Origin of the sequence: Brevundimonas abyssalis TAR-001 (genome assembly GCF_000466985.1) — a bacterium.
Classification (GTDB): domain Bacteria; phylum Pseudomonadota; class Alphaproteobacteria; order Caulobacterales; family Caulobacteraceae; genus Brevundimonas; species Brevundimonas abyssalis.
Map to the genome: position 1 here is coordinate 56,093 of NZ_BATC01000003.1, position 50,178 is coordinate 106,270.

General features: G+C 68.7%; 55 protein-coding genes, 1 tRNA gene and 6 pseudogenes (1 of these 62 running past the window's edge). 38 read left to right on the forward strand and 24 right to left on the reverse strand.

Going from position 1 to position 50,178, the window contains the following annotated elements; all coding sequences use genetic code 11:
* The 10 genes from MBEBAB_RS14880 to MBEBAB_RS17035 form a co-directional block, all read left to right on the forward strand.
* Window positions 1-75, forward strand: the 3' end of a protein-coding gene (locus tag MBEBAB_RS14880) for an acyltransferase family protein (RefSeq protein WP_021696138.1). It extends 1,191 nt beyond the left edge of the window; the window shows 75 of its 1,266 coding nt (coding positions 1,192-1,266); the start codon falls outside the window, past its left edge; its stop codon occupies window positions 73-75.
* A gap of 144 nt (window positions 76-219) precedes the next feature.
* Window positions 220-1,341: an alpha-ketoacid dehydrogenase subunit beta gene (locus MBEBAB_RS01440; protein WP_021696139.1), complete on the forward strand. Its 1,122-nt coding sequence runs from the start codon at window positions 220-222 to the stop codon at window positions 1,339-1,341.
* Between the two features lies 1 nt (window position 1,342).
* Window positions 1,343-2,986 carry a dihydrolipoyl dehydrogenase family protein gene (locus MBEBAB_RS01445; protein WP_021696140.1) on the forward strand — a complete coding sequence of 548 codons (1,644 nt, stop codon included), beginning with the start codon at window positions 1,343-1,345 and terminating at the stop codon, window positions 2,984-2,986.
* 148 nt (window positions 2,987-3,134) lie between these two features.
* Window positions 3,135-3,470, forward strand: coding sequence for a GIY-YIG nuclease family protein (locus MBEBAB_RS01450; protein ID WP_021696141.1), 336 nt, complete (start codon window positions 3,135-3,137; stop codon window positions 3,468-3,470).
* Window positions 3,471-3,534: 64 nt separating this feature from the next.
* On the forward strand, window positions 3,535-4,062 hold the full coding sequence (locus tag MBEBAB_RS01455) for a hypothetical protein (RefSeq protein WP_045318643.1): 528 nt from the start codon (window positions 3,535-3,537) through the stop codon (window positions 4,060-4,062).
* Window position 4,063: 1 nt separating this feature from the next.
* A complete protein-coding gene (gene lpdA, locus MBEBAB_RS01460) occupies window positions 4,064-5,461 on the forward strand; it encodes a dihydrolipoyl dehydrogenase (protein ID WP_021696142.1) in 1,398 nt (465 codons plus the stop codon).
* Between the two features lie 267 nt (window positions 5,462-5,728).
* Window positions 5,729-6,598, forward strand: coding sequence for a flagellar motor stator protein MotA (gene motA, locus MBEBAB_RS01465; protein WP_021696143.1), 870 nt, complete (start codon window positions 5,729-5,731; stop codon window positions 6,596-6,598).
* 124 nt (window positions 6,599-6,722) lie between these two features.
* Complete coding sequence (locus MBEBAB_RS01470; protein ID WP_021696144.1) at window positions 6,723-6,980, forward strand: hypothetical protein; 258 nt, start codon at window positions 6,723-6,725, stop codon at window positions 6,978-6,980.
* Between the two features lie 469 nt (window positions 6,981-7,449).
* Window positions 7,450-8,595, forward strand: a complete 1,146-nt coding sequence (locus MBEBAB_RS17030) for an FAD-dependent oxidoreductase (RefSeq protein ID WP_242397020.1) — start codon at window positions 7,450-7,452, stop codon at window positions 8,593-8,595.
* Window positions 8,511-8,786: a hypothetical protein gene (locus MBEBAB_RS17035; RefSeq protein WP_242397018.1), complete on the forward strand. Its 276-nt coding sequence runs from the start codon at window positions 8,511-8,513 to the stop codon at window positions 8,784-8,786. Before MBEBAB_RS17030 ends, MBEBAB_RS17035 begins: the two co-directional genes overlap by 85 nt.
* A gap of 86 nt (window positions 8,787-8,872) precedes the next feature.
* Here MBEBAB_RS17035 and MBEBAB_RS01480 read toward each other — a convergent pair whose 3' ends face one another.
* On the reverse strand, window positions 8,873-10,240 hold the full coding sequence (locus tag MBEBAB_RS01480; protein WP_021696146.1) for a M23 family metallopeptidase: 1,368 nt from the start codon (window positions 10,238-10,240) through the stop codon (window positions 8,873-8,875).
* 329 nt (window positions 10,241-10,569) lie between these two features.
* On the opposite strand from MBEBAB_RS01480, the gene MBEBAB_RS17040 reads away from it, so the two are divergent.
* The 5 genes from MBEBAB_RS17040 to MBEBAB_RS01500 all read left to right on the forward strand — a co-directional run bounded on the left by MBEBAB_RS17040 (window position 10,570) and on the right by MBEBAB_RS01500 (window position 14,765).
* The gene (locus tag MBEBAB_RS17040) at window positions 10,570-11,856 is read left to right on the forward strand and encodes an intermembrane phospholipid transport protein YdbH family protein (RefSeq protein WP_021696148.1); all 1,287 of its coding nucleotides are present in this window, start codon (window positions 10,570-10,572) and stop codon (window positions 11,854-11,856) included.
* The gene (locus MBEBAB_RS17045) at window positions 11,853-13,778 is read left to right on the forward strand and encodes an intermembrane phospholipid transport protein YdbH family protein (protein ID WP_021696149.1); all 1,926 of its coding nucleotides are present in this window, start codon (window positions 11,853-11,855) and stop codon (window positions 13,776-13,778) included. Before MBEBAB_RS17040 ends, MBEBAB_RS17045 begins: the two co-directional genes overlap by 4 nt.
* A gap of 78 nt (window positions 13,779-13,856) precedes the next feature.
* Window positions 13,857-14,042 carry a YnbE family lipoprotein gene (locus tag MBEBAB_RS01490; RefSeq protein ID WP_021696150.1) on the forward strand — a complete coding sequence of 62 codons (186 nt, stop codon included), beginning with the start codon at window positions 13,857-13,859 and terminating at the stop codon, window positions 14,040-14,042.
* A gap of 12 nt (window positions 14,043-14,054) precedes the next feature.
* Complete coding sequence (locus tag MBEBAB_RS01495) at window positions 14,055-14,417, forward strand: DUF1318 domain-containing protein (RefSeq protein WP_021696151.1); 363 nt, start codon at window positions 14,055-14,057, stop codon at window positions 14,415-14,417.
* 102 nt (window positions 14,418-14,519) lie between these two features.
* Window positions 14,520-14,765 carry a hypothetical protein gene (locus tag MBEBAB_RS01500; RefSeq protein ID WP_021696152.1) on the forward strand — a complete coding sequence of 82 codons (246 nt, stop codon included), beginning with the start codon at window positions 14,520-14,522 and terminating at the stop codon, window positions 14,763-14,765.
* On the opposite strand, the gene MBEBAB_RS18215 is transcribed toward MBEBAB_RS01500, so the two are convergent.
* Both MBEBAB_RS18215 and MBEBAB_RS01505 read right to left on the reverse strand, forming a co-directional pair.
* Window positions 14,749-14,898: a DNA cytosine methyltransferase gene (locus tag MBEBAB_RS18215; protein WP_306301971.1), complete on the reverse strand. Its 150-nt coding sequence runs from the start codon at window positions 14,896-14,898 to the stop codon at window positions 14,749-14,751. The two genes, MBEBAB_RS01500 and MBEBAB_RS18215, sit on opposite strands and share 17 nt — an antisense overlap.
* Window positions 14,898-15,878, reverse strand: coding sequence for a DNA cytosine methyltransferase (locus MBEBAB_RS01505; RefSeq protein WP_306301972.1), 981 nt, complete (start codon window positions 15,876-15,878; stop codon window positions 14,898-14,900). The genes MBEBAB_RS18215 and MBEBAB_RS01505 overlap by 1 nt, the downstream gene beginning before the upstream one ends.
* A gap of 83 nt (window positions 15,879-15,961) precedes the next feature.
* Here MBEBAB_RS01505 and MBEBAB_RS01510 point away from each other — a divergent pair, with 83 nt between their 5' ends.
* Both MBEBAB_RS01510 and MBEBAB_RS01515 read left to right on the forward strand, forming a co-directional pair.
* Window positions 15,962-16,423: a COG3650 family protein gene (locus MBEBAB_RS01510; RefSeq protein ID WP_021696154.1), complete on the forward strand. Its 462-nt coding sequence runs from the start codon at window positions 15,962-15,964 to the stop codon at window positions 16,421-16,423.
* Between the two features lie 122 nt (window positions 16,424-16,545).
* Window positions 16,546-17,073, forward strand: a complete 528-nt coding sequence (locus MBEBAB_RS01515; protein ID WP_021696155.1) for a CHAP domain-containing protein — start codon at window positions 16,546-16,548, stop codon at window positions 17,071-17,073.
* Here MBEBAB_RS01515 and MBEBAB_RS01520 read toward each other — a convergent pair.
* The gene (locus MBEBAB_RS01520) at window positions 17,064-17,939 is read right to left on the reverse strand and encodes an alpha/beta fold hydrolase (protein ID WP_045318644.1); all 876 of its coding nucleotides are present in this window, start codon (window positions 17,937-17,939) and stop codon (window positions 17,064-17,066) included. The two genes, MBEBAB_RS01515 and MBEBAB_RS01520, sit on opposite strands and share 10 nt — an antisense overlap.
* Before the next feature lie 13 nt (window positions 17,940-17,952).
* Window positions 17,953-18,435, reverse strand: coding sequence for a Fur family transcriptional regulator (locus tag MBEBAB_RS01525; RefSeq protein WP_045318645.1), 483 nt, complete (start codon window positions 18,433-18,435; stop codon window positions 17,953-17,955).
* 111 nt (window positions 18,436-18,546) lie between these two features.
* Here MBEBAB_RS01525 and MBEBAB_RS01530 point away from each other — a divergent pair, with 111 nt between their 5' ends.
* Window positions 18,547-19,338, forward strand: a complete 792-nt coding sequence (locus MBEBAB_RS01530) for a SapC family protein (protein ID WP_021696158.1) — start codon at window positions 18,547-18,549, stop codon at window positions 19,336-19,338.
* 152 nt (window positions 19,339-19,490) lie between these two features.
* Here the strand turns inward: MBEBAB_RS01530 and MBEBAB_RS01535 are convergent, their stop codons facing one another.
* Together MBEBAB_RS01535 and MBEBAB_RS01540 are read right to left on the reverse strand one after the other, a co-directional pair.
* Window positions 19,491-19,901, reverse strand: coding sequence for a hotdog family protein (locus MBEBAB_RS01535; RefSeq protein ID WP_021696159.1), 411 nt, complete (start codon window positions 19,899-19,901; stop codon window positions 19,491-19,493).
* Window positions 19,902-19,903: 2 nt separating this feature from the next.
* A complete protein-coding gene (locus tag MBEBAB_RS01540) occupies window positions 19,904-20,923 on the reverse strand; it encodes an NADP-dependent oxidoreductase (protein WP_021696160.1) in 1,020 nt (339 codons plus the stop codon).
* A gap of 333 nt (window positions 20,924-21,256) precedes the next feature.
* Between MBEBAB_RS01540 and MBEBAB_RS01545 the strand changes: the two genes are divergently transcribed.
* Window positions 21,257-21,547 (forward strand): hypothetical protein, encoded by a 291-nt coding sequence (locus MBEBAB_RS01545; RefSeq protein ID WP_021696161.1) that lies wholly within the window; start codon window positions 21,257-21,259, stop codon window positions 21,545-21,547.
* A gap of 61 nt (window positions 21,548-21,608) precedes the next feature.
* Here MBEBAB_RS01545 and phyR read toward each other — a convergent pair.
* A pseudogene (phyR, locus tag MBEBAB_RS01550) lies at window positions 21,609-22,402 on the reverse strand (anti-anti sigma factor/receiver protein PhyR).
* Window positions 22,403-22,620: 218 nt separating this feature from the next.
* Between phyR and nepR the strand changes: the two are divergent.
* The 7 genes and pseudogenes from nepR to MBEBAB_RS01580 all read left to right on the forward strand — a co-directional run bounded on the left by nepR (window position 22,621) and on the right by MBEBAB_RS01580 (window position 28,697).
* Window positions 22,621-22,824, forward strand: a complete 204-nt coding sequence (gene nepR, locus MBEBAB_RS01555; protein ID WP_021696163.1) for an anti-sigma T factor NepR — start codon at window positions 22,621-22,623, stop codon at window positions 22,822-22,824.
* A pseudogene (locus MBEBAB_RS01560) lies at window positions 22,821-23,431 on the forward strand (sigma-70 family RNA polymerase sigma factor). The gene nepR and the pseudogene MBEBAB_RS01560 overlap by 4 nt, the downstream one beginning before the upstream one ends.
* 4 nt (window positions 23,432-23,435) lie before the next feature.
* On the forward strand, window positions 23,436-25,163 hold the full coding sequence (gene phyK, locus MBEBAB_RS01565; RefSeq protein ID WP_021696165.1) for a sensor histidine kinase PhyK: 1,728 nt from the start codon (window positions 23,436-23,438) through the stop codon (window positions 25,161-25,163).
* Between the two features lie 84 nt (window positions 25,164-25,247).
* Window positions 25,248-25,385 (forward strand): entericidin A/B family lipoprotein, encoded by a 138-nt coding sequence (locus MBEBAB_RS01570; protein WP_021696166.1) that lies wholly within the window; start codon window positions 25,248-25,250, stop codon window positions 25,383-25,385.
* 130 nt (window positions 25,386-25,515) lie between these two features.
* Window positions 25,516-26,388: an MFS transporter gene (locus MBEBAB_RS18220; protein WP_306301973.1), complete on the forward strand. Its 873-nt coding sequence runs from the start codon at window positions 25,516-25,518 to the stop codon at window positions 26,386-26,388.
* Window positions 26,376-27,182: an MFS transporter gene (locus tag MBEBAB_RS18225; RefSeq protein ID WP_306301974.1), complete on the forward strand. Its 807-nt coding sequence runs from the start codon at window positions 26,376-26,378 to the stop codon at window positions 27,180-27,182. Before MBEBAB_RS18220 ends, MBEBAB_RS18225 begins: the two co-directional genes overlap by 13 nt.
* Window positions 27,183-27,245: 63 nt before the next feature.
* A complete protein-coding gene (locus MBEBAB_RS01580) occupies window positions 27,246-28,697 on the forward strand; it encodes an NAD-dependent succinate-semialdehyde dehydrogenase (protein WP_021696168.1) in 1,452 nt (483 codons plus the stop codon).
* Between the two features lies 1 nt (window position 28,698).
* Here MBEBAB_RS01580 and MBEBAB_RS01585 read toward each other — a convergent pair whose 3' ends face one another.
* Both MBEBAB_RS01585 and MBEBAB_RS01590 read right to left on the reverse strand, forming a co-directional pair.
* The gene (locus MBEBAB_RS01585; protein WP_021696169.1) at window positions 28,699-29,106 is read right to left on the reverse strand and encodes a hypothetical protein; all 408 of its coding nucleotides are present in this window, start codon (window positions 29,104-29,106) and stop codon (window positions 28,699-28,701) included.
* A gap of 32 nt (window positions 29,107-29,138) precedes the next feature.
* Entirely contained in the window at window positions 29,139-29,615 is a 477-nt protein-coding gene (locus MBEBAB_RS01590; protein WP_021696170.1) for an Lrp/AsnC family transcriptional regulator, read from the reverse strand.
* Between the two features lie 131 nt (window positions 29,616-29,746).
* On the opposite strand from MBEBAB_RS01590, the pseudogene ald reads away from it, so the two are divergent.
* Window positions 29,747-30,861: pseudogene (gene ald, locus MBEBAB_RS01595) on the forward strand (alanine dehydrogenase).
* Between the two features lie 42 nt (window positions 30,862-30,903).
* Here the strand turns inward: ald and MBEBAB_RS01600 are convergent.
* The 4 genes from MBEBAB_RS01600 to MBEBAB_RS01615 all read right to left on the reverse strand — a co-directional run bounded on the left by MBEBAB_RS01600 (window position 30,904) and on the right by MBEBAB_RS01615 (window position 35,136).
* Window positions 30,904-31,920 (reverse strand): threonine aldolase family protein, encoded by a 1,017-nt coding sequence (locus tag MBEBAB_RS01600; protein WP_021696172.1) that lies wholly within the window; start codon window positions 31,918-31,920, stop codon window positions 30,904-30,906.
* Window positions 31,921-31,923: 3 nt separating this feature from the next.
* Window positions 31,924-32,865: a mechanosensitive ion channel family protein gene (locus MBEBAB_RS01605; protein ID WP_021696173.1), complete on the reverse strand. Its 942-nt coding sequence runs from the start codon at window positions 32,863-32,865 to the stop codon at window positions 31,924-31,926.
* A gap of 58 nt (window positions 32,866-32,923) precedes the next feature.
* On the reverse strand, window positions 32,924-34,759 hold the full coding sequence (locus MBEBAB_RS01610) for an ATP-binding protein (RefSeq protein ID WP_021696174.1): 1,836 nt from the start codon (window positions 34,757-34,759) through the stop codon (window positions 32,924-32,926).
* 74 nt (window positions 34,760-34,833) lie between these two features.
* Entirely contained in the window at window positions 34,834-35,136 is a 303-nt protein-coding gene (locus MBEBAB_RS01615; RefSeq protein WP_021696175.1) for a BolA family protein, read from the reverse strand.
* Between the two features lie 55 nt (window positions 35,137-35,191).
* Between MBEBAB_RS01615 and MBEBAB_RS01620 the strand changes: the two are divergent.
* Window positions 35,192-35,859, forward strand: a pseudogene (locus MBEBAB_RS01620) (J domain-containing protein).
* A 3-nt stretch (window positions 35,860-35,862) separates the two neighbouring features.
* Here the strand turns inward: MBEBAB_RS01620 and MBEBAB_RS01625 are convergent.
* Together MBEBAB_RS01625 and MBEBAB_RS01630 are read right to left on the reverse strand one after the other, a co-directional pair.
* A complete protein-coding gene (locus MBEBAB_RS01625; RefSeq protein WP_021696177.1) occupies window positions 35,863-36,750 on the reverse strand; it encodes a M28 family metallopeptidase in 888 nt (295 codons plus the stop codon).
* A 34-nt stretch (window positions 36,751-36,784) separates the two neighbouring features.
* Window positions 36,785-37,603, reverse strand: a complete 819-nt coding sequence (locus tag MBEBAB_RS01630; protein ID WP_045318666.1) for an ABC transporter permease — start codon at window positions 37,601-37,603, stop codon at window positions 36,785-36,787.
* Between the two features lie 213 nt (window positions 37,604-37,816).
* Here MBEBAB_RS01630 and MBEBAB_RS01635 point away from each other — a divergent pair.
* Window positions 37,817-38,331 (forward strand): annotated as a pseudogene (locus MBEBAB_RS01635) (GcrA family cell cycle regulator).
* Window positions 38,332-38,458: 127 nt separating this feature from the next.
* On the opposite strand, the gene apaG reads toward MBEBAB_RS01635, so the two are convergent.
* Window positions 38,459-38,866 carry a Co2+/Mg2+ efflux facilitator ApaG/CorD gene (apaG, locus tag MBEBAB_RS01640; RefSeq protein WP_021696180.1) on the reverse strand — a complete coding sequence of 136 codons (408 nt, stop codon included), beginning with the start codon at window positions 38,864-38,866 and terminating at the stop codon, window positions 38,459-38,461.
* Between the two features lie 90 nt (window positions 38,867-38,956).
* Between apaG and MBEBAB_RS01645 the strand changes: the two genes are divergently transcribed.
* From MBEBAB_RS01645 to MBEBAB_RS16400, 8 genes and pseudogenes are all read left to right on the forward strand, one after another.
* Complete coding sequence (locus tag MBEBAB_RS01645; protein WP_021696181.1) at window positions 38,957-39,997, forward strand: 2'-deoxycytidine 5'-triphosphate deaminase; 1,041 nt, start codon at window positions 38,957-38,959, stop codon at window positions 39,995-39,997.
* Between the two features lie 102 nt (window positions 39,998-40,099).
* Window positions 40,100-40,549, forward strand: coding sequence for a hypothetical protein (locus MBEBAB_RS16395; protein ID WP_021696182.1), 450 nt, complete (start codon window positions 40,100-40,102; stop codon window positions 40,547-40,549).
* Window positions 40,550-40,551: 2 nt separating this feature from the next.
* The gene (locus MBEBAB_RS01655) at window positions 40,552-40,740 is read left to right on the forward strand and encodes a helix-turn-helix transcriptional regulator (protein ID WP_045318646.1); all 189 of its coding nucleotides are present in this window, start codon (window positions 40,552-40,554) and stop codon (window positions 40,738-40,740) included.
* Between the two features lie 11 nt (window positions 40,741-40,751).
* The gene (locus MBEBAB_RS01660) at window positions 40,752-41,129 is read left to right on the forward strand and encodes a hypothetical protein (RefSeq protein WP_148291396.1); all 378 of its coding nucleotides are present in this window, start codon (window positions 40,752-40,754) and stop codon (window positions 41,127-41,129) included.
* Between the two features lie 55 nt (window positions 41,130-41,184).
* The gene (locus tag MBEBAB_RS01665; protein WP_021696185.1) at window positions 41,185-41,394 is read left to right on the forward strand and encodes a hypothetical protein; all 210 of its coding nucleotides are present in this window, start codon (window positions 41,185-41,187) and stop codon (window positions 41,392-41,394) included.
* Between the two features lie 202 nt (window positions 41,395-41,596).
* A pseudogene (locus MBEBAB_RS01670) lies at window positions 41,597-42,386 on the forward strand (TraB/GumN family protein).
* Between the two features lie 85 nt (window positions 42,387-42,471).
* Window positions 42,472-42,546 (forward strand) — tRNA-Gly (locus tag MBEBAB_RS01675).
* Window positions 42,547-42,824: 278 nt separating this feature from the next.
* A complete protein-coding gene (locus MBEBAB_RS16400; RefSeq protein ID WP_158332106.1) occupies window positions 42,825-43,697 on the forward strand; it encodes a BLUF domain-containing protein in 873 nt (290 codons plus the stop codon).
* A 70-nt stretch (window positions 43,698-43,767) separates the two neighbouring features.
* Here MBEBAB_RS16400 and MBEBAB_RS01690 read toward each other — a convergent pair whose 3' ends face one another.
* The 4 genes from MBEBAB_RS01690 to MBEBAB_RS01705 all read right to left on the reverse strand — a co-directional run bounded on the left by MBEBAB_RS01690 (window position 43,768) and on the right by MBEBAB_RS01705 (window position 47,429).
* The gene (locus tag MBEBAB_RS01690; protein WP_021696188.1) at window positions 43,768-45,402 is read right to left on the reverse strand and encodes an ATP-binding protein; all 1,635 of its coding nucleotides are present in this window, start codon (window positions 45,400-45,402) and stop codon (window positions 43,768-43,770) included.
* A 300-nt stretch (window positions 45,403-45,702) separates the two neighbouring features.
* Window positions 45,703-45,918, reverse strand: coding sequence for a hypothetical protein (locus tag MBEBAB_RS01695; protein WP_021696189.1), 216 nt, complete (start codon window positions 45,916-45,918; stop codon window positions 45,703-45,705).
* 68 nt (window positions 45,919-45,986) lie between these two features.
* On the reverse strand, window positions 45,987-46,673 hold the full coding sequence (locus MBEBAB_RS01700; protein WP_021696190.1) for a response regulator transcription factor: 687 nt from the start codon (window positions 46,671-46,673) through the stop codon (window positions 45,987-45,989).
* Between the two features lie 81 nt (window positions 46,674-46,754).
* The gene (locus MBEBAB_RS01705; protein ID WP_021696191.1) at window positions 46,755-47,429 is read right to left on the reverse strand and encodes a YggS family pyridoxal phosphate-dependent enzyme; all 675 of its coding nucleotides are present in this window, start codon (window positions 47,427-47,429) and stop codon (window positions 46,755-46,757) included.
* Between MBEBAB_RS01705 and MBEBAB_RS01710 the strand changes: the two genes are divergently transcribed.
* On the forward strand, window positions 47,428-48,081 hold the full coding sequence (locus MBEBAB_RS01710; RefSeq protein WP_021696192.1) for a thiamine phosphate synthase: 654 nt from the start codon (window positions 47,428-47,430) through the stop codon (window positions 48,079-48,081). The two genes, MBEBAB_RS01705 and MBEBAB_RS01710, sit on opposite strands and share 2 nt — an antisense overlap.
* Here the strand turns inward: MBEBAB_RS01710 and MBEBAB_RS01715 are convergent.
* The 3 genes from MBEBAB_RS01715 to MBEBAB_RS15425 form a co-directional block, all read right to left on the reverse strand.
* Entirely contained in the window at window positions 48,078-49,139 is a 1,062-nt protein-coding gene (locus MBEBAB_RS01715; protein ID WP_021696193.1) for an NAD(P)-dependent alcohol dehydrogenase, read from the reverse strand. The genes MBEBAB_RS01710 and MBEBAB_RS01715 overlap by 4 nt on opposite strands.
* Window positions 49,140-49,195: 56 nt before the next feature.
* The gene (locus tag MBEBAB_RS01720; RefSeq protein WP_021696194.1) at window positions 49,196-49,945 is read right to left on the reverse strand and encodes a DUF72 domain-containing protein; all 750 of its coding nucleotides are present in this window, start codon (window positions 49,943-49,945) and stop codon (window positions 49,196-49,198) included.
* 45 nt (window positions 49,946-49,990) lie between these two features.
* The coding region (locus MBEBAB_RS15425; RefSeq protein ID WP_148291397.1) for a response regulator at window positions 49,991-50,178 on the reverse strand (188 nt) is incomplete at its 5' end.

The window sequence follows — 50,178 nt, forward strand, 5'->3', positions numbered from 1 at the left end:
GCCCGCTCGCTGGCTCCGATGCTGAGGGACGAACTGATGCCCGTGCTGGACCGGATCGCAGGCAGGAATCCCTGACCGCTCATCCCCGCGAAAGCGGGGACCCAGTGCTTTGGGTGTTGCAGCGGGCCAGATCCATCATCTTTCGGCAGTCCTGGAACACCAGCGTCAAGCTGGACAGAACTGGGTCCCGGCTTTCGCCGGGATGAGCGGTGAATTCTAATGAGCAACACCACCTTCACTGACTCCGACCGCACCGACGGCGTGGAGCCGGACATGGTCGATCAGGACGCGGCGCCGAAGTCGGTCGCCCCGAAAGGCGACGTGGTCCCCATGAACATGATCCAGGCGCTGAACTCGGCCCTGGACGTGAAGATGGCCGAGGACGGCAATGTGCTGAGCTTCGGCGAGGACACGGGCTATTTCGGCGGCGTGTTCCGGGTCACCGACAAGCTGCAGGCCAAGCACGGCATGACCCGCAGCTTCGACGCCCCCATCAGCGAATGCGGCATCGTGGCCGCCGCCATCGGCATGGGCGCCTACGGCCTGCGCCCGGTGGTGGAGATCCAGTTCGCCGACTACATCTATCCGGCCTACGACCAGATCGTGTCCGAGGCGGCCAAGCTGCGCTACCGCTCGGCGGGCATGTTCACCGCCCCCATCGTGGTGCGCTCGCCCTATGGCGGCGGCATCTTCGGCGGCCAGACCCATAGCCAGAGTCCGGAAAGCCTGTTCACCCACATCGCCGGGCTGAAGGTGGTGATCCCCTCCAGCCCGTATGACGCCAAGGGCCTGCTGATCGCCGCCATCGAGGACGACGATCCGGTGATCTTCCTGGAGCCCAAGCGGCTGTACAACGGCCCCTTCGACGGCTGGCACGAGAAGCCGGTGTCGCCGTGGAAGGCGCAGGATCTGGCCCAGGTCCCCACCGGCAAATATGTGGAGCCCATCGGCAAGGCGCGGGTGATGCGCGAAGGCGCCGACGTCACCATCCTGGCCTACGGGACCATGGTCTGGGTGGCGCTGGCGGGCGCCGAGCACGCGGGGGTCGACGCCGAGGTGATCGACCTGCGGACGCTGGTGCCGCTGGACATCGCGGCCATCGAGGCGAGCGTGAAGAAGACCGGCCGCTGCGTCATCGTGCACGAGGCGCCGCGTACCAGCGGTTATGGGGGCGAACTGTCGGCGCTGGTGCAGGAGCGGTGCTTCTATCATCTGGAGGCGCCCATCGCGCGGGTGACCGGATGGGACACGCCCTATCCCCACGCCTTCGAGTGGGAATATTTCCCCGGCCCGCAGCGCGTGGCCGACGCCCTGAAAGCCGTCATGAGCGGGGGACGCTGATATGGGACGCTATGTGTTCAAGCTGCCCGACGTGGGCGAAGGCACCGCCGAGGCCGAACTGGTGGCCTGGCATGTGAAGGTGGGCGACGTGGTCGAGGAAGACCAGGTCATCGCCGACGTCATGACCGACAAGGCCACGGTGGAGCTGACCAGCCCGGTGGCGGGCAAGGTCACCGCCGCCCATGGCGAACCGGGCCAGCAGCTGGCCGTGGGATCGCCGCTGGTGGAGTTCGAGGTGGCGGGCGCGGGCAACGCCGAGGCGGCCGCCCCCGCTCCTGTTGCGAAGCCGGCGGACGCTCCGGCCCCGCAACCGACGTCGGAACCCGCCGCTCCGCCCCCTGCGAAGGATGAGGCGCCGGCCGCGCCCACCGCCGGTGTCGGCCGCGTGTTCAAGCTGCCCGACGTGGGCGAAGGCACCGCCGAGGCCGAGCTGGTCAGCTGGCACGTGAAGGTCGGGGACGCGGTCGAGGAAGACCAGATCCTGGCCGAGGTCATGACCGACAAGGCCACCGTCGAGATCACCAGCCCCGTCGCCGGGACCATCGCGGTCCTGCACGGCGAGCCGGGTCAGGCCCTGGCCGTCGGCGGGCCGCTGGTGAGTTTCGCGGGGGAGGCCGGGTCGTCCGAGCCCGCCGCCCCGGTCGCTGCTCCCGCCCCGAGCGCGGCGAAATCGGCGCCTGCGCCGGAGAAAGCCGCCTCAAGGCCGTCTTCGTCACAGCCCGCCAAGGCGCGTGACGCCGTCGCCCGTCAGGCCCAGACCCCCGGCGTGCGCCCGCTGGCCTCGCCGGCGGTGCGTCAGCGGGCCCGCGACATGGGCGTGGAACTCCAGTTCGTGCCCGGCTCCGGCCCCGGCGGCCGCATCGAGCACTCCGATCTGGACGCCTTCCTGTCGGGCGGATCGGCCCCGGCGGCGGCGTCCTCGGGCGGCTCGCTCTATGCGGCGGCGGAGGGGACCACCGAGACCCGCATCATCGGCCTGCGCCGCAAGATCGCGGAGAAGATGGCCGACAGCGTCCGGCGCATTCCGCACATCACCTACGTCGAGGAGATCGACGTCACGGCGCTGGAGGCGCTGCGGGCGCACATGAACGCCACGAAGGCGAAGGACCAGCCCAAGCTGAACGTCCTGCCCTTCATCGCCCGCGCCATCGTGGTGGCCCTGCGCGACCAGCCGACCATCAACAGCCACTATGACGACGAGGGCGGCATCCTGACCACCCACGCCGCCGTGCATCTGGGCATCGCGGCCCAGACGCCCAACGGCCTGATGGTGCCGGTGGTCCGCAACGCCGAGGCGCGCGATCCCTGGGACACGGCCAAGGAGATCGCCCGGGTGGCGAGTGCGGCGAAGGACGGCTCGGCCAAACGGGACGAACTGAGCGGCTCCACCATCACCATCACCTCGCTGGGGACCCTGGGCGGGGTGGTGCACACCCCCATCATCAACCACCCGGAGGTGGCCATCGTCGGCCCCAACAAGATCGCCGATCGCGTGGTGGTGATCGACGGCCAGATGGTGGTGCGCAAGATGATGAACCTGTCGTCCAGCTTCGATCACCGCATCGTCGACGGCCACGACGCGGCCGTGTTCGTCCAGCGCATCAAGGGCCTGCTGGAGCACCCGGCGACGCTGTGGATGGGGTAGCGTTCCTTTTCTTTCCGCTCATCCCCGCGAATGCGGGGACCCAGTGCTTTGGGTGATGAAACCGTGAGAGTTTTGCTGAACCGATCTGCTCCAGCGCCAGGCTGGACAGGACTGGGTCCCCGCGTTCGCGGGGATGAGCGGCGCTAGAATGGCCTTCTTCACCTACATCGTGGCGAGTGGGCGAAACGGGACGATCTATGTCGGCTCGACCGACGACCTGGTCACGCGCGTGAACCAGCACAAGAACAAGACCTTCGGAGGCTTCACCGCGAAATACGGCGTGGATCGGCTGGTCTGGTACGAGGTGTTTGACAGCCGTGAGGCCGCGTTCAAGCGCGAGCGCCGGATCAAGAAATGGAATCGGGTCTGGAAGCTGGACTTGATCGAGAAGGCCAATCCCGCTTGGGACGACCTTCATGATCGGCTGCGCCTGGGCGATCTGGTGGATGCAAAGGACTGGGCTCCGCCCGTCGAGGAAGACTGAAACGCCGGCGTCAAGCTGGACAGAACTGGGTCCCCGCTTTCGCGGGGATGAGCGGAAAAAAAAGATGCAGATCCTCAAAACCAAAAGGCTCATCATTGGCGCCGCGCTGGCGGTCACGCTCACAGCCGGCCCCGCGCTCGCCTGCTTCCCCGCCGATCCGAACCGTCCCGCGCTGTCATCCGCTGAGTCAGCGACCGCCAGGACCGAGCGGCAGGATCATCTGTGGAACTTGTCCGCCTCCGTTTACCTCGGCCGGATCGTTTCCGCAGAATGGGCCAGCGAGACAGGGCCGGCTCCGCGCGACATGGGCGTCGAAGTGGTGTTGGACAGCATCGCCAGCGTGAAGGGACCGGCGCCGACGCGCCAGACGCTGCCGATGATCGCCTGCGACCCACAGGACTATGCGCGCGCCGAATGGCGGCCGGGCACACTCGTTATAGCCTACGCGAACCGTATAGGCTTCTCTCAAGACTGGCGTCGCATCGGCCAGTGGCAGATTCTCGACTTTATCCCGGTGAGCGAAAACGCCGATCCCCGCATCGGCCCGGCCCTGCGAGCAGAAGCTGCGCGCCTGCGATCTAACGGAAGCTGAAATGACCCAATCTCTCAAAACCAAAGTCCTCATCATCGGCGCCGGGACCGGCGGCTATGTGGCCGGCATCCGCTGCGGGCAGCTGGGGCTGGACACCGTGCTGGTGGACGGCGGGGACGGCCTCGGCGGGACCTGCCTGAACGTCGGCTGCATTCCGTCCAAGGCGATCATCCATGCGGCGGGCAAGTTCGAGACGGTTGCCAAGGCGGCCGACGGCGGAACGCTGGGGATCACGGCGGCCAAGCCGGCCATCGACCTGAAGGCCACGGTGGCGTGGAAGGACGGGATCGTCAAAAAGCTGAACGGCGGGGTCGCGGCCCTGCTGAAGAAGGCCAGGGTCAAGGTCATCACCGGCTGGGCCACCTTTACTGACGCCAAGACCTGCACCGTCTCCACCGATGACGGCGACATCCGCATCACCGCCGAACATGTGATCCTGGCCACGGGGTCCGAGCCGGTGGAGCTGCCGTTCCTGCCGTTCGGCGGGGACGTGATCTCGTCCACCGGGGCCCTGTCCCTGTCGGAAGTGCCGAAGAAGCTGGTGGTGGTCGGCGGCGGCTACATCGGGCTGGAGCTGGGCATCGCCTACCGCAAGCTGGGCGCCGAGGTGACGGTGGTGGAGATGGCCGAGCGCATCCTGCCGCTCTACGACAAGGCCCTGACCGATCCCGTGATGAAGTGGATGGAGCGCCACGGCGTGACCCTGCATCTGGGCGCCCGCGCCGGCGGCTTCGAAAAGGGCAAGCTGTCGGTCACCACGAAGGACGGCAAGCCGATCCAGATTCCGGCGGACAAGGTGCTGGTGACCGTGGGCCGCCGCCCGCGCACCCAGGGCTGGGGCCTGGAGACCATGGGCCTGGCCATGGACGGACCGTTCGTGAAGGTGGATCAGCGCTGCGCCACCGCCATGAAGAACGTCTGGGCCGTGGGCGACCTGACCGGCGAACCCATGCTGGCCCACAAGGGCTCGGCCCAGGGCGAGGTGGTCGCCGAGATCATCGCCGGGCACGATCGTGTTTTTGATCCCGTGACCATCGCGGCGGTGTGCTTCACCGAGCCCGAGATCGTCTCGGCGGGGCTGGGTCCTGACGACGTGAAGGGCCGCGATGACGTGATCCAGTCGGTGTTTCCCTTCTCCGCCATCGGCCGGGCCCTGGCGCTTGAGGCCGGCGACGACGGCGGCTTCGTGCGGGTGATCGCCGCGAAAGCCGACCACCGCATCCTCGGCATCCAGGCGGTGGGCCAGCATGTGTCGGAGCTGTCCAACAGCTTCGCCCAGATGATGGAGATGGGGGCGGTGCTGGAGGACGTGGCCGGCGTCATCCACGTGCACCCGACCATGGGCGAGGCCTTGCACGAAGCCAGCCTGCGCGCCCTGGGCCACGCCATACATATTTAGGGGCCCTACCGCTCGCGCCACGGGCGCTCGCTGCTTGAGGGCGATAGGGGCCCTATCGCTCGGCCCGCGGGGCCTCGCTGCTTGAGGGCGGGCGCGAGAGCGCCGTGCGCCATGCTCGTCGTTTCAGGATGGTGCACTCGCGCCCTCAAGCCGCGAGCGTCCGCGACGCGAGCATAGGGCAAGCGTCGTGAAAACCCGGCCTTAAGCATTAACGGGCATGGTGCCGCTGAATCCGCGCCAGAACGGCGTGAAAAGGGCTGGCTTTCCATGTTTCAGATCATCGGCATCATCGTGCTGTTCGCCATGGTGTTCGGCGGATACACCATCGCGGGCGGGAAGATGGGGGTCATCCTGCACTCCCTGCCCTATGAGATGATGATGATCGGCGGCGCGGCCGTCGCGGCGCTGCTGATCTCCAACTCCGTCACCACCCTGAAAGGGGTGCTGGGCGGTCTGGGCAAGGTGTTCGCCGGGCCCAAGTGGAAGAAGGGCGACTACCGCGACCTTCTCAGCCTGCTGTTCCTGCTGACCAAGACCATGAAGTCCAAGGGCGTGATCGCTCTGGAAAGCCACATCGAGAAGCCGGCCGAGTCCACGATCTTCCAGAAATATCCCAAGATCCTGAAGGACCATTTCGCCACCGACTTCATCTGCGACACCCTGCGCATGATGACCATGAACCTCGAGGACCCGCACCAGGTCGAGGACGCCATGGAGAAGCAGCTGGAGAAGCACCACCACGAAGCCCTGGCCCCGGCCCATGCGCTGCAGAACACCGCAGACGCCCTGCCGGCGCTGGGCATCGTCGCGGCGGTGCTGGGCGTCATCAAGACCATGGCCTCCATCACCGAACCGCCCGAGGTTCTGGGCGGCATGATCGGCGGGGCCCTGGTGGGCACCTTCCTGGGCGTGTTCCTGGCCTATGGCCTGGTGGGCCCTCTGGCCACGCGCCTGAAGGAGATCATCGAGGGCGACGCGGCCTACTACAAGATCATCCAGTCGGTGCTGGTGGCGCACCTGCACGGCAACGCCGCCCAGATCTCGGTCGAGATCGGCCGGGGCGACGTCCCGTCCACGGCCCAGCCGTCCTTCACCGAGCTGGAGGAAGCCCTGTCCGAGGCCGGGACGGCCGTCTGATCCGGAAAAGCTTGGCTGTAATCACGAAGCCGTGAGAATTTCCCTTGACGGGCCACCTCACGATCGCGTTATCTGGTGACGCGGGAATCATGACCCCGCACCACCCTTCTGAAGGATATCCCATATGACCATCCGTCAACTGCTCGTCGCCGCCGCCGGCGCCGCCGCCGCCCTGTCCGTCGCCGCTTGCCAGCCGGCCGCCGAAGAAACCACCGCTGACGAAGCCGCTGTGGAAGCCGACGCCGCCGCCGACACGGCCGCCGACGCCGCCGCCACCGCCGACGCCGCTGCTGAAGACGCCGCCATGGCCGCCGGTGAAGCCGCCGACGCCGCTGGTGAAGCGACCGAAGAAGCCGCCGAAGAAGCTCCGGCCGCCGAGTAATCCTTCGCTCGCAAGAGCAAAGCGATTGGAAAGGGGTCGCCCGTCGGGCGGCCCCTTTTTACATGCCCGGTCTTGATCGCGCCGCCCGGCCGGTGCTCTAGCCGGACATGGCCGATGAACCCGACAATTCCCTGAACTGGCCCCTGGACTGGTCTGAGACGGGCGGGCCCAGGTCGCCCCGCTTCGGCGACGTCTACTATTCCCTTGAAGACGGCCTCGCCGAGAGCCGGACGGTGTTCCTGGCGGGCTGCGGCCTGCCGGACGCCTGGTCGGACCGCAAGCGCTTCACCGTGGCCGAGCTGGGGTTCGGCACCGGCCTGAACATCGCCGCCCTGCTGCACCTGTGGCGCCAAAGCCGGGCCGGTGGTCGGCTCCACATCTTCTCCATTGAGGGCTTTCCGGTGTCGCGCCTGGATGCGGCGCGCGCCTGTCCGCATGGCCGGAGATCGCCGAAGCGGCCCAGGCGCTGCTGGACCGCTGGCCGCCCGCGACGCCCGGGTTTCACCGGATCGATCTGCCGGACTGGAACGCCACCCTCGATCTGGCCGTGGGTGACGCGGCCTGGGCGCTGGACCAGTGGAGCGGGGCGGCCGACGCCTGGTTCCTGGACGGATTCTCGCCCGCCCTGAACCCCGGCATGTGGTCGGACGCCGTGCTGGACGGCATGGCCGCGCGATCCGCGCCCGGCGCGCGTGTGGCCACCTTCACCGTGGCCGGGACGGTGCGCCGGGGCCTGGCCGAGCGCGGCTTTCAGGTGGACAAGCGCCCCGGCCATGGCCGCAAGCGCGAGCGGCTGGAGGCGGTCCTGCCCGGCGAGCCGCCTCGTCATGACGGCGGACGGGTGGCGGTCATCGGCGCGGGAATCGCGGGGGCCAGTCTGGCGCGGGCCCTGCGCGCCCAGGGCGCGGACCCCGTGGTGATCGCGGACGACACGGCCATGGCGTCGGGCTTTCCGGCGGCCCTGGCGACGCCCCGGCTGGATGTGGGCGACGAGGATCTGGCCCGTCTGTTCGCCCAGGCGCTGGAGCGGGCCGGACAGCTGTACGGCGAGGCGCCGGATGCGATCGTTGCGCGCGGCGTGCTGAGACTGGAGCACGGCCCACGTGACTCGGGACGGTTCGACAAGGTGGCCGGCCAGGCCGTCTGGGCGCCGGGGGCCATGACGCGGGTCAGCGCCGCCGAGGCGTCCGGGGCGCTGGGCGAAACCGTGACCGGCGGCGGCTTGATGATGCAGGGCGCCCTGACGGTGCGGCCGGCGGCGGTCCTGGACGCTGGCTGGCAGGCGTGCGGCGGGTGGCGGGCCGGGCGGCGCGGCTGGAGCGTCGTGGCGCGGCGTGGCGGGTGCTGGATGACGCGGGCGACGAATTGGCCGAGGCCGAGACGGTGGTGCTGGCCGCCGGATGGGGCGCGGCGGCTCTGGGCATGGCGGGGCTGCAGGCTGTCCGGGGGCAGGCGGGCTGGGCGGATCTGGACGCGGGTCCGGCCGTGGGCGCGGCCTGGGGTGGTTATGCGGCGCCCACCGGCGAGGGCGTGCTGTTCGGCGCCACCCATGACCGCGACGACACGGACGAGGCCCTGCGGGACGCGGACGATCTCCGCAATCTGGAGGCCCTGAAGGCGGTGCTGCCCGACCTGGCGGTGCGCGTTGCGTCCGTCCAGGTGCATCGCCATGCGGCCATCCGGGCGGCCACACGGGACCGGCTGCCGGTCGCGGCCGGCTGGAGGAGGGGCTGTTCATTCTCGGCGGGCTGGGCTCACGCGGATTCACGGCGGCGCCGTTGCTGGCGGACCATGTGGCGAGCCTGATCACGGGCGCGCCCTCGCCCCTTCCGCGCGCAGCGGCGCGGCGGGTGGCTCCGGACAGGGAGAGTCTGGGGAAGCGCTGAGGCCGATCAGCGAAGCGGATCAGCTGGGCGGGGCGGGAGCCTTCGGCGGCGGCCGTGCTGGGTCGGGACGGCGCCGCCGGCGCGGCGGGCGGCGATCAGGGCGTCGATGCGACGGCGTTCGGCCTGGAAGGCGGCCAGTTCGGCGCCGGCCAGTTCGGATCCCGAAGGGATCTGCGCGCCGGTCGGGTTGACCCGGGCGCCGTTGCGCCAGACTTCATAGTGCAGGTGCGGGCCGGTGGAGGCGCCGGTGGAGCCCACATAGGCGACCACGTCGCCCTGGCTGACCCGCTGGCCGGGACGCAGGCCGCGTGCGAAGCGCGACAGGTGGGCGTAGCCGGTCTCCCAGCCGTTGCCGTGGCGGATGCGGACCCAGTTGCCGTAACCGCCCCAGCGACGGGCCTCGACCACCACGCCGTCGGAAGCGGCGAAGACGGGCGTGCCCGTGGGCGCGGCGAAGTCCATGCCCTGGTGCATGCGGCGATAGCCGGAGATGGGGTGGCGACGGACGCCGTAGTTGGAGGAGATGCGCGCGCCGTCCACGGGGGTGCGCAGCAGGAAGCCGCGGATGTTCTTGCCGTCGGCGTCGAAATATTTGGCCTCGTTCGAGCCCTCGGGCTGGAAGCGGTAGAACACCTGGCCCTTGATCTCGGCGTAGATCAGCTCGCCGGTGTCCACGGTGCGGCCGCTTTCGGTCACGGTGCGGTCGAACACCAGGGTGAAGCTGTCGCCCGCCTTGATGTCGCGCGAGAAGTCGATCTTGTGGGAGAACAGGCGCACGGCCTGGGCCACGATGCGCGAGTTGGCACCCAGGCGGCCCGCCGAGGCGGACAGGGAGCCGTGAATCTCGCCGGTGGCGACGGTGGTCTCGTTGGAGACCTGCTCTTCAAGTTCGCGAAGGCGCAGGGCGCCGTCGAAGCTGCGCGACACGGTCAGCTGGGTCGCGGGACCGGTGCGCACGGTCAGGCCGATCAGGCGGGCGTCGCCGCGGCCGACGCGGGGGCGCGAGATGGCGGTCTCGAAGCGCTGGCCGGCGCGGATGTTCACCACGTCATAGGCGTTGCCGAGGGTGCGGACGATGGCGCGGGCCTCGTCGGCGCCGATGCCGGTGCGCAGCATGGCCTGTTCGAGGGTCTCACCCCGTTGAATCTGGACCTGGACGGTTTCGGGCTGGCTCATGCCCGCCGGAGCGCCGGCGGAGGCGAAGGCCTGAATTTCGAGAGCGGCGATCTGTTCGGCCGTCAGCGGCGGAACTTCAGCCGCCGTGACCGGTTGATAGAGCTTGCCGGCCAGAAGAGCCACCGCGACGGCGGCGGCCGCCGTGAACATGTGCGGCGTGAAGCGCTTGGGCTGGCGGCGTGGATCGAACTGAGCCATCGGTCCCCGTCAATCGGCAGCGCCATCCGTGGCGCCTGGTCACTGAAAACTGTCTCACCGGGGCTGGTCAACCCCGGAATGCGCGAGCGAATGGCTATAGCTCGCCTGTCCCTTAATGGGAAGCATCCCGTTACAAATCGTTAACCGCCAGCAGTTTCTCCATTCAAGGGGTGTTTTAACCGCGTTGCATTCCCCCGTTGAACGGCTTCGCCCGATTGCCGTCACAGGGGCCGGGCAAGAGCGGCTGACGCAGGCTTCAGGGCGGGCCGGTTTGCGCGGCCGCGTGTTCCGGCTATCTCAGGAGCGCCAAACAGAGTGATGGAGCGCGCGTGAGCGAAACCCGGGACAGCCAGCCGTCCTCGCCCGTCATTCCCGATGGCCGCCGCAGGTCCGGGCGCGGCCCGGGACGGCTGGTGATCGTGCTGCTGGTGATCCTGGGGCTGCTTCTGGCGGCGGCCCTGACGCTGTACGCCGCCCGGCGCGAGGCGGCGCGGCAGGTTCTGGTCGGCTGGCTGGAGCGGCGGGGGATCGAGGCCGAGGTCGAGATCGAGCGGCTTGAGCTGGACACCCTGACCGCCCGCATCCGCGTCGGCGACGGGGACGATCCCGATTTCTCCGTCGAACGGGTCGAGGTGGACTACGCCCTCGGCCTGCCCTGGTCGGAGACGGGGCTGGGCGTGACGCCGAGCCGCATCCGCCTGATCCGGCCGATCCTGCGGGCCAACTGGCGGGACGGCGTCTTCAGCATGGGATCGCTGGATCCGCTGATCGAGGAGTTCCGCGGCCGCCCTCCGGGCCCGGAGGCGCGCGGCCCGCTGGTGCTGATCGAACAGGGCCGCCTGAATCTCGGCACGAACTATGGCCCGCTGGATGTGCGCGCCGACGCCCGGATCGATGACGGCCGGCTGATGCGCCTGAGCGCGCGGGCGGGCAACGCGGCCCTGGTCAGCGGCGACACGCGGATCAATCTGTCCGGCGCCCGGCTGGACCTGACCACCATGGGCGAGCGGACGCGGCTGGACCTTGCTGCGATCTTTGAGGACGTCGCGGCGCCCGGCCTGTCGGGCGAAGCCGTGCGGGTGGGCTTGAGCGGCGAGGCGCCCTATCCCGACCTGGACGCGCGGCGCAGCGAGGGCGATCTGGATCTGACCGCGACCCTGGCGGCCGGGCGACTGGAGGCCGGGGATTTCTCCGGCCGGGCCGTGGGCGCGCGCATCGCCCTGGACGGCCGGGTGAACGGCTGGCTGGAGACGTTCCAGCTGACGGGCGAAAGCGAAGGCATGATCGGCGCCGACGCCCTGACCCTGGGCCAGACCAGCGCCTCGGCCGCACGGGTGTCGTTCAGCGAGACCGCGCTGGATGTGAGCGGACGCGACGGCGCGCTGCGATGGCGGCTGGACGGCCCCATGACCCTGGCAGCCGGCCGGATGCGGTCGGGCGACCTGACGATCGCGGGTCTTGATGTGCGTTCCGGCGCGGTGTCGGCGGGCGGGCGCAGCGGGTCGGGCCAGGCGAGCGCCTTCGAGATCACCGCCGCCGCCTCGGTTCAGGCGCGCAGCCTGGCGTTCGGCGAGCTGAGCCTGAGCGGCATCGACGGGCGCTGGACGCCGATGTGACCGGGGAGGGCGTGGTGCTGGCGGAGGCGGCCGGGCGGCTGCGGGCCGAGCGTGGCCGCTGGCCGCTGCTGGGCGCGCCGGGGGCCGACGATCCGCCGGAGCTGGCGGCCCTGAAGCGGGCGCTGGGCGGCTTCCGGCTGGAGGCGTCGTCGTTCCGGCTGAGGACCGGCAGCACGGGCACAGAGCTGGTGCTGGGCCAGGCGGCCCGGATCACGCCCTTGAACGGCGGCCTGATCACCCTTGGGGCGCACCCCGACGCCCCGCTCTACGCCGCGCGTCCGGGCCAGACCGGCGGCGGGGCCCTGATCCTGACCGGAACGGCGCCCGAGACGGATGTGCGGGTGCAGGTTCCCGACTGGCGTCTGACGCCCGGCGGGTTCACCGCAGCGCTGGACGGCGCGGCCGGTTTCAATTTCGGCTTCGCCCGCGACATCGACGTGGCGGCGGCGGGGACGCTGACCTCCGGCGGCGGCCGGCTGACGTTCCGGCCGGACGGCTGTGTGGTGATCACGGCGGCGCAGCTGGCCTTCGGCGAGAACGACGCGCGCGACCTGTCCGGCGATCTGTGCGCGGGGGACGGCCCGCTGATCACGGTGGCGGACGGCGGCTGGACGGCGCGGGGGCGGATGCAGGACGCCGCCGCCGAGGTTCCCTTCCTGGCCACGCGCTTCAGCGACATGGCCGGGCCCCTGACCGTGCGCGGGACCGCGGCGGGTCTGGAGATGGACACCGTCGTCGAGGCCGCGCGGGTGGCCGACACCGCCCAGCCCCAGCGCTTCCAGCCTCTGGACGCCACGGGCTCCGCCTCTCTGGCCGCCGATGTCTGGCAGGGTCGCTTCGAGGTTTCGGCGGGGCCGCACCGTCTGGGCCGTGTGGACCTGAAGCACGACGGCCGCGCCGAGGCGGGGGGCGTGGCCTTCGACGCCTCGGATCTGGTGTTCGCCGAAGACGGGCTGCAGCCCGACGACGTGACGCCCCTGACCGAGGGCCTGATCGACCCGCCGGTGACGGGCGGCGCGGGCTTTACGGGCCGGTTCGACTGGACCCCGGAAGGCGCGACCAGCAGCGGCGTGCTGACGGTGCGGGACCTGGACTTCGTCAGTCCGGCCGGTCCGGTGACCGGGCTGAACGGCGCGGTGGCCTTCACCAGCCTGACCCCGCTGATCACGGCGCCGGACCAGCGCCTGACCGCCGAGGGCATCCAGGCCCTGGCCGCGGTCACGGACCTGAACCTGCTGTTCGAACTGGGCGCGGGGTCGTTCCAGGTGTCGGGGGCGGATCTGGACGTGGCGGGCGGGCGCGTGGTGATCGAGCCGTTCGACGTGCCGCTGGACCGGACCCAGCCCTTCGCCGGGACGCTGGTGTTCGAAAACGTGCAGCTGGGCGAGCTGCTCGGCGGGGCGGGGTTCGGCGAGCAGGTGGGGCTGGACGCGGTGGTGTCCGGGCGCGTGCCCTTCACCTGGGACGCCGAGCACGGGTTCCGGATCATCGGCGGGTCGCTCTATGCGGTTCAGCCGGGGCGGCTGGAGATCGAGCGCGAGGCCCTCAGCGGGCTGGAGGCGGGCGGCGGCGGCGAGGATGTGCCGCCCAATGTGGTGCAGGACCTGGCCTATCAGGCCATGGAGGAGCTGGCCTTCGACATCCTGACGGCCGAGGTCAACAGCCTTGATGAGGGCCGGCTGGGGGTGCTGTTCCGCATCCGGGGGCGGCATGACCCGCCCGAGCGGCAGGAGCTGCGCCTGACCCTGTCCGAACTGATCAGCCGCGATTTCCTGAACCGGGAGCTGCCCCTGCCGTCGGGCACCGAGATCGACCTGACCCTGGACACCACCCTGAACCTGAATCAGCTGGTTTCGGACATCATGTCCCTGAACCGGGCCCGGCGGGGCGAGGCCGAAGAGAATTCCGATGAAGAAGAATGAAACTTCGTCGTTCAGCGCGGGTTCACGCTAGAGGGTGCTTATGGATATGAAACGTTCAAACCGTGGAGCCTGCCGCCCATGATCTCGAAACGCGAAATCGCCGCTGTCTGCGCCATGGCCCTTGTGGGCGGTGTGGCCTGCGCCCCGACGATCCGGCTGCAGGTGGATCCCATACAGATCTACGCCAAGCTGGACGCCGACGTGCGTGTCCGTCTCGACCAGGAGCTTCGTGATCTCCTGGAAGAGAATCCCAACCTGTTCTGATCGGAGGATCGGATGATGAATTTCCGCAAGCTGTTCGTGATCGGCGCCGCAGTCGCCGCCATCGGCGTGGCCGGCGCCTCCATGGCCCAGACCAACGCCCAGAAGTCCATGATCGACGAGGCCAAGGTCGAGGGCGTGGTGGGCGAGCAGGCCGACGGCTATCTGGGCTTCCGCTCGGGGACGTCGGACTCCGACCTGCAGGAGGCCGTGCGCGTGACCAATGAGGCCCGCCGCCGCGCCTACGCCTCCCGCGCCGCCGAAACGGGGGTGTCCACCGAGGTGGCCGCCGCGCGCATGTTCGAAGCCCTGCTGCGGGCCCGCCTCGCCGAAGGCGAGTGGTACCGCAACGCCCAGGGCCAGTGGGTCCAGAACTGATCGATCGGGTCTGAACCCATGTCGGCTTCCGCGCCCGTTCCTGGCCCCTGGGGATCCCCGGCCCCGCCCCGAAAGGGGCCGGGGCCGCGCGGGCGCGCGGCGTTGATCCTGCTGGGCGCCGTCGTTCTGGCGGGCCTGTCGGTGGGGGCGATGGGCCTGGCCTGGGAGGCCATGGGCGCCGCGCCCATGACTGTTCACGGCTGGATCGCCCTCAGCATCGGCGCGGTGGGAACCGCCCTGCTGACCGCCGGCCTGATGATCCTGGCCTTCCACTCGCACCGCAGCGGCCACGACGACCGCGTCGAGTCCACCGAGTCGATCAACGAACGGATCAGGCGGCGGTTCTGACCGCGCCCTCCAGCAGGGGCCGCAGGATCTGATCCGCCAGGGCGCGGACCACCGGCACGGCCACCGCATCCCCCATCAGCTTCAGCGCCGCCACTTCGCTCGTCGGCAGCGCATAGCTGTCCGGCAGCCCCATCAGCCGCGCGGCTCCCGCCCCGTCAGACGACGCACCCGGGTCTGGCCGTTCTGACAGACCACCACGAACTGACGCGACGAGCCGCCCGCGGGCGTGCGCAGGCACCCGGCCAAGCCGTCGAAGCGGATCTCCAGCCGCTGAACCTTCACATCGTTCTCGAGCCGGACACGGCGGTAGGCGGCGCCGACGCGCCGCTCGCCAGAGGCCGCGGCTGCGTCCAGCCGCGCGCGATGCAGGGGAGACAGCAGGTTCAGCAGGGCGGCCGCCTTGTCCTCATCCAGCCAGGCGACGGCGTCATCCGGCTGCAGCAGGGCGGCCAGGTCGGTGTTGCGGCGCGGCGGGGCCGACAGGCGCCACCAGACCCAGCCCGCCTTCAGATCGTCGGGCAGGGCGCCGTGGGCGGCGCGGATGCGGGGGGAATGAAAGGGGTCGGCCCCTTCCCCGGCGCCCGCGACCGGCGGGCGCGAGGCGATGAGGAACAGGCGCGGGCGCGACTGGGGCAGCCACAGGGCCGCATCCGCCTCCACCGCCCCGAAGACGTAACCCCCGTCGTGCAGCGCCCGGCACACGGCGGCGAAGTCCCGCCCCTGATTGGAGGTGAGCAGGCCCATGACGTTCTCGATCACGATCAGGCCCGGCGTCCGACCCTGCCCGGCCAGGCCGGTCATCAGACGCCAGAAGCCCCAGAAGGCGCCCGAGCGCCGCGCGTCCAGCCCGCCGCGCGCGCCCGCCAGGCTGACGTCCTGACAGGGCGACGACGCCCAGGCCAGATCGGCATGGCCCGGCAGATCGTCCGGCGTCAGGTCCCAGACGTCGGCCAGTTTCAGGATGTCGGGTTCTGCGTGGTTGGCGCGCCAGCTGGCCGCCTTGGCCCCATCGAGGTCGTTGGCGAAGGTCGTGCGGAATCCGTGCAGGCCCAGCCCGGCCAGGCCGCCCCCGGCGAAGAACTCGTAAAGGCTGAAGGGCTCGCGATTCGCCATCCGGCGACGCTAGCCCACCCGGCGCCCCCTTGCACGACTGTCGTCCGCGCGGGCAGTCTGTGACTGCAACCGGAGACCAGATCATGCGCGCGCTCGCCGTCATCGCCCCCCTCGCCGCCCTGACCCTGACCGCCTGCTCCCAGGGGGAAGCGCCGGATCAGTCCGCGCCCGCGCCGGCCGAGCCGGAGGCGGTCCTGGGCGAGGTGATCCTGACCGAGCCCCTGCGGGCGCTGGGCACCGAGCCGTTCTGGGCGGTCAATATCGACGGCGACGGCCTGGTCTATTCCGGGGTGGACCGGCCGGAGGAGCGGGCCCCCAACGCCGGGCCGCAGATGGCGGGAACCACGGCCATGTGGAGCGGCCAGACCGACCAGGGCCGGGTCCTCAGCGTCACCCTGATCGAGACCCCATGTTCGGACGGCATGAGCGACCGGACCTATCCCCTGACAGCCCGGGTCGAGATCGGCGAGGAGGTGCTGAACGGCTGCGCCGCCTCGGTGGACTTCCTGATGAATACGGACGAACGGGGCGAGCCGCGGGCGTGAGCGGCGGGTTCGCCCACCGCTGTTTGCCCCGAAATCGCCCAAATTGAGCCTGGAAAGGGTTCTTCAACCCTTCGCGAACATGATTTATGGCTTGTGACGCGAAACGTCCGGAGCACGCCAATATGATGAAACGGCTCACCGCCGCCCTGGTTGCGGCCTCGCTGGGTTTTTTCACCCTGGCCACGCCCCAGACCGCCCGCGCCGATGATCCCTACTGGCAGTGCGTGACCTTCGCGCGCCTGCTGTCGGGCATCCAGATCTTCGGCGACGCCTGGACCTGGTGGCGTCAGGCCGTCAGCAATTTCCGCACCGGCGAGGCGCCCGAGGCCGGATCGGTGCTGGTGTTCCAGCCCCACGGCCGCATGAACCGGGGCCATGTGGCGGTGGTCAGCGACATCCTGACCGAGCGGGTCATCCGCGTCACCCACGCCAACTGGGGCGGCAGCCGCGGCCGGGTCGAGGAGAACGTCACCGTGGTGGACGTCTCGCCCGCCGGGGACTGGAGCCGGGTCAAGGTCTGGTACAACCCGATCAACGGCCTGGGCTCCACCGTCTACCCCACCTACGGCTTCGTCTACCGCAGCGCCGAGAACGCCACGCGCGACGCCATCCAGACCGCCCGCGGCGGCCAGAACCAGGGTCAGCCCTGACCGGACTCTGACAGACTTCGCCTGAGCGCGGCGCGCGCCGCCTCGGGCTGGATCATCGGAAAGAAGTGGGTTCCTCCCGGGACCGTCTCCACCGTGACGTCGGCGATCTGCCCGGGCACGAGGCTGCACGTCGATCCGCGCTCGCCCTTCAGGATATGGACCGGCCGCGCCATGCGGCGGAGCACGGGCCAGGGGTCGTGTCCCTGGGCGGCGTAGTTCGACGCCTCCCACCCCGGCGCGCAGGTCAGCTCGACGCCGTCCTCCACGTCCCTGAATCCTTCGGCCACATAGTCGGCCAGCGCCTGTTCGGGCCAGTCCCGGAAAGCGCCCCGGCCGCGATAGGCCTCGATCGCCGCCTCCCGGCTGTCGAACCGGGCGCGGCGGCGCAGGGCCCCGGCCACCAGCGGATAGCGGCGCGCCATCCGCCCCGCCAGCGGCCAGCTCATCATCAGGGCGGCCGGGCGCGGCAGGATCACCGGATCGAACATGACCACCGACCGCACCCGGTGCTGGCGGCGCTCGGCGGCCAGAAGGGCCACGACCGCCCCCATGGAATGACCGGCCAGCACCACGGGCGGCCCGCCCACGGCGTCGATGAGGGCGACCAGATCGTCGCGGAAATCATGCCAGTTCCGCCGCCAGACCGGATCGGCGGGAAGACCGCTGCGCCCGTGCCCGCGCAGGTCCGGCGCCAGGATGCGCGCGTCCCGGGCCAGGGGCTCGAGCAGAAAGCGGTAGGTCCCGGCGTTGAAGCCGTTGGCGTGAACGAAGATCAGGTCGACGGGGCGGCCGGGGTCGCCGAGGTCCAGCCCCGACATCGATCCGCTCTCCTGACCGGAAGCGGCCACGCTCAAGGGTGAGGTCATGGCCGGTTCCGGGTCAGCCCGCGCGGCAGTCGGCGCACAGGCCGTGGCCTTCGATGGTCACACGCTCCAGCACATAGCCGTTCTGCTCGGCCGGGCCGGACAGGCCGGCGGCGGCCGGCGGGCTGACCTCCACCGCCGCGCCGCAGCAGTCGCAGATCAGGAAGGCGGCGGCGTGGGCCCGTTCGCCGTGGCTGCAGGCCACATAGGCGCTGATGGAGGCGATGCGGTGGGCCAGGCCCAGGCGCTCCAGGAATTCGAGGGCGCGGTAGACGGTGGGCGGCTTGGCGGCCTGTCCGTCAGCGCCGTAGGCGGCGATGAGGTCATAGGCCTTGACCGGTTCGCCTGAGGCCAGCAGCAGCTCCAGCACCCGGCGCCGGGGGCCGGTCATGCGCTCTCCGCGCCGGACGCAGCGCGCCTCTGCGTCGCCGAGGGCGGCGCTCACGTCGGCCGGACCGAGGCCGGTGTCGTGGCGGTGATGTGCGCAGGCTTCGCCCATGTCCCCCAGCTAATGGCTTGCGTTCGGAATCGCAACGCTTCGCGCCGCGTTGCCGTTGGGGACCTTGTGGGCTAGAAGGCGCGCTTCCCTTTCAACCCGAGCCTCGAGTTCATGTCCGACACCCAAGCGCCCGAAAGCCCGATCTCCGGCAACGTCCTGTTCTACAGCCAGCCCGAACCGCTGAATATGGAGCGCCACGGCAAGCTGGGCGTGAACCAGGCCGAGAAGCCCTACGCCTTCGTGGCCGGCACCAATACGGTGCCCCTGACGGTGACCGAATTCTCGCCCGCCGCCCTGTCCTTCCCGGTCGTCTTCCTGGGCGAGCCCAAGTCGCCGGTGGCGATCATGGCCCTGCGTCAGGACCAGAACCTGTTCGTGGACGAGGCGGGGCAGTACCTGTCCAGCGCCTATCTGCCGGCCTTCGTGCGCCGCTATCCCTTCGTCTTCGCCAATGACGAGGAGAACAAGCGCATGGTTCTGTGCATCGACCGCGGCGCGCCGTTCATCGCCGAAGGCGGCCAGGTGCCCCTGTTCGACGGCGACAAGCCCAGCGCCTTCACCGAGCAGGCCATGCAGTTCTGCAACGACTTCGAAATGGAGCGCCAGCGCACCACCCGCTTCGTAGCGATGCTGGAGGAGCTGGACCTGTTCGAGATCAAGGAAGCCACCTACACCCCGCGCAACCCGGACGGCTCGCCCGGTCCGGTGCAGAAGCTGGCCCAGTACTACGCCGTGTCCGAGGACAAGCTGAAGGCCCTGCCGGCCGAGAAGCTGGCCGAACTGCGCGACAACGGCGCCCTGGGCCAGATCTACGCCCACCTGGTGTCGCTGCTGGGCTGGGACCGGCTTGTGGCCATGACCCTGGACCGGGCCGGCCCCGTTCCGGCGGCCGCCAACGCCTGATTTGACTGACCTGAAAAATGAAGGAGGCGGCGGAGCGATCCGCCGCCTCTTTTTTTTGCGCTAACGGCCCTTGGCCTGCTTGAGCGCGCGTTTTTGCGCTAACGGCCCCTGGCCTGCTTGAGCGCGCGTTTGCGCTCGTCCTGAAAGCCGCGTCAGCGGCGGAGCAGCAGGGTCCGCGACAGGCAGGAGAAGACCAGCCGCCCATCCTCGTCCAGCAGATCGTGCTGGGCGATGACGACGCCCCGGCCGTCGCCGACCGGATCCTTGCCCATGACGGTCATGCGTCCGCGCAGCAGCTCGCCGGAGGGCGGGTTGCGCATGAAGCGCAGGGCGTCCACAGCAAGACCCTTGCTGACCGCCATGCCGCGCTCGGACTCATCGGCCAGCCTGCGCCACAGGGCATAGACCATGGCATCCGGCGCGCCGTCGGCGGCGGGCCAGTGGGGTGCGAACCGTTCGATGAAGCCGGCGAGCGCCTCGCCGTCCACAGCACAGGCCCCCATGGGGAGCACCTGACCGACCTGGATGTCCTCGAAATGCAGGGGGTCGGCCGGTTCGGTCATGCTCAGGCAGGCTCCTCTGACACCTTGACCAGCAGCTTGCCGTCATGGTCGCCGGTGAACAAGCGGTTCAGCGACTCCAGCGCCGATTCCAGCCCTTCGTCCACATGGACCTTCCACTGGATTTTCCCTTCGGCCAGCCACGGCCCCATCTCCGCGACCATTTCCCGGGCGCGGGGGGCGTAGTCCAGCACCAGGAAGCCCTGGATGTTGAGGCGGTGGGTGATGATGCGCGCGAAATTGGGCGAGGGCGGCGGGCGGGTGGCGTTATAGGCCGAGATCAGCCCGCACACCGCCATGCGGCCGTGCACGTTCATGCGGTTCCAGACCGCGTTCATGATGTCGCCGCCGACGTTCTCGAAATTGATGTCGATGCCGTCCGGCGCCAGGCGGTCCAGCGCCTCGCCCACGTCCTCGTTCTTGTAGTCCACGGCGCCGTCGAAGCCGAGCTCCTCGGTCAGCCAGCGGCATTTCTCGGGCCCGCCGGCGATGCCGATGACCCGGGCCCCCTTCTGCTTGGCGATCTGCCCGGCGATGGAGCCCACGGCGCCGGCGGCGGCGGAGATCACCATGGTCTGGCCGGGCTCGGGCCGGCACACGTCGGTGACGCCGAAATAGGCGGTCAGACCGGTCATGCCCAGAACGCTGAGATTGGCGGTCAGGGGCAGGCCCGGCGCGCGGTGCACGGGACGCAGGCCGTCCTCGGGAACCACGGCGTAGAGCGCCCATCCGCCGGACATGGGGGTGACGATGTCGCCCTTCTTGAAGCGTTCGGACTTGCTGTCCTCGACCACGCCCAGCGTCAGGCCCCGCATGACCTCGCCCAGCTTGACGGCGGGCAGATAGCCTTCGGCGTCGTTCATCCAGGTGCGATTGGTGGGGTCCAGCGACAGATAGACGGTGCGCACCAGGACTTCGCTGTCCTTGAGGTCAGGAACCGGGCTTTCGACCAGTTCCAGGTCCGTAGGCTGGACCAGGCCCTTCGGGCGCTGGCGCAGAATCCATTGGCGATTGGTGAGGGCCATGTTCGGGTCTCCAGGACGTTTTCTTTCAGGACGCACCTTGACGGGCATCGGCCCAAAAGAAAAGGGCGGGTCCATGAAGGACCCGCCCAAGTCAGCATCATCGAGAATGAGGCGCGGAGGCGACAGACTGGCTTGCGCCAGTCTCAAGTCGGGGGGGCGTCGCCGCCTCCGCATGATGAGAACACGGACCCCCGCCCCCGGTTCCCGCGCCCTGAAATTAATTCGTGCGTGACGCGAACAGCCAAGCTTCGGAACGGCCAAGCCTCCGACACGTTTGCCTTGGGACAGCAACCGGGACCGCTCTCAAGACCGGCCCAGATACGGAGCATCATCATGACCCAACAGCCGCCCAACGATCCCGGAAACTCCGACGACCACGGCCCGGTGGTGTCGCCCCAGCGGGCGCGTCAGGGCCGCGGCGGCATCCGGATCCTGCTGGTGATGATCGTGTCCCTGGTGCTGATCGTGCTGATCTACATGCTGCTGTGGGGCGGAACCCAGGAAGAGCTCGGCGAACTGGAGACCGTGCCCGAAGAGGCGGCCGCGGCCCGGACCTTCGAGGGGGACTCCTCGTCTCCGCCGCTGCCCGCCGACGGCGAACCGACGCCCGCCACGCCGGAGTAAGACAAACAAAAAGGCCCGGCGGATCGCCGGGCCTTTCCAATTGCGGGTCGTGTCGTCTGGATCAGGCGGCTTCGGTCTGGCGCGCCGGATGGAAGAACAGGGCCTGGCTGATGGCCGCCTTCACCGTTTCCGGCTGGAAGGGCTTGGTGATCAGGAAGGTGGGTTCGGGCCGCTCCCCTGTCAGCAGACGCTCCGGGAAGGCGGTGATGAAGATCACCGGGACATTGATGCTCTTCAGGATGTCCTTGACCGCGTCGATGCCCGAGGACCCGTCCGCCAGCTGGATGTCGGCCAGAACCAGGCCGGGGCGATGACGGGAAACCGCATCCACCGCCTCGTCGTGGGTGGTGGCGGTGGCCGAAACCGTATGGCCCAGCTCCTTGACCAGGGACTCGATGTCGGCCGAAATGATCGGCTCGTCCTCGATGATCAGCACGTCGGTGGCCAGTTCGGCGTCGATTTCGCGCTGGGCGTCGCCGATCAGGCTTTCAATGTCGCTGAGCTCGGCGCCCAGGATCTGCGCCGCTTCGGACGGCGTGAAGCCTTCCAGCGCGGTCAGCAGGAAGGCCTGACGGGACTTGGGCGCGATCTTCATCAGCCGCTGCGATGCGTCGTCTTCGCTTTCCATCCCGCTCTTGTCCTCCAGCCGGGCGCGGTGGCGACCCAGATGGTGTGGAAGACGTGATAGAGCGCCACCCGGGGCGTCATGGCGGCGGGCAGCTGCTGTTCACCCGCTGCGAGCGCCTCAAGGGCCACGCGGACATAGTTGTCGCCGGTGCTTTGATCGCCGGTCAGGGCGCGCGCATAGCGGCGCACATAGGGCAGATGAGGCGCGAGTCTCGCCAGAAGGCTCATTCTTGGATTTCCCCGACATAAGGTGTTCGTCCGGCCCGGCCGGAGCCGGGCGGTGATCCCGACCAACGTATCCGCGCGGCAACGGTTCCCGCCAGCCGGAGAAGCTTGAGCATTAAATCGGCTTAATGCCGGAACTCGTTGGGCAGAGAGGACGTTGACGGTCCCGAACTGACACGCGAAGGCGTGCGCATCATCAAGAGTCGGGCGGCAAGCGCTTCATGATCGATCAATCAAACCAGTCCCGCCGGTCCCCGGCCCCGCCGGAAGACGGGGACGACGGGCTGGAAGAGGCGCGCCTGCGCCAACAGGCCATCGGGGTCAAGCTTCGGCACATGTTCGACCAGGTGGTCAACGAACCGGTGCCCGACGAGTTTCTGGACATCCTGCGCAGGGCCGACAAGAAGGCCGAGGGCGACTCATGACGGGCGCACGCTCTGCGGCTCCGAAACCTCCCTCATCGGACGACGAAGCCTTCAAGACCCAGCTTGTTTCACTGATTCCGCATCTGCGGGCCTTCGCCCGCACCTTGGCCGGCGACCCCACGGCGGCCGATGATCTGGCCCAGGACGCCATGATGAAGGCGTGGGACGCCCGCGCCAGCTATCAGATGGGCACCAACATGAAGGCCTGGACCTTCATGATCCTGCGCAACCAGTTCTATTCAGAAAAGCGCCGGTCCTGGCGCCAGTCGCAACTGGACCAGGAGGCCGCCGAGCGCACGCTCGTGGCGGTGGACGACCCCGAGGCGCCGGTGGCCCTGGATGAACTGCGCCTGGCGCTGGCCAGCCTGCCGGAAGAGCAGCGCGAGGCTCTGGTGCTGGTCGGGGCGGGCGGCTTCGCCTACGAGGAGGCCGCCGAAATCTGCAACTGCGCGGTCGGCACCGTGAAAAGCCGGGTCAGCCGCGCGCGTCGGGCGCTGCAGCAGACGCTGGAGCAGGGCGCTACGCCCGCGACGGCAAGGCCGCCGGCGACGCCATGCGCTCCATTCTCGCCGACGCGGACCGGCTGAGTACGCAGCGGCAGGGTTAGGCCGGTGGTCCGGCTGGGGCGGCGCTTCGCCACCAACAGGGCGCAGGGCATCCGCTTTCGCCTGGCCGCAGCCATGGCGGTGGCCCTGTTGCCGATCCTGCTTCTCAGCGCCATCCAGACCCAGGCCGCCTTCCAGAGCGAAGCGGAGGACCGGCGTCATGACCTGGTGCTGGGCGCCGAGCGCAGCGCGGCCACGGCCAAGGCGCGGCTGGACAGCGCCACGGTGCTGCTGGAGGTGCTGCGCCCTGAGTCCCTCGGTCTTTACTGCGCGCCGCGCCTGCGGGCCCTGGTGGCCGAACTGGACGGGTATGACGCCCTTTATCGGTTCACCCCCACCGGCCGGGTGGCCTGCGCCTCCACCTCGGTCCAGGGCGATCTGACGGTTCGCGACACGCCCTGGTTCGCGCGGATACAGAGCGGCGAGACCGTGGTGCTGACCCGGGCGCCGGACCGGCTGGCCTCCGAACCCGCCTTGCTGGCGGCAGTGCGCTCGGAGCGGCCCATGGGCGCCTTCGACGGCGTTCTGGCGGCGATCATTCCCCTGTCGTCCCTGCAGCCGGACGTCAGCGACCGGTCGTTGCCGGAGGGCACGGAGGTGGCTCTGACGGATGCGTCCGGCGTCCTGCTCACGGCCACCGACGCAGCGGCCTTCGAAACCCGGGACGAGAACGCCCTGGCCGGCTGGGTGGACCGGGCCCGCGAGGGTGCGGTGGAGTTCCACGCGCGGGATGCGTCGGGACGATCCCGCCTCTATGCGGGCGCGGCCCTGGCGGGGCGGGACGTCTATGTGCTGCTCTCCACGCCTGATCCCGGGCTCCTGTCCTGGGCGCAGCTGAATCCCACGGGCACGCTGTTGCTGCCTCTGGCCGCCTGGCTGATGGCGTTCCTGGCGGTGATGATCTTCACCGACCGCATCGTGATCCGCTGGCTGGACTATCTGGAGCGCGTCGCCTCCATCTACGCCAAGGGACGCTTCACCGTGCGCCCGGTTCAGGCCGAAAACGCGCCGGCCGAGATCCGCGTCCTGGCGAGGACCCTGGACGAGATGGCCGAGGCCATCAGCGAGCGTGACCTTTCGCTGACCGAATCCCTGGCGGAGAAGGACGCGCTGATGCGCGAGATCCACCACCGGGTGAAGAACAACCTGCAGATCATCTCCTCGCTGCTGAGCATGCAGCAGCGCGCCCTGACCGACCCGGCGGCGCGGGCGGCCGTCGGCGATACGCGTCAGCGCATTTCCGCCCTGGCCCTGATCTACCGCACGCTCTACCAGAGCCCCGACATCCGGGAGGCCGATCTGGCGGACTTCCTGCGGGAGCTGACCGGTCAGCTGGTCGCCTCGGAATCCGGGCGCGGCCCGGTGGTCTCCAGCCAGGTCACGGCGGACTCCCTGGTCATTGATCCGGATCGTCTGGCGCCCTTGGCCCTGTGGGCGGTCGAAGCCATATCCAACGCCCAGAAGCACGCTTTCGCCGGGCGTGGCGGCACGCTCCATGTGCGGTTCACGGCTGACGACGCGACCTGCCGCCTCGAGGTCGAGGACGACGGGCCGGGCACCGACGTCTCCACCCTGGAGGGCGGGGTCGGCCGCACCCTGATGACGGCCTTCGCGCGCCAGCTGCGCGGGGAGGCGGCGTTTGAAGCGCGCCCCGAAGGCGGCATGATCGCGCGCCTGACGTTCCCGCGGCCCGATCCCTTGCCGCCGTCGGTGCATGGCGCGCCGCTGAACTGATCGGGGCGCGGAACCGGGGCGCTCCGTGACGTTAGCCTGCCGTCACTGTCACGCTCCGGCCCCCGGAGCCATAGGAGCCAGACCATGCGCAAGATTTTCGCCCTCGCGGCCGCCGCCGCCCTGATGACCGTCGCCGCCTGCAACACCCTTTCCGGCGTTGGTCAGGACGCCCAGGCCGCCGGCCAGGCCGTCGAGAACTGCGCCGAAGGCGCGACCTGCTGAACGGCTGAAGCCTGACAACATCGTGAGCCCCGCAGCCTCCGGCTGCGGGGCTTTCGTGTGTCTGGACCGCAGGGACGTCACGCTCTAGCTTGCCTTCCGGCCGCCCGCAGAGGCGGCGGGGGGACGTCGCATGAACGCAAAGGTTTCGGGGGATCCGGCGGCCAGGGGCCCTGGTCTGCGCACCGTCGTCGGGGCCTCGGCCGCCGGCACCGCCTTCGAATGGTATGACTTCTTCATCTTCGGCTCCCTGACCGCGATCATCGCGCGGCATTTCTATGCCGAGGTGGGGGAGGCGACGTCCTACATCCTGGCGCTGCTGACCTTCGGGGTCGGGTTCGTGGTCCGGCCGCTGGGCGCCCTGGTGTTCGGCTGGTTCGGGGATCAGGTGGGGCGCAAGACCACCTTTCTGGTGACCATCACCCTGATGGGGGTCGCCACCGTCGCCATCGGCCTTCTGCCCGACTACAGCCAGGCGGGCATCATCGCCCCGATCCTGCTGATCACCATGCGCATCCTGCAGGGGTTCGCCCTGGGCGGCGAGTACGGCGGGGCCGCCATCTTCGTGGCCGAGCATTCGCCGAACGAGAAGCGGGGCTTCCTGACCGGCTGGATCCAGACCACCGCGGCGCTGGGCCTGATCGGGGCGCTGGTGGTGATCATCGTCACCCGCCTGACCGTGGGCGCCGAGGCGTTCAATGAATGGGGCTGGCGCATCCCCTTCCTGCTGTCGGCCTTCCTGCTGGTGATCTCTCTGTGGATCCGCATGAAGCTGCATGAAAGCCCGGCCTTCCAGCGCATGGCCGCCGAAAGCACGGAAAAGCGCGCGCCGTTCAAGGAGTCGTTCCTGACCTGGCGCAACGGCCGGTTCGTCCTGCTGGCCCTGTTCGGCATCATGATCGCCCAGGGCGCGGTCTGGTATGCGGGCTATTTCTATACGCGCTTCTTCATGGAGCGGGTGCTGAAGGTGGAGGTGGCCACGGTGGACGCCTGGTGCTGGCCGTGACGGTGGTGTCAGCCTTCCTCTATGTCTTCTTCGGCTGGCTGTCGGACCGGGTGGGCCGCAAGCCCGTCATGCTGTTCGGCATGATCCTGGCCCTGGTGGCCTTCTTCCCGGGTTTCCAGGCCCTGACGCGGGCCGCCAATCCGGCCCTGGCCGAGGCCCAGGCGTCCGCCCCGGTGACCATCATCGCCGACCCGGCCACCTGCGCGGTGCAGTTCGATCCCGTGGGCCGGGCCGCCTTCGCCTCGTCCTGTGACCTGGCCAAGGGCGTGCTGTCCGGCGCCGGCGTCAGCTATCGCAACGAGGCGGCGCCGGAAGGGACCACCGCCATGGTCCGCATCGGCGACCGGCTGATCCCGTCACTGGAGGCGTCCAGCCTGGACGCCGCGGGCGTCGCCGCCGCCCGCGCCGATGTGCAGGCGCGGGTGCGCGGGGCCCTGATCGAGGCCGGCTATCCTGAACGGGCCGACCCGGATCGCATGAACCTGCCCGCCGTCTTCGGCATCCTGATGGTGTTCATCATCGCCGCCACTGCGCTGTACGGCCCCCAGGCCGCCGCCCTGGTGGAGCTGTTCCCGACCCGGGTGCGCTACACGGCCATGAGCCTGCCCTACCATGTGGGCACCGGCTGGGTCGGGGGGCTGCTGCCCGCCGCCAGCTTCGCTTTGGTGGCCTGGTCCGGGGACATCTATTTCGGTCTCTGGTATGCGGTCGGGTTCACGGCCGTGGCGGTGATCGTCAGCCTGATCTGGCTGCCGGAGACCAAGGGCCGTGATCTGGATTCCATCCAGACGTGATGCAGCCGGTCCGGCCCGTTTGCGTTCGTCTGTGACACCCTCCCCGTCGTCAGGAGCTTCACCATGTCCGACCCCAAGGCCGCCGGCCGCGCGCTGATCCGCGAACACGCCCTGATCGCGGGCGAGGCGATCCCGGTGAAGGGGGAAGGCATCGCCGTGGACGATCCGGCCACCGGCGAGATCATCGGCCATGTGCCGGATCTGGGCGCGGCCGAGACCGAGCGGGCCGTCAAGGCCGCGCACGACGCCTTCGCAGACTGGTCGCGATCGGACCCCCACGCGCGCGCCGCCTTCCTGCGCCGCTGGGCCGCGCTGATCGACGAGAACGCCGAGGGCATCGCGGGCCTGATGGCGCTGGAGAACGGCAAGACCCTGACCGAGGCCAGGGGCGAGATCGCCTACGCCAACGGCTTCATCAAATGGTCGGCGGGCGAGGCCGAGCGCATCCTGGGCGAAACCCAGGACACGCCGCTGGGACATCTGATCGTGACCTTCAAGGAGGCGGTGGGGCCCTGCGCCCTGATCACGCCCTGGAACTTCCCCGCCGCCATGCTGACCCGGAAGCTGGGGCCGGCCTTCGCTGCGGGCTGCACGGCGGTGGTCAAGCCCGCCAGCCAGACCCCCTTCACCGCCATCGCCCTGGTCGAGCTGGCCTATGAGGCGGGCCTGCCCAAGGGCGCCCTGTCGATCATCACCGGCGATGCGGCCACCATCGGCGGCGTCCTGACCGCCTCGCCCCTGATCCGCAAGCTGTCCTTCACCGGCTCCACCCCCGTGGGCCGCAAGCTGGCCGAGCAATGCGCCCCGACGTTGAAGCGGGTGTCCATGGAGCTGGGCGGCGCGGCGCCCCTGATCGTGTTCGAAGACGCCGACCTGGATCTGGCCGTGGCCGAGACCATCAAGGGCAAGTTCCGTAATTCCGGTCAGACCTGCGTCTGCCCCAACCGGGTCTATGTGCACGCCTCCATCGCCGAGGCCTATGCGGAGCAGCTGGCCGCCGAGGTGGCGAAGCTCAAGGTCGGCGCCGCCTTCGAACCGGACGTGAAGGTCGGCCCGCTGATCGAGGACAAGGCCCTGGACAAGGTCGAGGACCACCTGACCAAGGTCCAGGCGGCCGGCGGCAAGGTGCTGACCGGCGGCTCACGTCATGCGCTGGGCGGTCGCTTCTTCGAGCCCACCGTGACTCTCGGTGGCGACGACGCCCTGTTCCGCGAGGAAGAGACCTTCGGGCCGCTGGTCCCCGTGTTTCCGTTCGAGGACGAGGCCGAGGTCCTGCACAAGGCCAACGCCACCCCCTACGGCCTGGCCTCCTTCGTCTTCACCCGCGATCTGGACCGGGCCATGCGTGTGGCGCGTCGGCTGGAGAACGGCATCGTCGGCGTGAACGCGGCCATGGTCTCCACGCCGGTGGCTCCCTTCGGCGGGGTCAAGCAGTCCGGCTACGGCCGTGAGGGCTCGGTCCACGGCATCGAGGAGTATCTGGACATCAAGGCGGTGACCCTGAACCTGAGATAGGTCAGACCTTCTTCAGGCCGTCGATGAAGGCGCGAACCTCGGGCTCCATCCAGTCCGGCCCGTCCCACCAGAAGCGCGACAGGGCTTCGTGGTTGAGGCGCACCCAGTCGATGACGGACTGCGCCATGCGGCTCAGATCCCGATCGGAAAGGCTGTTCGCCACCACGCGGGGTTCGGAGGCGACATTGACGGAGAAGCTCGGTTGGTGACGTCCAGGCTTCAGGAAATATTTTACTCTCGGGCCGTGGGATCCCATGGCTGTCGAGATCATGATTACGCCCGGCACGCCGGTCTGGTCTTCGGTGAGATTGGCCATCTCGAAGATGTCTTCATCGTCGAGCAGGCTGATCTCCTCGTCGAGCGTCGGCTCGCGATCCGTCCAGACAGCAGGAGATTCCGAAAAGCCCATGGCTGAAATCATCCTCCTGGCCCCTGATTGAGTCAAACGGGCAAGGCCCCGCGCTTGACCACCGTGCGCATGGACACCGACGAGGACACCCGCGTCACGCCGGGGATGCGGGTCAGCTCCTTGGAGTGGACCCGCTCGAGGTCGTCTACGTCCCGAACCACCAGACGCAGCAGATAGTCAGACCCGCCGGTCATCAGGTGGCACTCCACCACCTCGGGCACGGTGGCGATGGCGGTTTCGAAGGCGGTCAGGGCGCTTTCGGACTGGGACGACAGGGTCACGGTGACGAAGACGCTGATGGGCAGACCCACGGCGCGCTCGTTGATGATGGCGGTGTAGCGGCTGATGACGCCCGCCGCCTCCATGGCCCGAAGGCGGCGCAGGCAAGCGGACTCCGACAGGTTCACCGCCCGGGCCAGGTCCACATTGCTGATGCGGCCGTCCTCCTGCAGGGTGCGCAGCATCTTGCGGTCGACGACGTCCAGTTCAACGGCGGAAACGGTCTTCATGGCGGCTCCTGACGCAATATCCTGCATGTTTACGCGGATCAGGCGGCGAAAAGAAGCAGGAACCTGCCCGCCGCCCGGGCGTAGATTGCGCCCCAACCCGTCACCGGGACCATGCTCAGGGAGAGATCATCATGCGCGTCGGCGTGCCCAAGGAAATCAAGCCCAACGAACACCGCATCGGCCTGACCCCCACCGCCGTGCGCGAATACGCCGCCCGGGGTCACGAGGTCCTGATCGAGAAGGGCGCCGGCCTGGGCGCCGGTTTCGCCGACGACGCCTATGAGGCGTGCGGCGCCAGGATCGTCCCGGACGCCGCTGCGGTCTTCGATCAGGCCCAGATGATCGTGAAGGTGAAGGAACCCCAGAAGACCGAATGGCCGCGCCTGAAGCCGGATCAGATCCTGTTCACCTATCTGCACCTGGCGCCCGATCCCGATCAGACCAAGGGGCTGCTGGAGTCCGGCTGCGCCGCCATCGCCTATGAGACGGTCACCGATTCCAAGGGCGGCCTGCCGCTGCTGGCGCCCATGTCCGAGGTGGCCGGGCGCATCGCCGTGTTCTCGGCGGCGGAGACCCTGCTGAAGCACAACGGCGGCATGGGTCTGCTGCTGTGCGGCGTGCCGGGCGTGTCGCCGGCCCGCGTGGTTGTGCTGGGCGGCGGCGTCGTCGGCATGAACTCGGCCCGCATGGCGCTGGGTCTGAACGCCGAGGTGGTGGTGATGGAGCGCTCCATCCCCCGCATGCGCGAGATCGACGAGGCCACCTCGGGCCGCGTCATCACCCGCTTCTCCTCCATCAACGCCATCGAGGAAGAGATCCTCAAGGCCGACGTGGTCATCGGCGCGGTGCTGGTGCCCGGCGCCTCGGCGCCCAAGCTGATCAAGCGCGAGCACCTGTCGCGCATGAAGCCGGGCTCGGTGCTGGTGGACGTGGCCATCGACCAGGGCGGCTGTTTCGAAACCAGCCGGCCGACCACCCACGAGGATCCCACCTATGAGGTGGACGGCGTGGTGCACTACTGCGTGGCCAATATGCCGGGCGCGCCCCGCGCACGTCCTCGGAAGCCCTGAACAACGCCACCCTGCCTTTCGGCCTGGCCCTGGCCGATCACGGGCTGGATGCTCTCAAGAAGGATCCCCACCTGGCGCGGGGCCTGAACGTGCTGGGCGGCAAGATCACCTACCCCGCCGTGGCCGAGGCTCTGGGCATGGACTACGTCGATCCCTACGGCGTCTGGAAGGACTGACGCCATGATCGCCCTCTCCCGTCGCGGGAGGGGGCGACGGCTTCAGCCGATCGTCCGGACCGCCGCGATCAGCTCGTCCACCGCCGCTTCGGTCGTGGCCCACGAGCAGACGAAACGCACCGAACCGTCGTCGAACCGGTAACAGGCCCAGCCCGCCTCGTTGAGACGACGGTGGGCGGCCGCCGGCATGCGCACGAACACCGCATTGGCCTCCACCGGGTGGGCCAGGACGAAGCGGCTGTTGGTGACGATCCCCTCGGCCAGCCGTCGGGCCATCAGATTGGCGTGAGCGCCGCCCGCCTCCCAGGCGCCGCTTTCCAGCAGCCCGAGGAAGGGCGCGGCCTGGAACCGCCCCTTGGACGCCATCTGTCCGGCCTGTTTCAGCCGATTGTCGAGGCGGCGCGCCAGGCTCTTGTCGAACAGGACGATGGCCTCGCTGCACGGCGCGCCCGCCTTGGCGCCGCCGAACACCAGAACGTCCACCCCCAGCCGCGCGATCTGGGTCAGGTCAAACCCGCCCGCCGCCGCATTGGCCAGACGGGCGCCGTCCATGTGCACGCCGTAACCCCTGGCCTTCACGGGATCGATCAGGCCGCGCAGCTCATCGACCGTATAGACCGCGCCGTATTCGGTGGCCTGGGTCACGGACAGGGCGGCGGGCGGCTGACGATGGCCCACCTCCGGCTCGTCCAGGATGGCGGTCATGGCCTTGAGGTCGATCTTGCCGGAGAAGCCCGGCAGGCCGATCAGGCCCACCCCCTGGCCGAAGAAGCCCGGGGCGCCTGTCTCGTCGGTGCACACATGGGCCGCGTGATGGGCCAGCACCGCCTCGAACGGGAAGGTCAGCATGGACAGGGCGATGGCGTTGGCCGCCGTGCCGGAAAAGACGAACCGCACCTCGGCGTCGGCGTCCAGGCGCTGACGGATCAGGTCCGCCGCCCGCGCCGTGACGTCGTCGGCTCCATAGGCGCGCGCGAACCCCGCGTTGGCCGCCTGGATCCCGGCCAGGGCTTCGGGCGCCATGCCCGCCGTGTTGTCTGACCCGAAATCATAGCGCACGGCCTACTGACCTTTCGACGGGAGGAGGGCGTCGGGAGGCGACTGGTCCAGTTCGGCCGCCTTGCCCACATTGCCGCCGAAATACTCGACCGCCTGCGGGAACGGAATCTCGATCCCGGCCTGGTCCAGCGCCTCCTTGATCGTCTGGAACAGGTCCGCCCGGGTCTGCCACCAGTCGCCCGACAGCACATGGGCGTGCAGGGTGATCTGGACCGCGCTGTCCAGCAGGCCGGTGACGCCCGTCCACACGGGGGTGTCGCCCAGCACCTTGCCGTGCGCGGCGGCGGTGGAGCGGATCACCTCGCGCGCCTCGTTCAGATCGGCGCTGTAGGACACGGTGAAATCGATCGCCACCCGTCGCGTGGCCTGCCCCGAGATGTTCAGGATCACGTCGCCCAGCACCTGGCTGTTGGGGGCGACGATCTTGACGTTGTCGGCGTCGGTCAGCTGGGTGGTGAACAGGTCCAGCCTCTGCACCACGCCGGTCGCGTCCCCGATCCTCACCAGATCGCCGACCCGGTAGGGCCGCAGCATCAGCAGCAGCACGCCCGCCGCCACATTGGACAGGGTGCCCTGCATGGCCAGACCGACGGCCAGGGAGGCGGCGCCCAGCACGGCGATGATTGAGGTGGTCTGGACGCCGAGACGCTGCAGCACCGCGATCAGGCCCACGGAGATGACGACCACGCGCACCACCTGGACGATGAAGCCCTCGACGGTCTTGTCTTCCCTCAGGCCCCGGACCCGGCCCAGGGCGCGGCGCGCGGCGCCGGCGGCCCATTTGGAGCCGAACCAGGTGGCGACGATGATCAGGGCGGCGATGGTGAGGTTCACCGCCAGATCGCTCGCCATCTGGGTGGCGCGGGCCAGCAGGGCGGCGTCCAGCGCCAGGGCCTGATCGGAGGAGGCCGCGACGGCGGCCAGGGTCGTGGGGAGGTCGGTCATGGGCCCGGTTTAACGCGATGAGGCGGTTTTTGAACCCGCCCGGGCCAGATTCCCGCGATCAGGCGGCGGCAGCCTCGCCCTGGACGAAGTTCTGGATCTCGCGCACGGCGTCGCGGCCTTCCCGAGCTCTTGCCATGACGCCTGCCAGGACCTTGAAATCAATAGGTTTATTCAGATAGGCGTCGGCGCCCGCCGCCATCCCGGCTTCATGATCCTCGGTCCGCGCCGAGGCGGACAGCACCACCACGGGCGTCTGCTGGTTCGGACCCGTATTTTCGCGCAGGGCGCGGGTGGCGGTCAGACCGTCCATCACCGGCATGTTCACGTCCATGACGATCAGGTCGAAATGGTCCGCCGAGGCGACGTCCAGCGCCATCTGGCCGTGCTCGGCCGAGGCGGTGACGTGTCCGGACGAGGCCATCCAGGCTTCCAGGATCATGCGGTTGACCGGATGATCCTCGACCACCAGCACCTTCAGGGACTGGCCGTTCTCCACCTCGGCGCCGATGGATTCGACCGCTTCGGATCTGGACCACTGGGCCACTTCGGCCTCCACCACGAAGGCGAAGGTGGAGCCTTCGCCGACCTCGGAGGCCACCTCGATGTCGCCGCCCATGATATTGGCCAGACGCCGGCAGATGGTCAGGCCCAGCCCGGTGCCGCCGAAACGGCGCGTGGAGGAGCCGTCCAGCTGGGTGAAGGGCTGGAACAGCCGGCCCAGATCCGCCTCGGAAATGCCCGGGCCGCTGTCCTTGACGGAAAAGCGGAAACGGACCCGGTCATCGGCCACCCGCTGGCTGTGCACGGTGTAGCGAACCTCGCCCGCGTCGGTGAACTTCACCGCGTTGGACAACAGATTCTGGATCACCTGACAGACCCGCAAGGGGTCGCCTCGGACCACGGCGGGGGTTTCGCCGGTGAATTCGGAAACGAAGCTCAGGCCCTTGGCCTGGGCCTGGGCCGTAAAGGGGCCGGTGACCCGTTCGTGCAGATCCTGCAGCGAGACGTCGACCACCTCGAAGGTCATCTTGCCCGCCTCGATCTTGGTCATGTCGAGGATGTCGTTGAGCAGGGACAGGAGATTGTCGCCCGAGTTGCGGATGATCGACAGATATTCCTTCTGGGTCTGATCCAGCCGGGTGGCGCCCATCAGCTGGGCGGCGCCCAGGACCCCGTTCATGGGGGTGCGCAGCTCGTGGGAGATGACGCCCAGGAAGTTGGACTTCGCCTCGTTGGCGGCGTCGGCCTTGTCGCGCGCGGTCTCCAGCTCGCCGATCAGATGGGCCTGGTGCTCCTGAAACGCCTCGATCTTGCGCTCCTTCATCATGGTGATGATGACCAGCACGAGGATGGCGGACCCCAGCACCGGGGCCACGGCCAGAAGGGTCAGAAAGCCCGGGCTGCCCCACAGGGAGATCAGAATGCCGAGGGTGAGCAGGGTGTAGGGGGCGGAGATCACGAGCGCCTGCCGCGGCGCGGTGCGCATCTGGGTGAAGACCATCACATAGCCCGCGCACAGAAGGGCCACGCCCATCGCAGGGCCGTAGGGTCCGCCCATGAACCAGGCCAGCCCCGGAGCCAGGGCCCAGGCGAAGGTGGTCAGGAAGGCGACGGTGGTGAAGGTGGCGCTGTAGTCGCGGCGGCCGGTGGCGGCGACCTTCTTTTCGACCCGGCCGCGAATCCAGCCGGCGGTCATGGTGATGACGAACCAGACCAGGGCCAGAACGGGTCCCACCGCCGTGGCCAGGGCCAGGGCCCAGCTGGCGATGATCCAGTAGCGCAGGTTGCCGGTCTCCAGGATGCTCTGCAGCACGCTGGCGGCTTCACGGGAGCGCCCCGGCGTCTGCGGCGTCCTCGTCGTCGCGCTGTCAGCGCCCTGGGCCGGTCCCACCATATTCAGTCCCCATCTGAACAGTCCGGCGCGAACGCTAAGCTGGAAGCGCTAAGAGGGGGTGAACGGAGAATTTTCTATTTTCCCGCGTCCTCCAAAGGTGTTCGTGCACGGATCGAGAGGGCATGGACTGGCCCGGCCAGCTCCTCGGCCAGAAGCGCGTTGATCATACGCTGGCGCTCCACCCGCCCCCTGCCCTCGAAGGCGTCCGAGACCACCTCCAGATTCAGATGACTCTCGCCGCCCGGGCGGGCGTCGATGCCCCCCTCGTGGTGGTGCCCCGCGTGCCGGGCGCTGTCATCCTCGATCTCCAGACGGGCCGGAGACAGGGCCAAAGTCAGTTTTTCGCGAATAATCGTCGCAACAGGGCCTTCTTTCATCGGTTTTCCGCCGCGCTTCCTTGATGACGTCCAATTCGGACCTACACTTCGGATGATGTCAGCCTCGTTTCAATACAAGCCTCGCTTCAAGGATATGCGGATCAAGCCGCCGCGCCCCGAAGAGGAGGAGGCCGCGGCCGATGTGCTGCGCCTGAAGCCCGGCGAAAAGCAGTGCCAGCACCCCGATTGCCTGAAGGTGGCCACCGCCCGCGCGCCCCGGTCGCGCGAGCAGCTGAACGAGTCTACGAATTCTGTCAGGCCCACGCCGCCCAGTACAACAAGAGCTGGAATTTCTACGCCGGCATGAGCGAGGGCGAGATCCGCTCCCGCTATGAGAACGAGCAGATGACCGGCGGGCGCCCCACCTGGGAGATGAAGGCCGGGCGCATGTCGCGGGAAGCCGCCGCCTTCGCCGCCAAATTCGGCACGGGAAACAAGACCGGGGCCGGCCGCTGGTCGGACCCGTTCGCCATGTTCGGCCAGGATCACCAGGGCCGCGCGGCCGAGGGTCCGGAAACCGCCCCCATCGGCCGGCTGGAGCGTCAGGCCCTGGCCGACCTGGATCTGGATCCGGGCGTGGCGCGGGAGGCCATCCGGGCGCGGTATTACGAACTGCTCAAGCGCTGCCACCCCGACCACAACGGCGGGGACCGCTCGGCCGAGGACAAGCTGCAGCGGGTGATCCGGGCCTGGAAGACCCTGACCAAGGCCAAGATGGCCTGAAGCTTATTGGGCCGCCGCGTCCAGGCGCGTGATCAGATCCACATAGACCTCCGCCGCCAGGGCCACGGTGGCGGGGTCGACCGCCTCGATCACATCGCCCTCGGAATGGATCAGCTGGAACACCTCGGGCACGAAGCCCTCGGCCAGGCCGTTGGAGCGGCCGCCGTTGAAGGCCAGCCACATCTGATGGGCGCCGACGCGGTTCTGGAAACCGATGGAGACCACCGGGACCTCGGCGGCGATGAAGGCGCGGTCATCGCTGGGCGGGTAGACGGGAAAGCCGACGCAGGTCATGGCCCGCTCCGCGCATTCCTCGCGCAGCGCGGTCAGGACGAAGCCCGATCGCTCGCCGTTGTTCTCGCCGTACATGAGCGTGTCGCCGAAGGCCGCCACGTCGGAGTTGACCACCGCCGCCACGCGGTCTGTTCCGTTGGCCGCGATCCAGCGTTGGGCGCCGATCAGGCCCAGCTCCTCCTGGTCGAAGAAGATCACCTGGACGCGGTGGTTCAGGTCGCGGCCGCTCAGAACCCGGGCCGCCTCGATCAGGGCGACGGTGGAGGCTGCGTTGTCCACCAGCCCGTCGGCCAGTTCGCCGGATTGCAGGACGACGGCGTCATAGTGCGCGGTCAGAAGCAGGTCCCGTTCGCCCTCGCCCAGGGTGACGATGACGTTGGAGCCGGTCATGGCGCCCGCGCGCCCGCCGCCCTCGAAGGTCTGGATTTCGTACGCGAGACCCGCGGCGTCCAGCTGGCCGGTCAGAACCGCCAGCCGCTCGGCGTTGGACGGCTGGTCATAGGCGGCGACCGCCTCCCGAAGGGCGGCCTCGTCCTGGCCCAGGGCGGGGGTGGCGAAGGCCAGAAGGGCGCAAGCGGCGGTCAGGGTGCGAAGCATGGCGGTGTCCTTGTTTGCCGCCACGCTTAACGGATCAGCTCTTGAGCCGCCAGCCGCTGCGGAACACCAGATAGCAGATCACGGCCAGGGTCGCGGTGATGAGCAGGCTGGCGATGACCCCCACCGTCAGGTTCCCCTCCGAATGGCCGATGAAGCCATAGCGGAACCCGTCGATCAGATAGAACATCGGGTTGAAGTGGCTGAGGGTGGCGAAGGGCTCGGGCAGGCGCTCCACCAGATAGAAGGCGCCCGACAGGAAGGTCATGGGCATGACCACGAAATTCTGCACCGCCGCCAGATGGTCGAACTTCTCGGACCACAAGCCCGCCAGCACGCCGAGCATGCCCATCAGCATGGACGCCACGACGCCGAAGAACAGGATGGCGGCCAGGTTGGCCACGCCCAGCCGCGCGAACGGCAGCACGCAGATCGCGGTCACCAGTCCCACCAGCACGCCGCGGGTCGCCGCGCCCAGCGAGAAGCCGATCATCAGCTCCAGCGGGCTCAGCGGCGGGGTCAGGAAGTCGGTGGCCGTGCCCATGATCTTGGCCTGGATCAGGCTGGACGAGGCGTTGGCGAAGGCGTTGTTCAGGATCGCCATCATGATCAGGCCCGGGGCCACGAACTCGGCGAAGGCGATGCCCAGCAGCGGCGGACGACCGCCCTGCAGCGCCACCACGAACACCATCATGTAGAGCAGGGTGGTGACTACGGGGGCGGCCACGGTCTGGGCCCCCACCTTCATGAACCGCCGCACCTCCCGCAGATACAGGGTCTGCACCCCGATCCAGTTGATCCCCGGATAGGCGCGCGGGGAGGGGGGCGTGGCGGGCAGGTGGCTCAGCTCGGTCATGGCCGCCAGATGCGCTTTCAGGCCGGGGTTCGCAAGGCGGCCCCGTCGATCGGCGCCAGATTCGCGGAACATTGATTCAAGATGTGGTTTCTGTGGATACGACAGGCGCCAGATGTTGCGTCCCTTAAGGAGTAGTTTACGATCAGTTGTGGTTGAAGGACGTGCAGGACGCCCTTCGCACAAGATATTGAATCAGCGACCTTGGAGGGTGGCATGTCTCAGGGCTGGACCGAAGACCGCGTTGGCGCGCTGAAGAAGCTCTGGCTGGAGGGGCAGTCGGCGAGTCAGATCGCCAAACAGCTGGGCGGCGGCGTCACCCGGAACGCCGTGATCGGCAAGGTGCACCGCCTTGGCCTGTCCGGCCGCGCCGCACCGTCGCAACCCGCGCGCACAACCTTCCGCGCGCCGCGTCCGCGCCCGGCGCAGCCTCGGCGCCGCGCCGCATCGAGGCGGCCCAGCCGCGCACTGCGCCCGTGCCGCCGACCCCGCCGGCGCCCCGCATACCGGACATGCCGGGCACGGCCACGGTGCTGACCCTCGGCGCCCACATGTGCAAATGGCCCATCGGCGATCCGACCTCGTCGGACTTCAGCTTCTGCGGCCGCCGCTCCGACGAAGGCGCCACCTACTGCGTGGAGCACGCCAAGCTGGCCTACCAGCCGCAGATCCGTCGCGGTTCGCGCGACGGCGCCACCGAGCTGGCCCGCTCCCTGCGCCGCTACATCTGACCCGGATCAGCCACAGGTCTGTCACGAACGCCCCTTAAGGGGGCTGCCGTCCGCCCCGCCGGTTTCGCTGGCGGGCCTGGGGCGGGGCCGCGATTCTCCGGGTTGGCGCGGCCCCTCACCCGCCTGGCTAGTTCAGGACCCGCCGCGCGTCCGGCACGTCCAGCGAGAAGGGGGGGATGGTCACGTCAAAGCTGACTCCCGCCTCGTCCACCATGCGGTAGGCGCCCTGCATGGCGCCCGATGAGGTCGCCAGGGGGCAGCCCGAGGCGTAGGCGTAGGTGTCGCCCGGCCCGATCATGGGCTGTTCGCCCACCACGCCCGATCCGCGCACCTCCTCCACATGACCCATGGCGTCGGTGATGATCCAGTGACGGGCCAGAAGCTGAACCTCCGCCTCGCCCCGGTTCTCGATCTCGATATGGTAGGCCCAGATCCAGCGCCCTTCCTCGGGCGCGGATTCGCCGTCCAGGTACATGGGCGTGACCCGGACCCGGATGCCCCGTGTTTCGGCTTCGTAGGAACCCTTGCGTTTCATGCCGCCACCCTTACGGACCCCTGCACAGGGTGCAACCGCGACGGTGCGCCTTTCCCTCTTGTCCCTCCGGAATCTGTGTAAGGTTCGGCCATGACCCTCGATTTCTCCCGCCCCGGAATCCTGCCCTGCCAGGCCATTGAGGCCCTGATCGCCGCCGGTGCGGTGACCTCGGCCACCCCCTTTGACGCCGACCAGGTGCAGCCCGCCAGCCTGGACCTGCGGCTGGGCGCGCGCGTCTGGCGGGTGCGGGCCTCGTTCCTGCCCGGCGACCGGCGGGTGGAGGAGCGCCTCAAGGATGTGGCCATGCACCAGATCGACCTGGAGGGCGGGGCGGTGCTGGAGAAGGGCTGCGTCTATATCGCCGAGCTTCAGGAGCGGCTGAAGCTGCCACCCGGCCTGCTGGCGCGGGCCAATCCCAAGAGTTCGTCCGGGCGAGTGGACGTGTTCGTGCGCCTGCTCACCGACCGGGGTCTGGCCTTCGACGATGTGGCCGAGGGCTATGACGGGCCGCTCTATCTGGAGATCGCGCCCCAGACCTTCTCGGTTCTGGTGCGCCCCGGCACGCGGCTGAACCAGCTGCGCCTGAAGGCGGGCGAGCCGCCCCGCCTGGAGACCCGCAGCGTGGGGGTCGAGCTGAGCGAGGGGATCATCGGCTTCCGGGGCCGCCGCCATGCGGGGATCATCGACCTGGACCGGGAGGACGGCCACGATCCGCGCGATTTCTGGGAGCCGCTGGAGGCGCGCAGCCGCGACGGCCGTCCGGGCGAACTGCTGCTGGACCCGGGCGAGTTCTACATCCTGGCCTCCATGGAGTCGGTGGAGATCCCTGTCGATCAGGCCGCCGAGATGACGCCCATCGATCCGTCGGTGGGAGAGTTCCGGGTGCATTACGCCGGGTTCTTCGACCCCGGCTTCGGCACCGACGAGGCCCACGGGGCCGGATCGCGCGGGGTGCTGGAGGTGCGCACCCACGACACCCCGTTCCTGCTGGAGCACGGCCAGACGGTGGCGCGGCTGGTTTATGAGCCCCTGACCGAACGGCCCGAGCGGCTCTATGGCGAGGGTGGGTCGCACTATCAGCGACAGGGGCTGAAATTATCGAAGCATTTCAGGGTCTGGCCCGAGGGCTGAGCCCTTTTTGGACAAGGTCGTTTGATTTTCTGTCAATGACGCTTGACACGAACGGGACTCGATAGGTAAAGGTCACTTGTCACATTGACAAGGACCATTGCCATGACCGCCTCGCCCCGCCCCCGCCGCAAGATGAGCAGCGCCGGACGTTTCTGGCTCCTGATGGGAGCGACCATGCTGATCGGCGCCGTCACCGGCGGCGTCTACGCCTGGCTGGAGCACACCGGCGGCTTGCCGGGGCCGGTCATGAGCGCCTTGATCCTGTTCGTCATGTTCGGCCTGCTGATCGCCGGAACAGTCTGGTGGTGGATCCGCGCTGACGAGGCGGTGCGCGAGGCGCACAAATGGGCCTGGTACTGGGGCGGCTCCATCGGCATGTGCGTCGGGATCGGCGCCCTGATGCTCGCGGAAGCCTACGGCGGCGACGCCCCGGTCCCCGCCGACGCCACCTACAGCTCCCTGCTGATCGCGGGCGCCAGTCTGGTGCTGCTGCCGATGCTGATCGGCTACGGCGTGGCCTGGTTCGCCTGGTGGGTCTCCAAGAGGGTCTGATCATGAACAACCGCCTCAAGGTGCTGCGCGCCGAACGGGACTGGAGCCAGGCTGACCTGGCCGACCAGCTCGGCGTCTCGCGCCAGACCGTCAATGCGCTGGAGACCGGCCGCTACGACCCGTCCCTGCCCCTCGCCTTCAAGATCGCCAGAACCTTCGGCCTGGCCATCGAAGACATCTTTTCCGAGTGAAGGAGGAAATCATGACCGCTCTTCAAAAATCCGCCGACACGCGATTCAAACTGCTCAAACTGGCCGGCTTCGCCGTCATGGGCGGGATCGTCGGCTACGGCGTCGGCTGGCTGCTGGTCGATTATGTCGAGCTTCCTGCGCTCGACGGCCTGGGCTGGAGCGACGCCGTGGCCCTGATCGTGGCCATGATGCTGGCCGCCGGCGGCCTGTCCGTCCTGGCGGCCTCCCGCAACGGCCGCGCCCTGGCCGCCGCCACATCCGCCGATGCGCCGGCCGGTCCCACGGAGGTGCGAGACATGCGCCTTCAGGGCGCGGTGCTGGTTCTATCCGGCCTGTTGCTGCTGCGCCGGTTGTGGCGGTCTTGTCCGGCAACCCCGCCCCCGAGCTGACCCTGGCCGCCATCGCGGTGGTTTTCGCCCTGCACACGGCCATGAACCTGAGCCTGTGGCGGCGCGGCGACGAGATGATCCGACGGGTCATCCTGGAGTCCGGAGCCTGGCCTTCTGGATCGGTCAGGCCGCCCTGTTCGGCTGGGCCGTCGCCGAGCGGCTGGGCGTCGCGCCGACCCTCACGGCCTGGGACATCCTGGTCGTCGTCATGGGCCTGTACCTGGTCTGCTCCGCCACCGTGGGGCTGCGCCGGGGCCTCAACTGACACCCTTTTCACCCTGAGTATCCATCACCCTGACTGTCCATAAAGGAAACGAGCCATGACCATCATCAATCGCATCAAGCACGCCGGAACCCTGGCCGCCCGTCTGGGCGCCGGAACCGCCCTGGGCGTCGGCCTGTTCGCCGCCGTCGCGGGAACCCCCAGCTTCGCCCTGGCCCAGGAGGCGCACCAGCCCGGCCCGGCCATGTGGGTCGTCAGCGACGAGGACTCCACCATCTACCTGTTCGGCACGGTGCACCTGCTGAAGCCCGAGACCCAGTGGCGCACCCCGGGCCTGGAGGCCGCCCTGACCGAGGCGGCCGAGCTGTGGCTGGAAGTGCCCAATGTGGACGACCAGGCCGCCGCCATGCCCCTGATCCAGCAGTATGGCCTGAACATCGGCGGGGAGCCCCTGTCCAGCCTGTTGACCGATGAGGAGAACGCCCAGCTTCAGGCCGTGGCCGCCGCCATCGGCGTGCCGCCCCAGGCCATGGAGGTGATGCAGCCCTGGCTGGTCGGCCTTCAGGTCTCCGTCGCCGCCGCCGTCCGGGCCGGCTACGACCCGGCCTCGGGCGTCGACACCCGGCTGAAGGCCTCGGCGGACGAGGCCGGGACCACGGTGCGCGGGTTCGAGACCCTGGAACAGCAGTTCCGCTTCTTCCACGATCTGCCGCAGGAGGTTCAGCTGCAGTTCCTGCGCCAATCGCTGGCCACCTGGGAAGAGGCTGAAGAGATGCTGGACAGCATGGTCGAGCTGTGGGCCGCCGGCGATGTGGAGGCTTCGAAGCCTGGTCGTCGACGAGATGCAGGCCGAGTGGGGCCAGCTCTATGATGTCCTGCTGGTCGACCGCAACGCCGACTGGGCCGGCCAGATCCAGACCATGCTGGAAGGCTCGGGCACGGCCTTCATCGCCGTGGGCGCCGCCCACCTGGCCGGTGACGACAGCGTTCAGTCGATGCTGGAGGACCGCGGCGTGACCGTCACCCGCCGCTGACCCCATGAAAAGGGAAAGGCCCGACGCCTCGCGCGTCGGGCCTTTTCTTGTCCGGCCATTCATCGGATAAGCGGACGAGCCTCAGGCGGGCGTAGTTCAGAGGTAGAACGTCAGCTTCCCAAGCTGAATGTCGGGGGTTCGATTCCCCCCGCCCGCTCCAATATTTTCAACGGTTCGCCGCCTTTATCCGGATGACCCCGAGACGCATTTGGGCGATTTTTGGGGGCGGTTGTGCCGATTGCGTTCGCGTCCCGGTCGCGCCGCGACATTTGAGCCGTCATCTATGGGAGGCGGGCGCGAGCAATTTTATGTAATAAAGTCTGCGGTTGATGGCGTTTATCCGCATTGTGTACCTAAGTAAGCGCCCTCACGTATCAAGTATGCCGGAGGTGGAAGAAATTGTACTCAAAGTGTATTTGTTGGTTGGGATACGGGTAGATGCAGTTCATTTCGTCGGCGCTTACGGGCGAGCAAATCAGGGCGGCCCGGGCGCTTGCGCGTATCGATCAGTCGGAGTTGGCTCGGCGCTGCAGCCTGAGTCTGGAGACGATCAAGCGGTTGGAGCGTATTCGGGGCCCCGTGGGCGCAAACAGCCGGACGCTGCGGGCGCTTTTCGAGGCGTTCTCGGCCATGGGCATCGCCTTTGACAGTTGCGAGGATGGAGGCGTAGGCGTCTGCCTGTCGGGGGACCCCGCGCAGACCGCCGGGCGAACCTCACGGTCGTCGCGAGCGGCCCCACTGTCCACCGACACCGGCTTCCACCGCCTCATCTACCACAGCACCGCGAATTCGGCGGCCGGGCGTCTGCACGAATTGCTCGATCAGGCTCAGGAGTCCGGAGCCCGGCGAAAGTCGACCCTGGACGTCACCGGCATCCTGTTCGCCTATGACGGCAGGTTCCTCAGCGTTCTGGAGGGACCAAGGGACAAGGTCAGGCAGGTGTACGGGGAAATCTCGTGTGATCGGAGCCACGCCGCCCTGTCGATCATATGCGACCAGACGGCGCCCGCGCGGCGCTTTCCGGACTGGAGCGTCTGTTGCGGCCTGTTCCAGTCTGACGCGGAGATGGTCGGGGACGAGCCGGCGCTGAGGGAGGGTTTCCATCCGGAGAGCCTGTCTCCTGCCTCTGCCCTGGGGTTGCTCACCGTGATGCGGGACCTGACCGAGACGTCCCCCCGGAAGGATCTGCATTCGCGCCGTCCCTGCCCGCTGGCGGGCATCTGTCTCGACAGGCCCTGCGCCGTGGGCGCTGCCGGCGGCGCCGTCGGCAACGACCAGATGGAGCCCGCCATGACCAGTCGATCCGCATAGCCGGCTCCCCGCACGGCCCGGCGCGTCCGGAGACGGCGCCGAGGTTGCGGGCGCGGGTAAGGGCGTCGGTCTAGTCTGTGAATTCCGCTATGGCGGTCAGCAGCGCCTCCAGCTGAATGGGCTTGGCGACGACGCCGTCCATTCCCGCGGATGCATACTCGTCAATCTGGTGGGCCATGGCGTTTGCCGTCACCGCCAGAATGGGCGTCCGCGGCCGGTCTTCCGCCGCTTCGATCGCCCTGATGGCGGCGGCCGCGGTGGGGCCGTCCATCACGGGCATCTGAACATCCATCAGGATAAGATCCCAGCTCCTCGACTGCCATGCCTCCATGGCCGCCGCCCCATCCGATACGATCACAGGGTCCAGCCCCGCCGCTTCAAGCAACGCCCGCAGGACGATCTGATTTGTCGGATTGTCCTCGGCCACAAGGATGCTGAGGTCGCTTTCCGGGCGGATTGCGGCGGCCGGCGCCGGTGTGCGCGCACGTTCCCTCCGAACCCGGAGCATCGGGATTTCAACCCTGAACGTCGAGCCCTGCCCCATCCGGCTGGTTACGCTGATCTGCCCGCCCATGAGCCCGGCCAGATCCCGGCAGATCGCCAGTCCCAGGCCTGTTCCGCCGAAGCGACGGGTCGTCGAACTGTCCGCCTGCTCGAACTTGTCAAAGAGCTGCGGCAGGCGGTCCGGAGGGATGCCCATGCCGGTGTCGGTCACCTCCAGGAGCAGCCTGTTCTCTCGTCGACCCACCGAGACCTCGATGCCTCCTTCCGCCGTGAACTTGATGGCGTTGGAAATCAGATTGTGGAGGATTTGGCGCAGGCGCAGCGGATCGCTTCGATACAGTCCCTTGGCCCGCTCCGAAATCGTCAGCCTGTAGGTCAGGCCCTTCTGGCTGGCGAGCGCTGAAAAGGCGGCGTGGGTGCTCCGCAGGAGATCCTCCAGGTCAAATTCCGCTTCCTCCAGTGTCAGCTTGCCGGCCTCGATCTTCGAGAGATCGAGCAGATCATTGAGGATCTGCAGCAGGCTTTCGCCAGACTCGCGAATGACGGCGAGCCGCTCTCGCTGGCGTGGAGGCAGATCGTCCGTCGCCATGACCTGGGCCATGCCCAGGACCCCGTTGAGCGGAGTGCGGATTTCATGCCCCATGGCGGCCAGGAAGGCGCTCTTGGCCTGACTGGCCGCCTGGGCGCGGTCCGCAGCGGCGGCAAGCGAACGTTCCGCCTCGGCGCGCTCGGTGACATCCCGGACGATCGCCGTGATGATCTCGCCCCGCGGGGCCGTCAGCCGCGACAGGTCCACCTCGATGGGTATGGTCGCGCCGGACTTCGAGACGCCCATGGTCTGCAGGCGGCCACGCATCCGCAGACTGGTTGCGGCGTTCTGCTTGAAACGGGCGACATGCTCCCGATGCCGGACGCGATAGCCCTCCGGGATCAGCACCTCGATCGAGCGCCCGATGATCTCGTTGGCCGCATAGCCGAAGATGGTTTCCGCCCCGCCGCTGAACACCAGAATCCGGAGTTCGCCATCCGTGACGATCACCCCTTCCGCCGCCAGGTTGAGGATGCTGGTCAGAATGTCTTCGGTCCGGTCGATCAGGCCCGCGCGGGCGCTCTGGGCGCGCCGCAGTCCAAAGGTCCGCTTTCGTCCTCCTGAACGCGGACGATGAAGATCCGAGGTCCCGTTGTCTCCATCGACGCCCAAGAATCACCCCCGACTAACCCTTATGAGGGGTGAGCTAAGGCGTCTGGACTTGGGAGAGGAATAGACCCGTGAGCGCGCGAGACGGCCTTGAAGCGTTCGGCGCCGCTCAGGGTCTGCTCTCTTACCCCGGTCGTGTGAGAGTCGTGTCGTGAAGTGGCATTTCTCCACGATGCGGCAAAACGCCGCATCGTGTGGCCGTGGCCCTAGGTCGCGGGCGTGCGCCGCAAGCGGCTGCGTTCCGAGGGGCGAGACGCTCGTCCCAGGCTTGCCCTGGCCCGAGGCCGTTCAGGTTGTGCAGGCTCAAATGAAGGCGTCACGCCCAGGGGTGACGGCGGTCTCGACGTCCTTGGGCGTGATCTTGCCGTCACCCTGCAGGCCGCGCTCCAGCAGATCGGACTCGATCAGGAGCGGGCGAAGCTCAGCTCCGGCGGACTCTCGCCCATCGATGGCGATTACGAGAACCAGGCCATGATCGTCGGCCTCCGCTACAAGCTCGGCTACTGACGAGCGCTGCATCCATGGTCTGGAGGCTTGCCGGCGCTTCGTCACGGAACGAAGGCGCCGGAGGCGTCCTCGGCTTTCGCTCAGGGCTGCAGCCGGTAGCCGCCGGCGTCGGTGACCAGCAGCCGCGCCTGGCCCGGTTCGGGCTCGATCTTCTGGCGCAGACGATAGATATGGGTCTCCAGGGTGTGGGTGGTGACCCCGGCGTTGTAGCCCCACACCTCCGCGAGAAGCTCCTCACGCGATACGGGCTTGGCCCCGGCGCGGTAGAGGTACTTCAGGATGTTGGTTTCCTTCTCCGTCAGGCGGATTTTCTTGTCCTTGGGCCCCATCAGCATCTTGCCGGCGGGCCGGAACTCGTAGGGGCCGACGGTGAAGACCGCGTCCTCGGACTGTTCGTGGCTGCGCAGGTGGGCGCGGATGCGCGCCAGCAGCACGCCGAACCGGAAGGGCTTGGTGACATAGTCGTTGGCGCCCGAATCCAGCCCCAGGATCGCGTCGGAATCCGCCACCGCCCCGGTCAGCATGATGATCGGCGTCTTGACCCCGGCCTTGCGCAGCTGGCGGCAGGCCTCGCGCCCGTCCATGTCCGGCAGATCCACGTCCAGCAGGATCAGGTCGGCGCGGATCTCCTTGCCCATGCGCACCCCGTCGGTGGCCGTGGCGGCCTGAACGGTCCTGAACTCGTCGTGCATGTCCAGCTGTTCGGCCAGCGCCTCGCGCAGCTCGGTGTCGTCGTCGATGATCAGGAGGGTTTTGGATTGCGCCATGGAACAAGAATGGCGAGCGCCGCGCCTCTCGCCAAGGCTTGAACGGCGAAATTCGCACGTCTTGCGAGACTTCTCGCCCGATCAGCCGCCGGAACGGGCGCCGAACAGGGCCGAGCCGACGCGCACATGGGTCGCGCCAAACCGCACGGCCGTCTCGTAATCCCCGCTCATGCCCATGGACAGCGCCTCGAGGCCGTTGCGCGCCGCGATCCGGGCCAGCAGGGCGAAATGCATGGCCGGCTCCTCCTCAAGCGGCGGAATGCACATCAGGCCCTGAAGGTCGAAGTCGTACTCGGCGCGGACCCGCGCGATGAAGGTGTCCGCCTCGGTCGGAATGACTCCCGCCTTCTGCGGCTCCTCGCCGGTGTTGAGCTGAATCAGCACCCGGGGCCGCACGCCGGCCTTCATGCCCGCCTCGGCGAGCGCCCGCGCCAGCTTGTCCCGGTCCAGGGTCTCGATCACATCGAACAGGGCCAGGGCCTGGTCCGCCTTGTTGGACTGCAGGGGGCCGATCAACCGCAGGTGCAGACCGGGCAGGGCGGCGCGCCGTTCGGTCCAGCGGCCCTGCGCCTCCTGAACCCGGTTTTCGCCGAACACGCGCTGGCCGGCGTTGAGCACGGCCTGGATCGCCGGTTCGGGCTGCTGCTTGGAAACGGCGGTCAGCGTGATATCCGAAGGATCCCGCCCCGCCGCGCGGGCCGCCTTGGCGATGCGGCGGCGCACCGTGTCCAGGGCTGAGGCGACGAGAGAATCCATGGTCCTGTCCGACGAAGCGACCCGATTGTGGGAGACGGCCAAGGCCTTAAACCGCGCCGCCGCCCGTGTCAGCCCGTCGGCGGCGGGCCTGCCGCCCCTGATCTTCGTCACCGATCCGGACCGCACGCCCCGTCCATGGGAGATCGCCGCCCGCCTGCCCGCCGGCGCGGCGGTGATCCACCGCGCCTTCGGCCGGCCCGGGGCCGAGGCGGACGCCCGGCGGCTGAGGGATGTGACGCGCGCGGCGGGGGTGCGCCTGCTGATCGGGCTGGACGTGGCCCTGGCCGTCGCCGTCGGCGCGGACGGCGTGCATCTGCCCGAGCGCGCCCTCGATCAGGCGGACGAGGCCCGAGGGGCTGGTCTGGCGCTGGTCACCGGGGCGGCCCATTCGCCGGAAGCCCTGGCGCGCGCGGCGGCCCTGCGGCTGGACGCGGCCCTGCTTTCGCCCGTCTTTCCCACCGCCAGCCCGTCCGGCGGCGCGGCGCTGGGCCCCGAACGCTTCGCAGCCTGGACCCGCGCCGCCGGGCTGCCGGTGATCGCGCTGGGCGGGGTGCACGCGGGCAATGCGGCGGTGCTGGCGGACAGCGGGGTCTGCGGCCTCGCCGGAGCGGAGGGCGTGGCCAGGGCTTTCGCCCCGGCCGCGAAGGCCTAGGCCATCTTCGCCATGTCGATGACGAAGCGGTAGCGCACGTCCGACTTCTCCATGCGGGCGTAGGCTTCGTTGATCTGGTCCGGGGCGATGGTCTCGATATCGCAGGCGATGCCATGCTCGGCGCAGAAGTCCAGCATCTCCTGGGTCTCGCGGATGCCGCCGATCAGGCTGCCGGCCACGGCGCGGCGACGCCACAGCAGCGGCATGGCGAACACCGGCATGCCCTCGGTGGTCAGGCCCAGCATGACCATGGTCCCGTCGCGGGCCAGCAGGTTCAGGTGCCCGGCGATCTCGTGGGTGGCCGAGACGGTGTTGATGATCAGGTCGAACTTTTCGGCCGCCGCCTGCATGGCCGCCTTGTCCGAATTGATCAGGAAGTGTTTCGCGCCCATGCGCTCGGCGTCCGCCTTCTTGCGGTCCGAGGTGGACAGCACCGTCACCTCCGCGCCCATGGCGTGGGCCAGCTTGACCGCCATGTGGCCCAGACCGCCCAGACCCACCACGGCGACCTTCGAGCCCTCGCCCACGTTCCAGTGGCGCAGCGGCGAATAGGTGGTGATGCCCGCGCACAGCAGGGGCGCGGCGGCGTCCAGCGGCAGGCTGTCGGGAATGCGCAGCACGAAGTCCTGGTTCACCGTGATGCGGTCCGAATAGCCGCCCTGGGTGATGGCCTGGCTCACCGGTTCGCCCAGCGGATCGGCCGAGCCGTAGGTCTGGGTCATGCCGGGGACGCAGTACTGCTCCTCGCCCTCCTGACAGGCCGCGCAGGTGCGGCAGCTGTCCACCATGCAGCCCACGCCCACCCGGTCGCCGACCTTGAAGCGGCTGACGTTCCCGCCCACCGCCGTCACCAGACCGGCGATCTCGTGGCCCGGCACGATGGGATAGCGCGTGCCGCCCAGGTCATTCTTGGCGATGTGCAGGTCCGAGTGGCAGACGCCGCAGTATTTGATCTCGATGGCCACGTCGTCCGGGCCGGGATCGCGACGGTCGAAGCGGTAGGGCTCAAGCGGCTTGTCGGCGGCGACGGCGGCGAAGGCGCGGGTGGCGATGGGCATGGAGATCTCCTGACAGCTTCAGACTAGGTGTGGTCTCGCGGGGGCAGGCGCAACCGTCAGGAGACCCTTTCGATCAGGGCCATGGCCGCGGCCGGGTTCCTCACCTTCGCCCCGGCGATGAAATAGGCGAACACCTCGCCTGTCGTGCTCCAGCCCTTCACCCGGTCCGCCACGGCGTCCAGCTCAGCCGCCGTCATGCCGGAGGGCTCGTCCTCGCGGCTGGACATGAGCCGGGCATAGCGGAAATCGCCCGTGTCCTGGTCGATGCGCGGCCACTCCGGCGCCTCGTCGTCCTCGGCGTAGACGATGGCCGCGCCGTATTTCGCCGCCAGATCGTGGAACTGCGGCACATCGAAACCGGGGTTCCGCACCTCCAGCGCATGGCGCAGACGCAGGCCGTCCTTCTCCTTCGGCAACAGCTTGAGAAAGCCCTCGAAATCCTCCGGGTCGAACTTCTTGGTGGCCATGAACTGCCAGTTGATCGGCCCCAGCTTGTCGCCCAGCTCGGTCAGGCCCTGGGACAGGAAGCGGTCGAAGCTCTCGCCGCCCTCGGACAGGACCTTGCGATTGGTGCAGTAGCGGCTGGCCTTGACCGAAAAGACGAACCCGTCTGGCGTCTCGTCGCGCCATTTCCGCCAGCTGTCCGGCTTGAAGGTGGAATAGTAGGTGCCGTTGATCTCGATGGAGCCCAGCTTCGAGGCGGCATATTCCAGCTCGCGCTTCTGGACCAGGCCGTCGGGATAGAACACGCCCCGCCACGGCTCATAGGTCCAGCCGCCGACGCCGATGTGGATGGCTCCGCTCATGACCGGTCCCGCTCCGTATTCAGCCGCATGGCGCGGCCCGACGGATTATGCCGTAGTCTGTTCGCTCGCGCACCCTTGCGACGTCACCGCCAGAATGCCCGCCAGCAGGGTCGCGGCGGTGATGGGCTTGGGAACATGGATGTCCGCCCCGGCCTCGCGGGACTGATCCCGGTGCTCGGGCATGGCGTTGGCGCTCAGCATGACGATGGGGGTGGGGGCTGAACCCCGTACGG

What these genes read in the sequence shown, in the direction of transcription:
- MBEBAB_RS01535 (WP_021696159.1), bottom strand. Translation starts at nt 19,901, where the DNA reads ATGACCGAACCGGCCGACCCCCTGCATTTCGAGGACATCCAGGTCGGT.
- nepR (WP_021696163.1), top strand. Translation starts at nt 22,621, where the DNA reads ATGATCGATCAATCAAACCAGTCCCGCCGGTCCCCGGCCCCGCCGGAA.
- MBEBAB_RS18220 (WP_306301973.1), top strand. Translation starts at nt 25,516, where the DNA reads ATGAACGCAAAGGTTTCGGGGGATCCGGCGGCCAGGGGCCCTGGTCTG.
- MBEBAB_RS01515 (WP_021696155.1), top strand. Translation starts at nt 16,546, where the DNA reads ATGATGAAACGGCTCACCGCCGCCCTGGTTGCGGCCTCGCTGGGTTTT.
- MBEBAB_RS01540 (WP_021696160.1), bottom strand. Translation starts at nt 20,923, where the DNA reads ATGGCCCTCACCAATCGCCAATGGATTCTGCGCCAGCGCCCGAAGGGC.
- MBEBAB_RS01495 (WP_021696151.1), top strand. Translation starts at nt 14,055, where the DNA reads ATGATGAATTTCCGCAAGCTGTTCGTGATCGGCGCCGCAGTCGCCGCC.
- MBEBAB_RS01605 (WP_021696173.1), bottom strand. Translation starts at nt 32,865, where the DNA reads ATGACCGACCTCCCCACGACCCTGGCCGCCGTCGCGGCCTCCTCCGAT.
- MBEBAB_RS01610 (WP_021696174.1), bottom strand. Translation starts at nt 34,759, where the DNA reads ATGGTGGGACCGGCCCAGGGCGCTGACAGCGCGACGACGAGGACGCCG.
- MBEBAB_RS01580 (WP_021696168.1), top strand. Translation starts at nt 27,246, where the DNA reads ATGTCCGACCCCAAGGCCGCCGGCCGCGCGCTGATCCGCGAACACGCC.
- MBEBAB_RS01695 (WP_021696189.1), bottom strand. Translation starts at nt 45,918, where the DNA reads ATGCAGCGCTCGTCAGTAGCCGAGCTTGTAGCGGAGGCCGACGATCAT.
- lpdA (WP_021696142.1), top strand. Translation starts at nt 4,064, where the DNA reads ATGACCCAATCTCTCAAAACCAAAGTCCTCATCATCGGCGCCGGGACC.
- MBEBAB_RS01510 (WP_021696154.1), top strand. Translation starts at nt 15,962, where the DNA reads ATGCGCGCGCTCGCCGTCATCGCCCCCCTCGCCGCCCTGACCCTGACC.
- MBEBAB_RS01505 (WP_306301972.1), bottom strand. Translation starts at nt 15,878, where the DNA reads ATGGCGAATCGCGAGCCCTTCAGCCTTTACGAGTTCTTCGCCGGGGGC.
- MBEBAB_RS01590 (WP_021696170.1), bottom strand. Translation starts at nt 29,615, where the DNA reads ATGAAGACCGTTTCCGCCGTTGAACTGGACGTCGTCGACCGCAAGATG.
- MBEBAB_RS01715 (WP_021696193.1), bottom strand. Translation starts at nt 49,139, where the DNA reads ATGCCCATCGCCACCCGCGCCTTCGCCGCCGTCGCCGCCGACAAGCCG.
- MBEBAB_RS01615 (WP_021696175.1), bottom strand. Translation starts at nt 35,136, where the DNA reads ATGAAAGAAGGCCCTGTTGCGACGATTATTCGCGAAAAACTGACTTTG.
- MBEBAB_RS01630 (WP_045318666.1), bottom strand. Translation starts at nt 37,603, where the DNA reads ATGACCGAGCTGAGCCACCTGCCCGCCACGCCCCCCTCCCCGCGCGCC.
- MBEBAB_RS01470 (WP_021696144.1), top strand. Translation starts at nt 6,723, where the DNA reads ATGACCATCCGTCAACTGCTCGTCGCCGCCGCCGGCGCCGCCGCCGCC.
- MBEBAB_RS01585 (WP_021696169.1), bottom strand. Translation starts at nt 29,106, where the DNA reads ATGGGCTTTTCGGAATCTCCTGCTGTCTGGACGGATCGCGAGCCGACG.
- MBEBAB_RS18215 (WP_306301971.1), bottom strand. Translation starts at nt 14,898, where the DNA reads ATGGGGCTGCCGGACAGCTATGCGCTGCCGACGAGCGAAGTGGCGGCG.
- MBEBAB_RS01720 (WP_021696194.1), bottom strand. Translation starts at nt 49,945, where the DNA reads ATGAGCGGAGCCATCCACATCGGCGTCGGCGGCTGGACCTATGAGCCG.
- MBEBAB_RS01660 (WP_148291396.1), top strand. Translation starts at nt 40,752, where the DNA reads ATGACCGCTCTTCAAAAATCCGCCGACACGCGATTCAAACTGCTCAAA.
- MBEBAB_RS01520 (WP_045318644.1), bottom strand. Translation starts at nt 17,939, where the DNA reads ATGACCTCACCCTTGAGCGTGGCCGCTTCCGGTCAGGAGAGCGGATCG.
- MBEBAB_RS01570 (WP_021696166.1), top strand. Translation starts at nt 25,248, where the DNA reads ATGCGCAAGATTTTCGCCCTCGCGGCCGCCGCCGCCCTGATGACCGTC.
- MBEBAB_RS01710 (WP_021696192.1), top strand. Translation starts at nt 47,428, where the DNA reads ATGGTCCTGTCCGACGAAGCGACCCGATTGTGGGAGACGGCCAAGGCC.
- MBEBAB_RS01545 (WP_021696161.1), top strand. Translation starts at nt 21,257, where the DNA reads ATGACCCAACAGCCGCCCAACGATCCCGGAAACTCCGACGACCACGGC.
- MBEBAB_RS01445 (WP_021696140.1), top strand. Translation starts at nt 1,343, where the DNA reads ATGGGACGCTATGTGTTCAAGCTGCCCGACGTGGGCGAAGGCACCGCC.
- MBEBAB_RS01655 (WP_045318646.1), top strand. Translation starts at nt 40,552, where the DNA reads ATGAACAACCGCCTCAAGGTGCTGCGCGCCGAACGGGACTGGAGCCAG.
- MBEBAB_RS01530 (WP_021696158.1), top strand. Translation starts at nt 18,547, where the DNA reads ATGTCCGACACCCAAGCGCCCGAAAGCCCGATCTCCGGCAACGTCCTG.
- apaG (WP_021696180.1), bottom strand. Translation starts at nt 38,866, where the DNA reads ATGAAACGCAAGGGTTCCTACGAAGCCGAAACACGGGGCATCCGGGTC.
- MBEBAB_RS01645 (WP_021696181.1), top strand. Translation starts at nt 38,957, where the DNA reads ATGACCCTCGATTTCTCCCGCCCCGGAATCCTGCCCTGCCAGGCCATT.
- MBEBAB_RS01480 (WP_021696146.1), bottom strand. Translation starts at nt 10,240, where the DNA reads ATGGCTCAGTTCGATCCACGCCGCCAGCCCAAGCGCTTCACGCCGCAC.
- MBEBAB_RS01525 (WP_045318645.1), bottom strand. Translation starts at nt 18,435, where the DNA reads ATGGGCGAAGCCTGCGCACATCACCGCCACGACACCGGCCTCGGTCCG.
- MBEBAB_RS01455 (WP_045318643.1), top strand. Translation starts at nt 3,535, where the DNA reads ATGCAGATCCTCAAAACCAAAAGGCTCATCATTGGCGCCGCGCTGGCG.
- MBEBAB_RS16395 (WP_021696182.1), top strand. Translation starts at nt 40,100, where the DNA reads ATGACCGCCTCGCCCCGCCCCCGCCGCAAGATGAGCAGCGCCGGACGT.
- MBEBAB_RS01625 (WP_021696177.1), bottom strand. Translation starts at nt 36,750, where the DNA reads ATGCTTCGCACCCTGACCGCCGCTTGCGCCCTTCTGGCCTTCGCCACC.
- MBEBAB_RS01700 (WP_021696190.1), bottom strand. Translation starts at nt 46,673, where the DNA reads ATGGCGCAATCCAAAACCCTCCTGATCATCGACGACGACACCGAGCTG.
- MBEBAB_RS01440 (WP_021696139.1), top strand. Translation starts at nt 220, where the DNA reads ATGAGCAACACCACCTTCACTGACTCCGACCGCACCGACGGCGTGGAG.
- MBEBAB_RS16400 (WP_158332106.1), top strand. Translation starts at nt 42,825, where the DNA reads ATGCAGTTCATTTCGTCGGCGCTTACGGGCGAGCAAATCAGGGCGGCC.
- MBEBAB_RS01705 (WP_021696191.1), bottom strand. Translation starts at nt 47,429, where the DNA reads ATGGATTCTCTCGTCGCCTCAGCCCTGGACACGGTGCGCCGCCGCATC.
- MBEBAB_RS01450 (WP_021696141.1), top strand. Translation starts at nt 3,135, where the DNA reads ATGGCCTTCTTCACCTACATCGTGGCGAGTGGGCGAAACGGGACGATC.
- motA (WP_021696143.1), top strand. Translation starts at nt 5,729, where the DNA reads ATGTTTCAGATCATCGGCATCATCGTGCTGTTCGCCATGGTGTTCGGC.
- MBEBAB_RS01490 (WP_021696150.1), top strand. Translation starts at nt 13,857, where the DNA reads ATGATCTCGAAACGCGAAATCGCCGCTGTCTGCGCCATGGCCCTTGTG.